50 protein-coding genes (1 of these 50 running past the window's edge) are annotated in these 56,885 nt (G+C 73.0%); 33 read left to right on the top strand and 17 right to left on the bottom strand.

Annotated features, from left to right (window positions below; translation table 11 throughout):
- The 4 genes from alr to ACFY0O_RS10980 form a co-directional block, all read left to right on the top strand.
- Positions 1-162, top strand: the final stretch of a protein-coding gene (alr, locus tag ACFY0O_RS10995; RefSeq protein ID WP_358893632.1) for an alanine racemase. Its footprint begins 975 nt before the window's first position; only the last 162 of its 1,137 coding nucleotides appear in the window; the start codon falls outside the window, past its left edge; the stop codon is at positions 160-162.
- 91 nt (positions 163-253) lie between these two features.
- Entirely contained in the window at positions 254-1,384 is a 1,131-nt protein-coding gene (locus ACFY0O_RS10990) for an alpha/beta fold hydrolase (protein ID WP_388945628.1), read from the top strand.
- Positions 1,341-1,901, top strand: a complete 561-nt coding sequence (tsaE, locus tag ACFY0O_RS10985; protein WP_388945460.1) for a tRNA (adenosine(37)-N6)-threonylcarbamoyltransferase complex ATPase subunit type 1 TsaE — start codon at positions 1,341-1,343, stop codon at positions 1,899-1,901. The genes ACFY0O_RS10990 and tsaE overlap by 44 nt, the downstream gene beginning before the upstream one ends.
- A gap of 117 nt (positions 1,902-2,018) precedes the next feature.
- Complete coding sequence (locus ACFY0O_RS10980; protein ID WP_388945458.1) at positions 2,019-2,198, top strand: hypothetical protein; 180 nt, start codon at positions 2,019-2,021, stop codon at positions 2,196-2,198.
- A 69-nt stretch (positions 2,199-2,267) separates the two neighbouring features.
- Here the strand turns inward: ACFY0O_RS10980 and ACFY0O_RS10975 are convergent, their stop codons facing one another.
- The gene (locus ACFY0O_RS10975) at positions 2,268-2,825 is read right to left on the bottom strand and encodes a hypothetical protein (RefSeq protein ID WP_358893629.1); all 558 of its coding nucleotides are present in this window, start codon (positions 2,823-2,825) and stop codon (positions 2,268-2,270) included.
- A gap of 171 nt (positions 2,826-2,996) precedes the next feature.
- Between ACFY0O_RS10975 and tsaB the strand changes: the two genes are divergently transcribed.
- Genes tsaB through ACFY0O_RS10950 form a run of 5 tightly spaced genes read left to right on the top strand, consistent with a single transcriptional unit; the run spans position 2,997 to position 6,385 of the window.
- Positions 2,997-3,674 (top strand): tRNA (adenosine(37)-N6)-threonylcarbamoyltransferase complex dimerization subunit type 1 TsaB, encoded by a 678-nt coding sequence (tsaB, locus tag ACFY0O_RS10970; protein WP_388945455.1) that lies wholly within the window; start codon positions 2,997-2,999, stop codon positions 3,672-3,674.
- 26 nt (positions 3,675-3,700) lie between these two features.
- Positions 3,701-4,237: a ribosomal protein S18-alanine N-acetyltransferase gene (rimI, locus tag ACFY0O_RS10965; protein WP_388945625.1), complete on the top strand. Its 537-nt coding sequence runs from the start codon at positions 3,701-3,703 to the stop codon at positions 4,235-4,237.
- Positions 4,230-5,348, top strand: coding sequence for a tRNA (adenosine(37)-N6)-threonylcarbamoyltransferase complex transferase subunit TsaD (gene tsaD / locus ACFY0O_RS10960; protein ID WP_388945452.1), 1,119 nt, complete (start codon positions 4,230-4,232; stop codon positions 5,346-5,348). The genes rimI and tsaD overlap by 8 nt, the downstream gene beginning before the upstream one ends.
- 17 nt (positions 5,349-5,365) lie before the next feature.
- Positions 5,366-5,635: a hypothetical protein gene (locus ACFY0O_RS10955; RefSeq protein WP_388945624.1), complete on the top strand. Its 270-nt coding sequence runs from the start codon at positions 5,366-5,368 to the stop codon at positions 5,633-5,635.
- A 57-nt stretch (positions 5,636-5,692) separates the two neighbouring features.
- Positions 5,693-6,385, top strand: coding sequence for a hypothetical protein (locus ACFY0O_RS10950; protein WP_388945450.1), 693 nt, complete (start codon positions 5,693-5,695; stop codon positions 6,383-6,385).
- A 74-nt stretch (positions 6,386-6,459) separates the two neighbouring features.
- Here ACFY0O_RS10950 and ACFY0O_RS10945 read toward each other — a convergent pair whose 3' ends face one another.
- Positions 6,460-7,632: a methyltransferase domain-containing protein gene (locus ACFY0O_RS10945; RefSeq protein WP_388945447.1), complete on the bottom strand. Its 1,173-nt coding sequence runs from the start codon at positions 7,630-7,632 to the stop codon at positions 6,460-6,462.
- Positions 7,633-7,721: 89 nt separating this feature from the next.
- On the opposite strand from ACFY0O_RS10945, the gene ACFY0O_RS10940 reads away from it, so the two are divergent.
- Positions 7,722-8,672, top strand: a complete 951-nt coding sequence (locus tag ACFY0O_RS10940) for a polysaccharide deacetylase family protein (protein WP_388945445.1) — start codon at positions 7,722-7,724, stop codon at positions 8,670-8,672.
- Positions 8,669-9,556, top strand: a complete 888-nt coding sequence (locus ACFY0O_RS10935) for a polysaccharide deacetylase family protein (RefSeq protein WP_388945442.1) — start codon at positions 8,669-8,671, stop codon at positions 9,554-9,556. Before ACFY0O_RS10940 ends, ACFY0O_RS10935 begins: the two co-directional genes overlap by 4 nt.
- A 40-nt stretch (positions 9,557-9,596) precedes the next feature.
- Here the strand turns inward: ACFY0O_RS10935 and ACFY0O_RS10930 are convergent, their stop codons facing one another.
- The 4 genes from ACFY0O_RS10930 to ACFY0O_RS10915 form a co-directional block, all read right to left on the bottom strand.
- Positions 9,597-10,334: a VOC family protein gene (locus ACFY0O_RS10930; protein WP_388945440.1), complete on the bottom strand. Its 738-nt coding sequence runs from the start codon at positions 10,332-10,334 to the stop codon at positions 9,597-9,599.
- 501 nt (positions 10,335-10,835) lie between these two features.
- On the bottom strand, positions 10,836-12,236 hold the full coding sequence (locus ACFY0O_RS10925) for an FtsW/RodA/SpoVE family cell cycle protein (RefSeq protein WP_388945437.1): 1,401 nt from the start codon (positions 12,234-12,236) through the stop codon (positions 10,836-10,838).
- A 290-nt stretch (positions 12,237-12,526) separates the two neighbouring features.
- Entirely contained in the window at positions 12,527-13,900 is a 1,374-nt protein-coding gene (locus ACFY0O_RS10920; RefSeq protein ID WP_388945434.1) for an ATP-binding protein, read from the bottom strand.
- 12 nt (positions 13,901-13,912) lie between these two features.
- Entirely contained in the window at positions 13,913-14,599 is a 687-nt protein-coding gene (locus tag ACFY0O_RS10915) for a response regulator transcription factor (protein ID WP_388945431.1), read from the bottom strand.
- Positions 14,600-14,897: 298 nt separating this feature from the next.
- Between ACFY0O_RS10915 and groES the strand changes: the two genes are divergently transcribed.
- Together groES and groL are read left to right on the top strand one after the other, a co-directional pair.
- A complete protein-coding gene (groES, locus tag ACFY0O_RS10910; protein ID WP_030230757.1) occupies positions 14,898-15,206 on the top strand; it encodes a co-chaperone GroES in 309 nt (102 codons plus the stop codon).
- Positions 15,207-15,317: 111 nt separating this feature from the next.
- Positions 15,318-16,946 (top strand): chaperonin GroEL, encoded by a 1,629-nt coding sequence (groL, locus tag ACFY0O_RS10905; protein WP_358893479.1) that lies wholly within the window; start codon positions 15,318-15,320, stop codon positions 16,944-16,946.
- Between the two features lie 93 nt (positions 16,947-17,039).
- On the opposite strand, the gene ACFY0O_RS10900 is transcribed toward groL, so the two are convergent.
- Together ACFY0O_RS10900 and ACFY0O_RS10895 are read right to left on the bottom strand one after the other, a co-directional pair.
- Positions 17,040-17,738, bottom strand: a complete 699-nt coding sequence (locus ACFY0O_RS10900; RefSeq protein WP_388945426.1) for an ester cyclase — start codon at positions 17,736-17,738, stop codon at positions 17,040-17,042.
- Positions 17,739-17,816: 78 nt separating this feature from the next.
- Positions 17,817-18,590, bottom strand: coding sequence for an SDR family NAD(P)-dependent oxidoreductase (locus tag ACFY0O_RS10895; protein ID WP_388945423.1), 774 nt, complete (start codon positions 18,588-18,590; stop codon positions 17,817-17,819).
- Between the two features lie 108 nt (positions 18,591-18,698).
- Between ACFY0O_RS10895 and ACFY0O_RS10890 the strand changes: the two genes are divergently transcribed.
- Entirely contained in the window at positions 18,699-19,595 is an 897-nt protein-coding gene (locus ACFY0O_RS10890) for a LysR family transcriptional regulator (protein ID WP_358893482.1), read from the top strand.
- A gap of 3 nt (positions 19,596-19,598) precedes the next feature.
- Here ACFY0O_RS10890 and ACFY0O_RS10885 read toward each other — a convergent pair whose 3' ends face one another.
- Entirely contained in the window at positions 19,599-19,925 is a 327-nt protein-coding gene (locus tag ACFY0O_RS10885) for a WhiB family transcriptional regulator (RefSeq protein WP_045949016.1), read from the bottom strand.
- A gap of 379 nt (positions 19,926-20,304) precedes the next feature.
- Between ACFY0O_RS10885 and ACFY0O_RS10880 the strand changes: the two genes are divergently transcribed.
- The 4 genes from ACFY0O_RS10880 to ACFY0O_RS10865 all read left to right on the top strand — a co-directional run bounded on the left by ACFY0O_RS10880 (position 20,305) and on the right by ACFY0O_RS10865 (position 24,811).
- Positions 20,305-20,916: a response regulator transcription factor gene (locus ACFY0O_RS10880; protein WP_003948568.1), complete on the top strand. Its 612-nt coding sequence runs from the start codon at positions 20,305-20,307 to the stop codon at positions 20,914-20,916.
- Between the two features lie 342 nt (positions 20,917-21,258).
- Positions 21,259-21,888, top strand: a complete 630-nt coding sequence (locus ACFY0O_RS10875; protein WP_344163610.1) for a sigma-70 family RNA polymerase sigma factor — start codon at positions 21,259-21,261, stop codon at positions 21,886-21,888.
- 132 nt (positions 21,889-22,020) lie between these two features.
- Complete coding sequence (gene guaB, locus ACFY0O_RS10870; RefSeq protein ID WP_388945419.1) at positions 22,021-23,529, top strand: IMP dehydrogenase; 1,509 nt, start codon at positions 22,021-22,023, stop codon at positions 23,527-23,529.
- 157 nt (positions 23,530-23,686) lie between these two features.
- Positions 23,687-24,811 carry a GuaB3 family IMP dehydrogenase-related protein gene (locus tag ACFY0O_RS10865; RefSeq protein ID WP_358893485.1) on the top strand — a complete coding sequence of 375 codons (1,125 nt, stop codon included), beginning with the start codon at positions 23,687-23,689 and terminating at the stop codon, positions 24,809-24,811.
- A 76-nt stretch (positions 24,812-24,887) separates the two neighbouring features.
- Here ACFY0O_RS10865 and ACFY0O_RS10860 read toward each other — a convergent pair whose 3' ends face one another.
- Entirely contained in the window at positions 24,888-25,361 is a 474-nt protein-coding gene (locus ACFY0O_RS10860) for a hypothetical protein (protein ID WP_388945416.1), read from the bottom strand.
- Between the two features lie 159 nt (positions 25,362-25,520).
- Entirely contained in the window at positions 25,521-26,750 is a 1,230-nt protein-coding gene (locus tag ACFY0O_RS10855; protein ID WP_388945414.1) for a nucleotide sugar dehydrogenase, read from the bottom strand.
- Positions 26,751-27,003: 253 nt separating this feature from the next.
- Here ACFY0O_RS10855 and ACFY0O_RS10850 point away from each other — a divergent pair, with 253 nt between their 5' ends.
- From ACFY0O_RS10850 to ACFY0O_RS10820, 7 genes are all read left to right on the top strand, one after another.
- Positions 27,004-28,710 (top strand): glycerol-3-phosphate dehydrogenase/oxidase, encoded by a 1,707-nt coding sequence (locus tag ACFY0O_RS10850; RefSeq protein WP_388945411.1) that lies wholly within the window; start codon positions 27,004-27,006, stop codon positions 28,708-28,710.
- Positions 28,711-28,860: 150 nt separating this feature from the next.
- On the top strand, positions 28,861-31,386 hold the full coding sequence (locus tag ACFY0O_RS10845) for a protein kinase (protein WP_388945409.1): 2,526 nt from the start codon (positions 28,861-28,863) through the stop codon (positions 31,384-31,386).
- Between the two features lie 91 nt (positions 31,387-31,477).
- Positions 31,478-33,955 carry a protein kinase gene (locus ACFY0O_RS10840; protein WP_388945406.1) on the top strand — a complete coding sequence of 826 codons (2,478 nt, stop codon included), beginning with the start codon at positions 31,478-31,480 and terminating at the stop codon, positions 33,953-33,955.
- Between the two features lie 114 nt (positions 33,956-34,069).
- Positions 34,070-35,689 (top strand): serine/threonine-protein kinase, encoded by a 1,620-nt coding sequence (locus tag ACFY0O_RS10835; protein WP_388945403.1) that lies wholly within the window; start codon positions 34,070-34,072, stop codon positions 35,687-35,689.
- Between the two features lie 92 nt (positions 35,690-35,781).
- The gene (locus ACFY0O_RS10830; protein WP_388945402.1) at positions 35,782-37,413 is read left to right on the top strand and encodes a succinic semialdehyde dehydrogenase; all 1,632 of its coding nucleotides are present in this window, start codon (positions 35,782-35,784) and stop codon (positions 37,411-37,413) included.
- 31 nt (positions 37,414-37,444) lie between these two features.
- On the top strand, positions 37,445-39,244 hold the full coding sequence (locus ACFY0O_RS10825) for a GMC oxidoreductase (protein WP_388945399.1): 1,800 nt from the start codon (positions 37,445-37,447) through the stop codon (positions 39,242-39,244).
- 180 nt (positions 39,245-39,424) lie between these two features.
- Positions 39,425-41,080, top strand: coding sequence for an LPXTG cell wall anchor domain-containing protein (locus ACFY0O_RS10820; protein ID WP_388945396.1), 1,656 nt, complete (start codon positions 39,425-39,427; stop codon positions 41,078-41,080).
- Positions 41,081-41,320: 240 nt separating this feature from the next.
- Here ACFY0O_RS10820 and ACFY0O_RS10815 read toward each other — a convergent pair whose 3' ends face one another.
- Positions 41,321-41,593 carry a chorismate mutase gene (locus ACFY0O_RS10815; protein WP_358893495.1) on the bottom strand — a complete coding sequence of 91 codons (273 nt, stop codon included), beginning with the start codon at positions 41,591-41,593 and terminating at the stop codon, positions 41,321-41,323.
- A 330-nt stretch (positions 41,594-41,923) separates the two neighbouring features.
- Between ACFY0O_RS10815 and guaA the strand changes: the two genes are divergently transcribed.
- The 4 genes from guaA (at position 41,924) to ACFY0O_RS10795 (ending at position 46,326) form a co-directional block, all read left to right on the top strand.
- Positions 41,924-43,516 carry a glutamine-hydrolyzing GMP synthase gene (gene guaA, locus ACFY0O_RS10810; RefSeq protein ID WP_388945392.1) on the top strand — a complete coding sequence of 531 codons (1,593 nt, stop codon included), beginning with the start codon at positions 41,924-41,926 and terminating at the stop codon, positions 43,514-43,516.
- A 91-nt stretch (positions 43,517-43,607) separates the two neighbouring features.
- The gene (locus ACFY0O_RS10805; RefSeq protein ID WP_388945389.1) at positions 43,608-44,441 is read left to right on the top strand and encodes a class II aldolase/adducin family protein; all 834 of its coding nucleotides are present in this window, start codon (positions 43,608-43,610) and stop codon (positions 44,439-44,441) included.
- A 117-nt stretch (positions 44,442-44,558) separates the two neighbouring features.
- Positions 44,559-45,800: a hypothetical protein gene (locus ACFY0O_RS10800; RefSeq protein ID WP_388945621.1), complete on the top strand. Its 1,242-nt coding sequence runs from the start codon at positions 44,559-44,561 to the stop codon at positions 45,798-45,800.
- Positions 45,801-45,819: 19 nt separating this feature from the next.
- Entirely contained in the window at positions 45,820-46,326 is a 507-nt protein-coding gene (locus tag ACFY0O_RS10795) for a DoxX family protein (protein ID WP_388945386.1), read from the top strand.
- Here the strand turns inward: ACFY0O_RS10795 and ACFY0O_RS10790 are convergent.
- Both ACFY0O_RS10790 and ACFY0O_RS10785 read right to left on the bottom strand, forming a co-directional pair.
- Positions 46,272-46,496 carry a hypothetical protein gene (locus ACFY0O_RS10790; protein WP_388945383.1) on the bottom strand — a complete coding sequence of 75 codons (225 nt, stop codon included), beginning with the start codon at positions 46,494-46,496 and terminating at the stop codon, positions 46,272-46,274. The two genes, ACFY0O_RS10795 and ACFY0O_RS10790, sit on opposite strands and share 55 nt — an antisense overlap.
- On the bottom strand, positions 46,483-47,811 hold the full coding sequence (locus tag ACFY0O_RS10785) for a PspC domain-containing protein (protein ID WP_388945380.1): 1,329 nt from the start codon (positions 47,809-47,811) through the stop codon (positions 46,483-46,485). The genes ACFY0O_RS10790 and ACFY0O_RS10785 overlap by 14 nt, the downstream gene beginning before the upstream one ends.
- 131 nt (positions 47,812-47,942) lie before the next feature.
- Between ACFY0O_RS10785 and ACFY0O_RS10780 the strand changes: the two genes are divergently transcribed.
- From ACFY0O_RS10780 to ACFY0O_RS10770, 3 genes are all read left to right on the top strand, one after another.
- The gene (locus ACFY0O_RS10780; protein WP_388945377.1) at positions 47,943-49,238 is read left to right on the top strand and encodes a PspC domain-containing protein; all 1,296 of its coding nucleotides are present in this window, start codon (positions 47,943-47,945) and stop codon (positions 49,236-49,238) included.
- Positions 49,239-49,252: 14 nt separating this feature from the next.
- Entirely contained in the window at positions 49,253-49,945 is a 693-nt protein-coding gene (locus ACFY0O_RS10775; protein ID WP_358893613.1) for a response regulator transcription factor, read from the top strand.
- A gap of 121 nt (positions 49,946-50,066) precedes the next feature.
- Positions 50,067-51,179, top strand: coding sequence for an alpha/beta hydrolase (locus ACFY0O_RS10770; RefSeq protein WP_388945376.1), 1,113 nt, complete (start codon positions 50,067-50,069; stop codon positions 51,177-51,179).
- Between the two features lie 13 nt (positions 51,180-51,192).
- Here the strand turns inward: ACFY0O_RS10770 and ACFY0O_RS10765 are convergent, their stop codons facing one another.
- The gene (locus ACFY0O_RS10765) at positions 51,193-52,260 is read right to left on the bottom strand and encodes an NlpC/P60 family protein (RefSeq protein ID WP_388945373.1); all 1,068 of its coding nucleotides are present in this window, start codon (positions 52,258-52,260) and stop codon (positions 51,193-51,195) included.
- 134 nt (positions 52,261-52,394) lie between these two features.
- Complete coding sequence (locus ACFY0O_RS10760; protein WP_388945372.1) at positions 52,395-52,751, bottom strand: hypothetical protein; 357 nt, start codon at positions 52,749-52,751, stop codon at positions 52,395-52,397.
- Between the two features lie 95 nt (positions 52,752-52,846).
- Here ACFY0O_RS10760 and pcrA point away from each other — a divergent pair, with 95 nt between their 5' ends.
- On the top strand, positions 52,847-55,336 hold the full coding sequence (gene pcrA, locus ACFY0O_RS10755) for a DNA helicase PcrA (RefSeq protein WP_388945369.1): 2,490 nt from the start codon (positions 52,847-52,849) through the stop codon (positions 55,334-55,336).
- A gap of 13 nt (positions 55,337-55,349) precedes the next feature.
- On the opposite strand, the gene ACFY0O_RS10750 is transcribed toward pcrA, so the two are convergent.
- Positions 55,350-56,789, bottom strand: coding sequence for a M23 family metallopeptidase (locus ACFY0O_RS10750; protein ID WP_388945366.1), 1,440 nt, complete (start codon positions 56,787-56,789; stop codon positions 55,350-55,352).
- Between the last annotated feature and the right edge of the window lie 96 nt (positions 56,790-56,885).

The following is a 56,885-nucleotide window of genomic DNA, read 5'->3' as shown; positions in this document are numbered from 1 at the left end:
GGCGAGGACCTCGCCGAGGCGGGTGACGAGGTCGTCATCCTCGGCGACGCGGAGCGCGGCGAGCCGACCGCCGAGGACTGGGCTCAAGCGGCGCATACGATCGCGTATGAGATCGTCACCCGTATCGGAGGTCGGGTGCCCCGGGTCTACCTCGGCGGCTGAGGCTGAGTGAGGACGGCGACGTCGTGAGCGGGAACGGGTCGTGAGCGAGAACTGGCGCAAGGCCGGCTGGGCCGGCGCCGCCATCGGTGTGATGGCGGCGGGCGCCGCGGCCGGTGTCGCCGTCGAACGGATCACCGTGGGCCGGGGCATCCGCCGCAAGGCCCGCCTCGCGCTGGACGCCGCCGGGGACTACGGCTCCCTGCGCGGCACCGAGGGCACCTGCCGCGCCGAGGACGGCACCGAGCTCTACTACGAGGTCGACGAGGTGGAGGCGGCGCCCACCGGTTCCGGCAGGCGCAGGCCGCGCCGCAAGGCCGCGGCCCCGGCCACCGTGGTGTTCTGCCACGGCTACTGCCTCAGCCAGGACTCCTGGCACTTCCAGCGCGCCGCCCTGCGCGGGACCGTCCGAGCCGTCTACTGGGACCAGCGCAGCCACGGCCGCAGCGCCCGCGGCCTGGCCCAGGCCGACGGCGAGCCCGTCACCATCGACCAGCTCGGCCGCGACCTCAAGGCCGTCATCGACGCCGCCGCGCCCGACGGCCCGCTCGTCCTCGTCGGCCACTCCATGGGCGGCATGACCGTCATGGCCCTCGCCGAGCAGTTCCCGGAGCTGGTGCGCGAGCGCGTGCTCGGCGCGGCCCTGGTCGGCACCTCCAGCGGACGGCTCGACGAGGTCACGTACGGGCTGCCGGCCCTCGGCCAGGGCGCGGTGCGCCGCCTGCTGCCGGGGGTGCTCAAGGCCCTCGGCTCCCAGGTGGAGCTCGTGGAGAAGGGCCGCCGGGCCACCGCCGACCTCTTCGCCGGGATGATCAAGCTCTACTCGTTCGGCTCCCGCGACGTCGACCCGGCCGTCGCGCGCTTCGCCGAGCGGCTGATCGAGGCCACCCCGATCGACGTGGTGGCCGAGTTCTACCCGGCCTTCCAGATCCACGACAAGAGCACCGCCCTCCAGCGGTTCGCCGACGTTCCGGTCACCGTCGTCGCCGGGGACCGGGACATGATCATCCCGCCCGGGCACAGCGTGGCGATCAAGGAGGAGCTGCCGGCCGCCGAACTGGTGGTCCTGGAGGAGACCGGCCACCTGATGATGCTGGAGCGCCCCGAGATCGTGACGGGGCTGCTCACCGGCCTGCTGGAGCGCGCCGGAGCCGTCCCCGCAGCGACTAACGTTGGGGCGCATGGAAGACGTACAGCGGGAAGCGCCGCGCAGCCCGGCCGCTGAGGCCCTGGCCGAGGCCGCCGCCGAAACCCTGATCACCGTCGACTCGCCCGCCTCCATGCAGGAGCTGGGCCGCAGGATCGCCGCCCTGCTGCGCCCCGGCGACCTGGTCCTGCTGACCGGTGAGCTCGGCGCGGGCAAGACCACCCTGACCCGGGGGCTGGGGGAGGGGCTGGGCGTGCGCGGGGCCGTGACCTCGCCGACCTTCGTGATCGCCCGGGTGCACCCGTCCCTGGGCGACGGGCCGCCGCTGGTGCACGTGGACGCGTACCGGCTGGGCGGCGGGCTGGACGAGATGGAGGACCTGGACCTCGACGTCTCGCTGCCCGAGTCCGTGGTCGTCGTGGAGTGGGGCGACGGCAAGGTGGAGGAGCTGTCCGACGACCGGCTGCACGTGGTGATCGGGCGGGCGGTCGGCCACGAGGAGGTCCTGGACGACGTGCGCGAGGTGGCGCTGCGCGGCGTCGGCGCGCGCTGGGCCGAGGCCGGTTCGGAGCTGGCGCGGCTCTCCCGGGCGTAGCCGTACCGACAACTCGTCGGGAAAACGTTGCGCTGCCGCGGGCTCGCGTGATGACATGGTACCGAGCGCTGGTTAGGTCTACCTAAGTGCGGCGTCCCGGGGTCTCAGGAGGCAGCCATGTCGGCAGCAGGAGCAGAGCGAGCGCCCGTCGTGTCCATGCGGGCCCTGCTCGCGGCGGGCATGGCCGCCACCGCCGTGTCCACACCGCCCGCCCGCTCCGAACCGGACCCCAGGGACCCCTCCGAGGGCGCGGCGGACACGGAACAGGCCGCCTCCGCGGAACCGGAAGCGGCCTGAGAAGCTTGCGATCACCCGTACGCGGGACCCGCGTGCGGGTGAAAAATGTGCCCGGAACGCCACTCGGGCCTACTGGACGACGACGACCTTCGAGTTGTACAGCGCGAAGGCCCACATGGCGTCCCCGTCCGCACGCGACATCCGGATGCCGCCCGTCTTCTTCCCGGCGTCCGGCTGCGGCAGCGCGCCGTCCACCCGGGCGCTGAAGCCGATCCCGATGCCCTCGGCGCTGCTCGCGAACCGCACCACGTGCTCGATCGGCACCCCGTCCGAGCCGGTGACGGTGCCCGCCCGGGAGTTGACGAGGTAGCTGCCGGGCGCCGGGTGCACCGTGCTCGGCACCACCGTGAAGCTCTTCGGCTCCTTGCCGTCCTCCGTGACCAGCCACACCCGCTTCTGCGACACCGAGTACACCACCCGCTGCCCGGTGCCCGAATCGGCCGGCAGCGTCGCCGGCTTCGGCGCGCCCTGCGCCGGAGCCTGGTTCTGCGGGGCCGCCGGAGCCTGCGCGGCGGGCTTCGCGGGGTGCGCGGGAGCGGTCGCGTGGGCCTGGTAGCCGAGGAAGCCGATCGCCGCGATCGCCACGGCGGTGAGCCCGGCCACGATTCCCGAGCTGCTGCTTGCCACCTTGCTCCTACCTCTCCGCGCCCGCGCGTACTGGTGCGTGCCCTGTCGCCGCGCCGCCGCCGCACCGTAGCCGCTGCGCCGCCGCGTCGTACTCCCGGTCGAAAGGTAGCAGCCGGGCCCCGCCGCGACCGGCCGCAAGGCCCGGCCGCCCGGGAGTCGTAGGCTGTTCGCGTGCTCTTGCTCGCCGTAGATACCGCCACGCCCGCCGTCACCGTCGCCCTGCACGACGGGGAGTCCGTCCTGGCCTCGTCCCACCAGGTCGACGCCCGCCGCCACGGGGAGCTCCTGCTGCCCTCCGTGGACCGGGTCCTCGCCGAGGCCGGGGTGAAGCTCGAAGCCCTCACCGGCATCGTCGTCGGCGTCGGCCCCGGCCCCTACACCGGTCTGCGCGTCGGCCTCGTCACCGCCTCCACCTTCGCCTCCGTCCTCGGCATCCCCGTGCACGGCCTGTGCACCCTCGACGGGCTCGCCTACGCCGCGGGCGCCGCCGGGATCGAGGGCCCCTTCACCGTCGCCACCGACGCGCGGCGCAAGGAGGTCTACTGGGCGCGCTACGAGGACCCCCGAACCCGGGTCGGCGAGCCCGCCGTGGACCGCCCGGCCGACATCGCCGAGCAGGTCGCCGGCCTCCCCGCGGTCGGCCAGGGCGCCCGGCTCTACCCCGAGGTCTTCACCGACCCGCGCGACCCCGAGCACCAGTCGGCCGCGGCCCTCGCCGCCCTGGCCGCCGAACGCCTCGCGGCCGGCACCCCGTTCGAGAACGCCGACGGCGTCCCGCCGGCCCCGCTCTACCTGCGCCGCCCCGACGCCCAGGTGCCGAAGAACTACAAGGTGGTCACCCCGCAGTGACGGCCCCGAGCGCAGTGCTCCGCGAGATGCGCTGGTGGGACATCGCACCGGTGCTGGAACTGGAGCACGAACTCTTCCCCGAGGACGCCTGGTCCGCCGGGATGTTCTGGTCCGAGCTCGCCCACGCCCGCGGCCCGCGCGCCAGCCGCCGCTACGTCGTCGCGGAGGACCCGGAGAGCGGCCGCCTGGTCGGGTACGCGGGGCTCGCGGCCTCCGGCGACCTGGGCGACGTACAGACCATCGCGGCGGCCAAGGACCAGTGGGGCACCGGACTCGGCGCCCGGCTGCTCACCGAGCTGCTGCGCGCCGCGACCGCCTTCGAGTGCGCGGAGGTGCTGCTGGAGGTACGGGTCGACAACACCCGCGCCCAGCGGCTCTACGAGCGCTTCGGCTTCGAGCCGATCGGCTTCCGGCGCGGCTACTACCAGCCGGGCAACGTCGACGCGCTGGTGATGCGCCTGACCGACCCGGCCCGCACGCCGGCTCCGACAGCCCCGGCCGACCCGGCCGATCCCACCCCCGAGACCCCCGAACACCCTGAGAGCAGTGAGACCCATGGCTGACGAACCGCTCGTCCTCGGCATCGAGACCTCCTGCGACGAGACCGGCGTCGGCATCGTCCGCGGCACCACCCTGCTGGCCGACGCGGTCGCCTCCAGCGTCGACGAGCACGCCCGCTTCGGCGGCGTCGTGCCCGAGGTCGCCTCCCGGGCCCACCTCGAAGCGATGGTCCCGACCATCGAGCGCGCCCTGAAGGAAGCCGGCGTCACCGCCCGCGACCTCGACGGCATCGCCGTCACCGCCGGCCCCGGCCTCGCGGGCGCCCTGCTGGTCGGCGTCTCGGCGGCGAAGGCCTACGCGTACGCGCTCGGCAAGCCGCTGTACGGGGTCAACCACCTCGCCTCCCACATCTGCGTCGACCAGCTGGAACACGGCCCGCTGCCCGAGCCGACCATGGCCCTGCTGGTCTCCGGCGGCCACTCCTCGCTGCTGCTCGCCCCGGACATCACCAGCGACGTGCGCCCGCTCGGCGCGACCATCGACGACGCGGCCGGCGAGGCCTTCGACAAGATCGCCCGCGTGCTCCAGCTGGGCTTCCCCGGCGGGCCGGTCATCGACCGGCTGGCCAAGGAGGGCGACCCCACGGCCATCCACTTCCCGCGCGGGCTGACCGGGTCGCGCGACCCGGCGTACGACTTCTCCTTCTCCGGCCTCAAGACGGCGGTGGCCCGCTGGATCGAGGCGAAGCGGAAGGCGGGCGAGGAGGTGCCGGTGCGCGACGTGGCGGCCTCGTTCCAGGAGGCCGTGGTGGACGTCCTGACGCGCAAGGCGATCCGCGCGTGCAAGGACGAGGGCGTGGACCACCTGATGATCGGCGGCGGCGTGGCGGCCAACTCCCGGCTGCGCTCGCTGGCGCAGGAGCGGTGCGACGACGCGGGGATCATCCTGCGCGTACCGCGGCCCAAGCTGTGCACCGACAACGGCGCGATGGTCGCGGCCCTGGGCGCGGAGATGGTCAAGCGGAACCGTCCCGCCTCGGACTGGGACCTGTCGGCGGACTCCTCCCTCCCGGTGACGGACCCGCACGTCCCGGGCACGTCGCACGACCACTCCCACGGCGGCCACTCCCACGACCACGTGCACGAGCTCAGCAAGGACAACCTCTACTCGTGAACACCGTCGTCGCGCTGATGTGGGAGGCCCGGGCCGTCGAGGGCCGGGGCAACGAGCTGCTGGAGTGGGCCCGTGCCCAGGTCCTGGCCCGGGAGCCGCTCCGCCGCGAGGTGCTGCGCGCCTCGCAGGACCGGGTGCTCGTGATCGCCTGGTGGGAGGCGCCCGAGGGCCGTGCGGCGGCGGAGCTCCCGGAGCTTCCGGAGCCCGCGGCGGACCTGATCACCCGGCCCGTGCACCGCTGGCGGTTCGAATCCGTCGAGGTCACGCAGGTCGCGCCGGGCGGCTGAGCGCGGGTCGAGGAGCGCTGCGGTGAAGCTCCACGGGCCGCCGCTAGGGTCATGCGCATGTCTAGCCGCCGTGACCTGCCGCCCCCGCCGCCGCCCGCGCACCTGCGCGAGTGGCTGGACGAGCGCGTCGTACGGGCCGACCGCGCGCGCTTCCTCGCGGACCTGAGCCGCCGCAGCCTGGGCCTGGGGCGGCTGGCGCTGCTGTGGGTGCTGGCGGCGGTCTTCGCGGTGGGCTGGACCTTCGTGAGCATGGCCGTGATGACCTTCGAGTCCGGCGCGGGGCCGGAGCGCCTCTTCGGGGCGGTCTTCGCCGTGATGGGGCTCGCGGTGCTGGTCCCGGCCGGCTGGTGCTTCGTGCGGGGCGCCCGCCAGGAGCGCCGGGTGCACCAGCTGCTGTGCGCCTGGGCCGTCGCGGACCGCGGTCCCGGGGCGGACGCGGGGCTGCGCGCGCCGGTCCGGAGCGCGGTGTGGCTGCTGGCCTCGCTGGCCCTGGGCGCCCTCGGCCTCTGGACGGCCGTCGCGGCCGCCTCGGGCGCGCGTCCGGGAACGGACACGGTCGGGGAGGTCGCGTACTTCATGGGCCTCGGCCTGATCCTGTGGGTCACCGCCCTCCTGGGCCTGGCCAAGGCCGCCACCCACTACAGCTGGTCCCTCCGAGCCCGCCCGACCCCCCACCCGAAGCGCGGCCGGACGGGCGCCCCCGCGGCGGTCCACTCCCGCCCGGCGAACTCCAGCCTCGCCGGCGTTTGAGGCGCTGGGGGTACCTCCAGCGGTAGCTGGGGGAGGCCCGGGGCGGAGCCCCGGAAGCCGCCCGGCCGGGGCCACTACGCCGCGGGGCCCCCGATGAGCATCGCCGGCGCGCCCGCGACCCTGGTGAGGAACACCGTCGCGGAGTTCGGCCCCGACGGCTTCACCTTCCTGCGGAGCTCCTCCGGCTCGATCGCCGACCCCCGCTTCTTCACCGTCAGCACCCCCACCTCCCGCTCCCGCAGCAGCGCCTTCAGCTTCTTCAGCCCGAACGGCAGCACGTCCGTGATCTCGTAGGCCGTCGCGTACGGCGTGGCCCGCAGCTCGTCGGCCGTGATGTACGCGATCGTCGGGTCGATCAGCCGCCCGTCCAGCGCCTGCGCCACCTCCGCGACCAGGTGCGCCCGGATCACCGCCCCGTCCGGCTCGTACAGCCAGCGCCCCACCGGCCCCGCCTCGGGATCCGGCAGCGGATCGGCCGTGCGCAGTCCGACCGGCCCCGGCAGCAGGGTGGCCCGTACCGTGCCGGGGGCGGTGCCGAACCACAGCACGGCCTCCTTGACGTCCCCGTGGTCCGAGATCCACTCCGCCTCGGCCTCCGCCGGCACCGCCTCGTGCGGGATGCCGGGCGCGATCTTGATCGCCGCGTACTTCGCCGCCCGCGCCGCCTCCACGGCCCACGACAGCGGCGGTGAGTAGGACTCGGGGTCGAAGATCCGCCCGCGCCCGCCGCGCCGCGCCGGGTCGATGAAGACGGCCTCGTACGAGGAGACGTCGACCGTCGTCACGTCCGCCTCCCGGACCTCGATCAGGTCCGCCAGCCCCAGCGCCTCCGCGTTGGCCCGTGCGACCGCCACCGTCAGCGGGTCGAGGTCCACCGCCAGCACCCGGATCCCGCGCCGCGCCAGCGCCAGCGCGTCCCCGCCGATCCCGCAGCACAGGTCCGCGACGCTCCGTACGCCCAGCTCGGCGAGGCGCCCGGCCCGGTACGAGGCCACCGACGCGCGGGTGGCCATCTCCCCGCCGCCGGGGGTGAAGAACATCCGGAACGCGTCCTCGGCCCCGAACTTCGCCACCGCCCGCTGCCTCAGCCGGGCCTGCCCCAGCGCGGCCGACACCAGTCCGGCGGGGTGCTCGCGGCGCAGCCGGGTGGCCACGGCCAGCTCCTGGGCCGGGTCGTAGTCGCGGAGCGAGTCGAGGAGGGCGCGTCCCTCGGGGGTGAGGAGCGCGGCGAAGTCTTCGGGAGTCACGGCTCCATTGTCGGCCAGTCGGTGGAAGGGGGGACCTCGGCCGTGGTGTCGACCGGGGAGCCGCGCCGCGCGGTGCAAGGATCCGCGCTATGCAGCTTGTACGACAAAAGGGAAATCCCTCGCAGTTTGGTCACCGGTCCGCGGCACGCCCGCGCGCCCGGTACGGGGTGGCCGCGGCAGCGCTGCTGGTCGCCGCCCTGGGTACGGGGTGCGGCGCCGCCGACCCGGGGACGCCCGTCAAGGGCAAGCCGGGCCACGCCGCCGACGCCGGCTCGGGCGCGGCCGGCGCCCTCGCCAACTCCGCCGAGCAGCAGAAGGCCGCCCAGCAGGCACGCGTCGCCATGGCGAAGAAGTGGGGCCTGGCCAAGACCCCGCTCGCGGCCCCGCCCGGGCCCAAGACGAAGCCCGAGATCACCGCGCGGGAGGGCTTCGAGGTCGAGGGCCAGGACGAGCTGCCCCCGGTCTTCACCACCGTCCCGACCGAGGACAAGGTCGTCTTCCTGACCGTCGACGACGGGGCCGAGAAGGACCCCGAGTTCATCCGGATGATGCAGGAGCTGAAGATCCCGTACACGGCGTTCCTCAGCGACTACCTCGTGCGGGACAACTACGGGTACTTCAAGCAGATGCAGGACGCGGGCGTCACCCTGGACAACCACACCCTCAACCACCGTTACCTGCCCGGCCTCAACTACGAGCAGCAGCGCGAGGAGATCTGCGGGCAGCAGGACACCATCCAGAAGCAGTTCGGCAAGCGGCCCCAGCTGTTCCGCCCGCCCTACGGGAACTACAACCAGGACACGCTGCGCGCGGCGAAGTCCTGTGGCATCAAGGCGGTCCCCCTGTGGAACGCGGAGGCCTTCCCGAACCGGATGGACTACCGTGAATGGGACAGGGACCTGCACCCCGGCGACATCATCCTCACGCACTTCCGGGGTCGCGAGGACTGGAAGGGCACCATGCCTGACATGATCCGTCATGTCATGAAGACCGTCACGGACAAGGGGTACGCCGTGGCCCGCCTGGAGGACTACCTGTGAAGTACGCGCGCCGGCTGGTAGCCGGGACGCTGACGGCCGGCGCGCTCGCGCTGTCCCTGTCGGGATGCGGGAACAGCGTGGATCCCATCGAGAGACTGGGCCGCAAGGCCGGGCAGTCGGGGAGCCCGTCGGCGTCCCCGTCCGCCCGGCCCTCCGCGGCCCCCTCCGCCCAGGCGGGCACCCCGGGGGACGAGGCGTACCGCAAGTGGGGGCTGACCGCCCCGCTGCAGTACGCCCCGAAGCCCGCGCAGAAGCCCCAACTCCCCAAGCCGGGGGGCCCGGGCAAGCCGGTGGTGGTGGACCGAATACCCGTCGCGCCGAACGACAAGGTCGTCTTCCTGACCTTCGACGACGGCGCGGAGAAGGACCCCGAGTTCCTGAAGATGGCGGCCGACCTGAAGCTGCCGATCAGCATGTTCCTCACGGACAACGTGGCGTCGTCGGACTACGGCTACTTCGAGAAGCTCCGCGACAACGGCTCGAACAGCACGGTGAACAACCACACGCTGACGCACCCCAACATGCGCACGCTGGCGTTCGCGGCGCAGAAGAAGGAGATATGCGGTCAGCAGGAGCGCCTGGAGAAGCGCTTCGGCAAGCGGCCCGTCCTGTTCCGCCCGCCCTTCGGCAACTACAACGACGACACCCTGAAGGCCGCCTCGGAGTGCGGCATCAACACGGTCGTGCTGTGGCGGGCGTCGATGCAGATAAACGACTTCCAGTACGCCGAGGGTTCGGCCTTCAAACCCGGCGACATCGTCCTGGCCCACTTCCGAGGCCCGTCGGAACTCAAGGGCGCGACGGAAATCCACATGGTGACGAAGATGCTCCAGCACATACAGGAACAGGGCTACAAGATCGCCCGGCTGGAGGACTACCTGTAGGGGGGCGGGGTCGGGGGAGGGCGGGGTTCCGGCGGGGCGGTCAGCGAGGGCTGAGGAGGCAGAACTCGTTGCCTTCCGGGTCCGCCAGGATGGTCCAGGAGATGGCGGACTGGTCGATACCGGGGTCGGTGGCTCCCAGGGCGCGCAGCCGGGCCGCCTCCGCTGCCGGGTCGTCACCGGAGTAGGGGGCGACGTCGAGGTGGACGCGGTTCCACACCGTCTTGGTGTCCGGGGTGCGGATGAACTCCAGGTAGGGACCGACGCCTTGGGCGGACCGCAGGGTCGCCTGGTCGTCGGTGACCTGGTGCAGCTTCCAGTCCATCGCCTCGCCCCAGAACCGGGCCATCTCGCGCGGGTCGGTGCAGTCGACCACCACTGCGGCGATCGGCCCGGTGTCGCGGTAGATCTCGCGGGGCTCCAGGACGCAGAACTCGTTGCCCTCCGGATCGGCCATGACCGTCCAGGGGACATCGCCCTGGCCCACGTCGGCGAGGGTGGCACCGAGGTCCTTCAGGCGGCCGACCAACTCCGCCTGATGGGCGGCCGAAGTGGTGGCCAGATCAAGGTGCACCCGGTTCTTGACCGTCTTGGGCTCCGGCCGCGCGATGATGTCGATGCACACGGCCACGGGGTCGGGGTAGGCGAACCCCACCGGTTCGAGGTTGGTCACGCCGGGCCCCTCGCTCTCGACCCCCCACCCGAGCACCTCAGCCCAGAACCGCCCCAGCGCGGTGTCGTCCTGGGCCTTCATGTTGATCTGCACAAGTCGCGTTGCCATGCGGCAGATCCTACGAGCCGTTTCCGACGCGAGCCGAGAGATATTCCGCGAGCCCGGATGCCGCTCTGTTCGTCATTCGGTGCAGGTATCAGCCCAAGGCGGGCGGCAGACGCCGAAATCTGGGCAGCGCGTAGCGATCTGTCGCGCCTGGCGGCCCCGGATGACCATTCCGTCGGCCTTTGGTGCAGGGATCAGCCCCAGACGGCCGCCGGACGCCGAGAAAAGAGGAGGGCGTAGCGATTGGTCGCGCCCCCCGGCCCCGGATGACGAATCCGTCGTCCTTCGGCGACAGCAGCGAGCCCAGACGGGCGGCGGACGCTGAGATGACAGGAGCGCGTAGCGATCTGTCGCGGAGGGCGGCTCCGGAGGACATCGCTGAGTCCGCCGCATGTCCATTTCCGGACCGTCCCGCCCCGGAAGGACAGTGGGACTGATGGGAAAGCCCCAACCCCTCCCTGAGACCGCCCCGCCGGAACCCCGCCCTCCCCAGCCCCCACCCCCTCAGACCGTCGCCGCCACCGTCGGGGTGATGGTCGTTTCCGCCGGGCCCCGGGCGTCCGCCTCCCTCTGGCGTTCCGCGCTGTCGCTGATGCGCAGCAGGAGGGCGATCATGATCCAGTTGGCCAGCAGGGACGAGCCGCCCTTCGCCAGGAAGGGCAGGGCCTTGCCGGTCAGGGGGATCAGACCCGTGACGCCGCCCGCGACCACGAAGACCTGGAGCGCCAGCGCCGACGCGAGGCCGATCGCCAGCAGCTTGCCGAACGGGTCGCGCGCGGCCAGCGCCATCCGCAGGCCCCGCTGCACCAGGAGGGCGTACAGCAGCAGGACGGCCATGACCCCCGCCAGGCCGAGCTCCTCGCCCACCGTCGTCAGGATGAAGTCGCTGCGCCCCGCGAACTTGATCAGCTCGGGGTGGCCCATCCCCAGGCCGGTGCCCGAGACCCCGCCCGTGCCGAAGCTGAACAGGGCCTGCGCCGACTGGTCGGAGGTGACGCCGGGGGGCCGGTTCTCCCAGTAGTAGGAGAGCGGGTTGAGCCACGCCGCCACGCGCGCCTTGACGTGCGGCTCGGTCGAGCCGACGACGAAGGCGCCGCCCGCCGCCAGGACCAGGCCGCACGCGATCCAACTGGTGCGCTCGGTGGCGACGTACAGCATCACCACGAAGACGCCGAAGAAGATCAGCGACGTGCCCAGGTCGCGCTCGAAGACCAGCACCAGCAGCGAGATGATCCACACCGTGATGATCGGCCCGAGCTGCCGCATCGGCGGCAGCCGCATGCCCAGGAACTTCCGGCCCGTCAGGGCCAGCGAGTCGCGGTGGATGACCAGGTACCCCGCGAAGAAGATCGCGATCATGATCTTGACGAACTCACCCGGCTGGAGCGAGAACCCGAACAGGATGATCCACCGCTTCGCGCCGTACGTGTCCGCGCCGAAGAACGCCGGCGCGATCAGCAGCACCAGCGCGACGGCCATCGTGATGTAGATGAACCGCTGGAGCAGCCGGTGGTCCCGCAGCAGCGCCACCACCAGCAGGCAGGCGGCGACGCCGACCACCGTCCACATCAGCTGGCCGGGCGCGTTCGCGTCCGAGCCGTAGCGCTCGATGTACCCCTGGTCGAGCCGGTGGATCAGGACCAGCCCCAGCCCGGTCAGCAGCATGGCGAGCGGGAAGATCAGCGGGTCCGCGTACGCCGCGAACCGGCGGATGCCCAGGTGTCCCACCAGCGAGAGCAGCGACATGCTGATCACGAAGCTGGCCAGGTGCTGCGGCAGCTCGCCGTTCATGGCCAGGCCCGCGCTCACGTGCCCGAAGACGGCGATGGCGACGACGAACACCAGCAGGAGTGCTTCGGTCCGGCGGCGGGCGCCCGCCACCGTCAGGGGCCTCAGTCCACGCACGGGACGCCGCCACCGTCGATGCTGTCCGGCTCCGGCCGTGACGGCTCCTGCCGTGACGGCGGCGGAGGGGCAGACGGGGATGAGGGGAGGGCGGAAGGAGACGCGGCGCCCGGTGCACTCGGGGTCGCAGCGGCGGTCCGGGGACCGATCTGCTCGGCAATGAGGCGCTTTATCTTCATATCATCTACGACGTTGATGTCCTCCCCATGGTTCCTTGCGAAGCCCTCGACGGGGAGTGTCGAAAATTGCACTCCGCCGAATTCAGCTTCTGCGCCTGAGGGCCCGGCGGCTCAGCGCCTGCCCGACGGGATCCGCAGTTCCAGCAGCGCGCCCCCGCCCGGCGCGGCCAGGGCGCGGACGTCGCCCCCGTGGGCCCGGGCGATCTCGCGGGCGATCGCCAGGCCCAGGCCGGTGCCGCCGCTGGCCCGGCCCCGGTCCGCGTCGAGGCGTACGAAGCGCTCGAAGACTCGGGCCCGGTCCGCCTCCGGGATCCCCGGACCGTCGTCGGCCACCTCCAGCACCGCCCACCCGTCCCGCGCGGCGGCCCGCACCAGGACCCGGCCCCGCGCGTACCTCAGGGCGTTGTCCACCAGGTTGCCCAGGGCCCGCTCCAGCCGCGCCGCGTCCCCGTACGCCGGGACCGGTGCCGGGGCCTCCACCCGCAGCGGCACCCGGGGCGCGGGCCGGCGCGCCGCGTCCTCCGCCGCGAGCAGGGCCAGGTCCACCGGCTCGGGGCGCGGCGCGGGCCCCCCGTCGAGGCGGGCCAGGAGCAGCAGGTCGGCGGCGATCCGCTGGAGCCGTCCGGTGTCGGCCAGCGCGGCCTCCACCGAGGCCCGGTCGGGCCGCTCCATGGCCAGGGCCACCTCCAGCCGGGAGCGGACGGCGGCCAGCGGGTTGCGCAGCTCGTGCGAGGCGTCGGCGGTGAACTGCCGCTGCCGGGCGTCGGAGCGCTCCAGCCGGTCGAGGGTGTCGTTGACGGTCCGCGCCAGCTGGGCGATCTCGTCGGCGCCGCCGGGGTCGGGGACGCGGCGGTCGAGCTCGCTCGCGGTGACCGCGGCCAGCCCGGAGCGGATGGCGGTGACGGGGCGCAGCGCGTGCCCGGTGGCCCACCAGGCCACGGCCGCCGCGAAGGCGATCATCGGTGGCGCCCCGGCGAGCAGGGCGACGGCGACGGCGCGGGTGGCGGCGTCCACGTCCCCGAGCACGGTCATGGCGTACACGGTGCGCGGGGCGGCCGGGTCGTGCGCCCCGGGCGGGCCGGGGGCGTCGACGGCGACGACCACGCGCCGCTGGCCGCCGGGGTGCGCGGGGGCCAGCACGGCGGACCGGGAGTCCTGGCCGGGGCCGGGGCGCAGTCCGTCGAGGCGGGGGATGTCGCGGGGATCCCCGCCGGCGGCGGTGCTCGCGACGGTGCGGCCCTGGGCGTCGCGTACGAGGACCAGGTCGACCCCGCCCTCCGGCGCGGGCAGCCGGCCGCCGGGCGGGAGGGTGCGGGTGTCGGCCTGCGCGGCGACCTTGCGGGCGGCGAGCTCGGTGCGGCCGGTGGTGTCGTCGAGGAGGTTGCCGCGCATGAGGGTGTAGAGCCAGAGCCCGCCGGCGGCTAGCACGGCGGCCATGGCGAGCGCGGCGGCGAGTGCGGTCCGGGCGCGCAGGCTGCTGACCAATGCGGGCCTCCCTCAGCCGCCGTCGGGGGCCAGGCGGTAGCCGGTGCCGTGGACGGTGCGGATGGAGCGGCGGCCGAAGGGGGCGTCGATCTTCTTGCGCAGGGAGGAGACGTAGACCTCGACGATGTTGGGGTCGATGCCGTGCGGGGAGTCCCAGACCTCGTCGAGGATGTCCTGCTTGGCGACGGCCCGGCCGGGGCGTTCCATCAGGCAGGCGAGCACGCCGAGCTCGCGGGCGGTGAGTTCGATGTCGCGCGTGCCGCGGCGGCAGCGGCGGTCGTGCGGGTCGAGGACCAGGTCACCGGCGCGGAGCACGGCGGGCGCCGGGCCGGGGCCGGCGGCGCGGCGGGCGAGGGCGCGCAGGCGGGCGCCGAGGACGACGAAGGAGAACGGCTTGGTGAGGTAGTCGTCGGCCCCGGCGTCGAGCCCCTCGGCCTCGTCGTACTCGCCGTCCTTGGCGGTGAGGATCAGGACGGGGGTGGGGTCGTCGTGGGCGCGCATCCGGGCGCAGATCTCGGCGCCGCCGGGGCCGGGGAGCATGAGGTCCAGCAGCACGACGTCGTAGGGGCCGCCGGTGAGGGCCAGCTCCAGCCCGCGGTGCCCGTCGTGGGCGACCTCGACGCGGTGGCCTTCGGCGGACAGGCCCTGCCGGAGGGACTCGGCCAGGTTCTCTTCGTCTTCGACGACCAGGATGCGCACGCGCCAAGCCTCACATACCGGGCGCCGTCCCCCCGCGGGGCTGGATGTGGCGGGGCCGGGTGCGGCAGGGCCGGTTTGGGCCAAACGGGGCCACCCGCGGCCGGAATACGCGGATCCAGCAGAGCGTGTTGGCACTCCGCTTGACCGAGTGCTAATCGCCGGAATAGTGTCACACCTGGCACTCGCCACCGGTGAGTGCCAACACAGCGACAGGCAGGTCCGGCACCCGCGACGACGGATCGACCTGGTCGCCACCTCAGACAGTTAACCCCGGATCTCCGAAGGGGGAGGTCGGATCGTGACGACCGCCAGCTCCAAGGTTGCCATCAAGCCGCTTGAGGACCGCATCGTGGTCCAGCCGCTCGACGCCGAGCAGACCACGGCCTCCGGCCTGGTCATCCCGGACACCGCGAAGGAGAAGCCCCAGGAGGGCGTCGTCCTCGCGGTCGGCCCGGGCCGCTTCGAGGACGGCCAGCGTCTCCCGCTGGACGTCTCCGTCGGCGACATCGTGCTGTACAGCAAGTACGGCGGCACCGAAGTGAAGTACAGCGGCGAGGAGTACCTCGTCCTCTCGGCCCGCGACGTGCTCGCGATCGTCGAGAAGTAATCACTTCTCACGCATTGCTTTGAACTGCGCCCCTGGTCACCCCGCTGATTGCCGGGCGGCGAGGGGCGCGGTTCGTTAAACCCGAGTTTTCGAGAGGGCTGAACCGCTCCCATGGCGAAGATCCTGAAGTTCGACGAGGACGCCCGTCGCGCCCTCGAGCGCGGCGTCAACAAGCTTGCCGACACGGTGAAGGTGACGATCGGCCCCAAGGGCCGCAACGTCGTCATCGACAAGAAGTTCGGCGCCCCCACCATCACCAACGACGGTGTCACCATCGCCCGCGAGGTCGAGCTGGACGACCCGTACGAGAACCTCGGCGCGCAGCTGGTGAAGGAGGTGGCGACCAAGACCAACGACATCGCGGGTGACGGCACCACCACCGCGACCGTGCTCGCCCAGGCGCTCGTCCGCGAGGGTCTGCGCAACGTCGCCGCCGGCGCTTCCCCGGCCGCCCTGAAGAAGGGCATCGACGCCGCGGTCAAGGCCGTGTCCGAGGAGCTCCTCGCGACCGCCCGCCCGATCGAGGACAAGTCCGACATCGCCGCCGTGGCCGCGCTCTCCGCGCAGGACTCGCAGGTCGGCGAGCTCATCGCCGAGGCGATGGACAAGGTCGGCAAGGACGGTGTCATCACCGTCGAGGAGTCCAACGCCTTCGGCCTGGAGCTGGAGTTCACCGAGGGCATGGCCTTCGACAAGGGCTACCTCTCCCCGTACATGGTCACCGACCAGGAGCGTATGGAGGCCGTCCTCGACGACCCGTACATCCTGATCAACCAGGGCAAGATCTCCTCCATCCAGGACCTCCTGCCGCTGCTGGAGAAGGTCATCCAGGCGGGTGGCTCCAAGCCGCTGCTGATCATCGCCGAGGACGTCGAGGGCGAGGCGCTCTCCACCCTCGTCGTCAACAAGATCCGCGGCACCTTCAACGCGGTCGCCGTCAAGGCCCCGGGCTTCGGCGACCGTCGCAAGGCGATGCTCCAGGACATGGCCACCCTCACCGGTGCCACCGTCATCGCCGAGGAGGTCGGCCTCAAGCTCGACCAGGCCGGTCTGGACGTCCTCGGTTCCGCGCGCCGCGTGACCATCTCCAAGGACGACACGACCATCGTCGACGGTGGCGGCAACGCCGCTGACGTCGCGGGCCGCGTCAACCAGATCAAGGCCGAGATCGAGTCCACGGACTCCGACTGGGACCGCGAGAAGCTGCAGGAGCGCCTGGCGAAGCTCGCCGGCGGCGTCTGCGTCATCAAGGTCGGCGCCGCCACCGAGGTGGAGCTCAAGGAGAAGAAGCACCGTCTCGAGGACGCCATCTCCGCGACCCGCGCCGCGGTCGAGGAGGGCATCGTCTCCGGCGGTGGCTCCGCGCTCGTCCACGCCGTCAAGGTCCTCGAGGGCAACCTCGGCCTGACCGGTGACGAGGGCACGGGTGTGGCGGTCGTCCGCCGCGCCGCCGTCGAGCCGCTGCGCTGGATCGCCGAGAACGCCGGCCTCGAGGGCTACGTCATCACCTCGAAGGTGGCGGAGCTGGAGAAGGGCAACGGCTTCAACGCCGCCACCGGCGAGTACGGCGACCTGGTCAAGGCCGGCGTCATCGACCCGGTCAAGGTCACCCGCTCCGCGCTGGAGAACGCCGCTTCCATCGCCTCCCTGCTGCTCACGACCGAGACCCTGGTCGTCGAGAAGCCGGCCGAGGAAGAGGCCGACGCCGGTCACGGCCACGGTCACGGCCACAGCCACTGAGGTCAGCGCCCCTGGGCGCGAGCTGAACGAGAAGGCCCTGGTCACCGCTGCGACGCGGTGGTGACCAGGGCCTCTTGTGTGTCCGCCGGCCCGCTACTCGGGCATCATGCCCATCTGCCGCATCAGGCTCGGGGCGTCGTAGTACCACCAGCCCTCGGCGATCCGGCCGTCGGCGATCCGGAAGGTCGTACATCCCGACATCGTGACTTCCTTGCCGGTCGGGGCGACCCCCATGAACGTTCCCTTCTGGTTGCCCTTCCAGTTCCAGAGGGTCGTGACGCAGTCGCCTTCGGCGATCTGCCGGGTCTGGTCGAAGGAGAAGTCGAACGCTTCCCTCCACGTGCTGATGGTCTGCCGCATGCCGTCGCGGCCGTCGCTCTGGCCCTCGCTCTCCATGATGTCGTGGTCCTTGTAGTCCGCCGCCAGGCACTCGTCCAGGACGGCGAAGTCGCCCTTGAGGATGCACTCCTCGAACATCCGGTTCACGACGAGCTTGTTGAGGTACTCGTCGCGCACCACGTCGAGGTTCATGAACTTCGGCATTCCCTCGCAGAGCGCGACCATCTCCTGGAACATCCGGTCGGTCTCGGGGAGGTGAGAGTTCCTCATGGCCTCCTCGTACGAGGGGAATTCGACGAGGTCCACGTAGTGGGTCTGGGAGTCGCGGTCCCGGCCGATCATGGTGTGGGTGACCGTGCGCTTCCCGCTGGTCTGTTCCGCGTAGCGGTCGATGAGGGCGTTCATCTCGTCGAACCGCCTGGTCTCGTAATCGATTACCTGTACGAACGTCATCGCGTCGCCTCCCGGGGTGGATGGGACACGTCCAGTTTAGGGAGATTTCACCCGTTTGCGGGGGCCTGTGCGGGGGATCTACTGCGGCCCGTACTTGCGCCCCGTCCGGGAGGACACCCCGCCCAGCAGTCCGCGCGGGGTCAGCTTCACCACGCCCATCAGCGCCTTGTACCGCGGGTCGGGGATCGAGACCGTCTTCCCGCGCGCCAGGTCGGCCAGCGCGGCGGCCACCAGCTTGTCGGCGTCGAGCCACATCCAGCCCGGGATGTTGTCGGTGCCCATGCCGGCCCGCTGGTGGAACTCGGTCCGCACGAAGCCCGGGCACAGCGCCATCATCCGCACCCCCGACCCCGCCAGGTCGCGGGCCGCGCCCTGGGTGAACTGCACGACCCAGGCCTTGCTCGCCCCGTAGGTGCCGCGCGGGACGAAGGCGGCCACCGAGGCCACGTTGACGACCCCGCCGCGGCCGCGCGAGCGCATCGACTCCGTCGCCGCCGAGGTCAGCCGCAGCACCGCCTCGATGTGCACCTTCAGCATGGCCAGCTCGTCGGCCATGGAGACCTCCAGGTAGCGGCCCTTGTTGCCGAAGCCGGCGTTGTTGACCAGCAGGTCCACCGGGTGCGTCCGGTCCCGGAGCCGGGTCTCGACCGCCGCGATGCCCTCCTCCGTGGCCAGGTCGGCGGACAGCACCTCGGCCTCGATGCCGTGCCGGTCGTGCAGCTCGGTGGCCTGCTCGGCCAGCCGCTTCGTGTCCCGGGCCACCAGTACGAGGTTGTGGCCCTGGGCGGCGAGCCGCCGGGCGAAGGCGGCGCCGATGCCCGCCGTGGATCCAGTGATCAACGCAGTCGTCATGTGCGCAAAATAGCCGCCCGGGCCGCGCGCCCCCACCCCCGTGGGGCCTTTCCCAAAGGTTCGGCCGAAGATTGCGGCCGGAGCAAAAGGCGGGCTTATGCTCGAAGGGTGATTGAGGCACGCCACCTGCGGATCCTGCGCGCTGTCGCCGGGACCGGTTCCTTCTCCGCCGCCGCCCGCGAACTGGGCTGCACCCAGCCCGCCGTCTCCCAGCAGATGAAGGCCCTGGAACAGTCGGCCGGCACCCCGCTGCTGGTCCGTACGGGCCGCGAGATGCGGCTGACCCAGGCGGGGGAGGCCCTCGTGCGGCACGCCGCCGGGATCCTGGCCGGGCTGACCGCCGCCGAGGAGGAGGTCGCGGCCATCGCCGGGCTGCGCGCCGGGCGGGTCCGACTGGTCTCCTTCCCCAGCGGCAGCTCCACGCTGGTGCCGACCGCGCTCGCGGCGATGCGCGCCGAGCACCCGGGCACCCGGATCTCCCTGGTGGAGGCGGAGCCGCCGCGTTCGGTGGAGATGCTGCGCGAGGGGGACTGCGACCTGGCGCTGGCCTTCCGCTACGGCGGGGCCGCGGCCGTGGCCGAGTGGGAGGACCTCGTGGTCACCCCGCTGCTGACCGACCGGCTCGTCGGGCTGGTGCCCGAGGGGCACCGGCTGGCCGGGGCCGGCCGGGTGGGCATGGCCGAGCTGGCGGACGAGCCCTGGATCGCGGGCTGCCCGCGCTGCCGACGCCATCTGGTGGAGGTGTGCGAGGGCGCGGGCTTCACCCCGCGCATCGACTTCGCCACCGACGACTACCCGGCCGTGGTCGGGCTGGTCGGCGCGGGGCTGGGCGTGGCGGTGCTGCCGGAGCTGGCGGTGGAGTCGGTGCGGGCCAAGGGCGTGAGCGCCCTGGTGGTGGAGCCGGCGGTGGAGCGGGAGGTCGTGGCGCTGACGCTGCCCGACCTGGCCCGTGTGCCGGCGGTGGCGGCGACCCTGGGGGAGCTGGTGCGGGCCGCCGCCCGCTGACGGTCAGTGCGGGGTGATCGGGCCGATCGTGCTGGACGCGGGGATCAGGCGGTGCCGCGCGCGGCCCATCAGTTCCTCGCGTTCGTCCTCGGTGAGGCCGCCCCACACCCCGTAGGGCTCGCGGACGGCGAGTGCGTGCGCGGCGCATTCCGAGCGCACCGGGCAGCGCATGCAGACCTCTTTAGCCGAGGCCTCGCGCGCACTCCTGGCCGCGCCCCGCTCGCCCTCCGGGTGGAAGAAGAGGGAGCTGTCGACCCCTCGGCAGGCCGCGAGCAGCTGCCAGTCCCAGAGGTCGGCGTTCGGTCCGGGGAGGCGGGAGAAATCTGCCATGGGTAGTCCTCTTGGTGCCGGTACTGAGGCGGATACGGTCCATGTCTCCACACCTACTGTCGTAGTAGATGTAAATATGACTCATTGGGAATCTAGCCTCAGACACATGCCAAACGGAAGGAAAGCCGCCAAATAGGGCATAGCTCCAGATGGAGGACGCGCCGAGGGCGCCTCCAGCACCGTGATCGCTTCCTCACGTAGAGTGCCGAAGGTGTTCGTCCGACCCGTAACTCTTTCGAGTGACCGTCGTTGAGAGAGCGAGTGCGGTTGAAACGAGAAGTTCCCGGACAGGTGTCCGAGGGCATCGACCGCACAGGTGACGATACGTACCAGCCTGGAGGCTCAAGGTGACGCGCATCAGCAGCTGCGGAGGGCGGTCATGACTTCCGTCCTCGTCTGCGACGACTCCCCGCTTGCCCGAGAGGCGCTCCGTCGCGCGGTTGCCACCGTGCCCGGCGTCGAGCGTGTGACGACGGCCGCCAACGGTGAGGAAGTCCTCCGCCGCTGGGGTGCCGACCGTTCCGACCTGATCCTGATGGACGTGCGGATGCCCGGCCTCGGAGGTGTCGAGACCGTCCGCCGGCTCCTGTCCGCCGACCCGGGCGCCCGCATCATCATGCTGACGGTCGCCGAGGACCTGGACGGCGTGGCCCTCGCGGTCGCCGCCGGCGCCCGCGGTTACCTGCACAAGGACGCCTCGCGCGCCGAACTGCGGGCCACGGTCACCCAGGCGCTCGCCGACCCGACCTGGCGGCTGGCCCCGCGCCGGCTGCGCTCGGCGGAGATGGGCGCCGCGCCCACTCTCACCGCGCGCGAGATCCAGGTCCTGGAGGGCATGAGCCACGGCCGGTCCAACGCGGAGATCGGGCGCGAGCTCTTCCTCTCCGAGGACACGGTCAAGACGCACGCCCGCAGGCTCTTCAAGAAGCTCGGCGCCTCGGACCGGGCGCACGCCGTGGCGCTCGGCTTCCGCTGGGGTCTCGTCCGCTGACCGCGGGAGCGGTGTCCGGCTGACCGGAGCGGTCCCGTCCGCCGACGGCGGGCGGGGCGGCAGGCCCTCCGGGGGAGACGGGGCAGGAAAGTCCCGTCCCGACCGGTGTCCCGCCGGGGATTGACGGGGCACAATCCAGGGGACGTGTCGCTTCGGGCGCGATGCCGCATCCTTGATGGTGTGCCGCATTCTTGGAGAGGTCGAGTCCTCGGGGACGACGATTCGGGCCGAGCGGAGGGGAGGGCGCAGAAGATGGGTTCCGGCGCACCCGCTCATAACGCTTCGATGCACAACACGGACCGCGATGCCACGAACGCCACGGCGCCAAGGCACCATGGATCGATGCGCGACGACGAGGCCCTGGGGTCATCCCCGGCCACAGGCCCCACCGGCGCCGCCAAAGGCGGCAACGCCGGGGCCGTCAGCGCGCTCGTACGCCGCGCGGTCGACGGCGACGAACAGGCCACGCACGACCTGCTGGCCTTCGTGCACCCCCTCGCCATCCGCTACTGCCGCACCCGGCTGTCGCGGCTCCCGGGTGACGCCCGCCACTTCGTCGAGGACCTGGCGCAGGAGGTGTGCGTCGCCGTCCTGATGGCGCTGCCCCGCTACCGGGACACCGGGCGGCCCTTCGAGGCGTTCGTCTTCGCCATCGCCGCGCACAAGGTCGCCGACCTCCAGCGGGCCGCCATGCGGCACCCGGGCAGCACCGCCGTCCCGTCCGACGAGATGCCGGAGCGGCCCGACGACTCGCTCGGGCCGGAGGAGCGGGCGCTGCTCAGCAGTGACGCCGCCTGGGCCAAGAAGCTGCTGGCCAACCTGCCGGAGAACCAGCGCGAGCTGCTCGTGCTGCGCGTGGCCGTCGGGTTGACCGCCGAGGAGACCGGCCAGATGCTCGGGATGTCCCCGGGCGCGGTGCGGGTGGCGCAGCACCGGGCGCTGAGTCGGCTGCGCGCGCTCGCGGAGCAGTGAGACGGGCGTTTTCTCGGGATTTCCGTCGTAGGAAGCTACGAAACTCCTGGTTGACCTTGGTCGTGGAATGAGACGCCTCGGGATCCCGTTAGCATGGACATCCGCGCTGAGCAAGACCATTGGGAAGGTGTCATGACCGACAGCGGTTCGACTGGAGTGCCCGACAAATTCGCCGCGCTCGGACTGACCTACGACGACGTGCTGCTGCTGCCGGGCGCGTCGGACATGGCTCCGGACGAGATCGACACTTCCTCCCTCATCTCGCGCAACGTCCGCGTGAACGTTCCGCTGCTGTCCGCGGCCATGGACAAGGTCACCGAGGCCCGCATGGCCATCGCCATGGCCCGCCAGGGCGGCGTCGGCGTCCTGCACCGCAACCTCTCCATCGCCGACCAGGCCAACCAGGTCGACCTGGTCAAGCGCTCCGAGTCCGGCATGGTCACGGACCCGATCACGGTCCACCCGGACGCGACGCTGCGCGAGGCCGACGAGCTGTGCGCGAAGTTCCGCATCTCCGGCGTCCCGGTCACCGACCCGGCCGGCAAGCTGCTCGGCATCGTCACCAACCGCGACATGGCCTTCGAGTCGGACCGCAGCCGCCAGGTGCGCGAGGTCATGACCCCGATGCCGCTGGTCACGGGCAAGGTCGGCATCTCCGGCGTGGACGCCATGGAGCTGCTGCGCCGCCACAAGATCGAGAAGCTTCCGCTGGTCGACGAGGCGGGCGTCCTCAAGGGCCTCATCACGGTCAAGGACTTCGTCAAGGCCGAGAAGTACCCGAACGCCGCCAAGGACAAGGACGGCCGCCTGCTGGTCGGCGCCGCCGTCGGCGTCGCCGGCGACGCGTACGAGCGCGCCCAGGCCCTGATCGAGGCGGGCGCCGACTTCATCGTCGTCGACACCGCCCACGGCCACTCCCGCCTGGTCGGCGACATGGTCGCCAAGATCAAGTCGAACTCCGGCGTCGACGTCATCGGCGGCAACGTCGCCACCCGCGACGGCGCCCAGGCGCTGATCGACGCCGGCTGCGACGGCATCAAGGTCGGCGTCGGTCCCGGCTCCATCTGCACCACCCGCGTCGTCGCCGGCATCGGCGTCCCGCAGGTCACCGCGATCTACGAGGCCTCGCTGGCCGCCAAGGCCGCGGGCGTCCCGGTCATCGGCGACGGCGGCCTCCAGTACTCCGGCGACATCGCCAAGGCCCTGGTCGCGGGCGCCGACACGGTGATGCTGGGCTCGCTGCTCGCGGGCTGCGAGGAGTCCCCGGGCGAGCTGCTGTTCATCAACGGCAAGCAGTTCAAGTCCTACCGCGGCATGGGCTCGCTCGGCGCGATGCAGTCCCGCGGAGACCAGCGCTCCTTCTCCAAGGACCGCTACTTCCAGGAGGGCGTCGGCGGCGACGACAAGCTGATCCCCGAGGGCATCGAGGGCCAGGTCCCCTACCGCGGCCCGCTCTCCGCGGTGGTCCACCAGCTGGTCGGCGGCCTGCGCCAGTCGATGTTCTACGTCGGCGGCCGCACGGTCCCGGAGCTCCAGGACCGCGGCCGGTTCGTCCGGATCACCTCGGCGGGCCTCAAGGAGAGCCACCCGCACGACATCCAGATGACGGTCGAGGCACCGAACTACAGCCGCAAGGGCTGAACACGACGACCGCCCGGAGGGGCGGGCCCACCCGGGCCCGCCCCTCCGGCGCGTCCGCGCACGGCCCGTGCGTGCGTCCGTACAGCGGTCACCGGAACGCGGGTCCCCGGGGTTCGGGGATACTGGACGGGCAGACCCAGAGGAAAGGCCACCACACGTGACTGAGATCGAGATCGGGCGCGGCAAGCGCGGCCGCCGGGCGTACGCCTTTGACGACATCGCCATCGTCCCCAGCCGGCGTACGCGGGACCCGAAGGAGGTCTCGATCGCCTGGCAGATCGACGCGTACCGCTTCGAGCTCCCCTTCCTGGCCGCCCCCATGGACTCCGTGGTCTCCCCGCAGACCGCCATCCGCATCGGCGAGCTCGGCGGCCTCGGCGTGCTGAACCTCGAGGGCCTGTGGACCCGCTACGAGGACCCGCAGCCGCTGCTCGACGAGATCGCGGAGCTGGACGAGGAGGCCGCCACCCGCCGCCTCCAGGAGATCTACGCCGCCCCGATCCAGGCGGACCTGATCCGGCAGCGCATCAAGGAGGTCCGCGACTCCGGTGTCGTCACCGCCGCCGCGCTCTCCCCGCAGCGCACCGCCGAGTTCTCCAAGGCCGTCGTGGACGCGGGCGTGGACATCTTCGTGATCCGCGGCACCACCGTCTCGGCCGAGCACGTCTCGGGCGCCGCGGAGCCGCTGAACCTCAAGCAGTTCATCTACGAGCTCGACGTCCCGGTCATCGTCGGCGGCTGCGCCACCTACACGGCGGCCCTGCACCTGATGCGCACGGGCGCGGCGGGCGTCCTCGTGGGCTTCGGCGGCGGCGCCGCGCACACCACGCGCAACGTGCTGGGCATCCAGGTCCCGATGGCCACGGCCGTCGCGGACGTGGCCGCGGCGCGCCGCGACTACATGGACGAGTCCGGCGGCCGCTACGTGCACGTCATCGCCGACGGCGGCGTGGGCTGGTCCGGCGACCTGCCCAAGGCCATCGCCTGCGGCGCGGACGCCGTGATGATGGGCTCCCCGCTGGCCCGCGCCACCGACGCGCCCGGCAAGGGCCACCACTGGGGCATGGAGGCCGTCCACGAGGACGTGCCGCGCGGCAAGAAGGTCAACCTCGGCACGGTCGGCACGACCGAGGAGATCCTCACCGGCCCGTCGCACACCCCGGACGGCTCGATGAACCTCTTCGGCGCCCTGCGCCGCTCGATGGCCACGACCGGCTACAGCGAGCTCAAGGAGTTCCAGCGGGTCGAGGTCACGGTCGCGGACTCCCAGCACCGCCGCTGACCCGTCTGTCCGTACGTACGCCGGAGGGCCGGCACCCCGCAGCGGGGTGCCGGCCCTCCGGCGTGTGCGCGCGGGGTCAGTCGTTGGCCTTCTTGGCCGCCCCGACGGCGACGAGCACGCTGATGCCGATGAAGACGAAGGACATGAAGTCCAGACTCTCCTTGACGATGTCGTTCACGCCGCTGATGCCGATGGCGTCGATCACGTCGGTCAGGCCGGTCTTGTTGATCTTCGCCAGGGCGAGCGCGAAGCAGAACATCTTTCCGAGGTAGATGCTGCCGAGCGACACCAGCCCCGCGATCGCGGGCATGGCCGGGCTCCGGCCGCCGATCTTCCCGGCGGCGAAGCCGACGAGGAGGCCGATGCCGATCGCGCCGAAGGAGCGCTCCCGGTCCAGGGCGTACATGATGCCGCCGTACGCCGCCGCGGCGACCAGCCCCGCGACGACCGCCGCGACGGCACCCAGGGCGACGTTGCCCTTGCGCGCCGGCGCCGGGGCGGGGGCCGGGGTGTACGACGTGGGCGCGGGCGGCTGGAAGTTCTGGCTCATGCGGGAAATCCCCCCCAGGGATTCGGGCGCACGTGTGTCCTGGGGACATAAGTGCGGGATAAGTGACGCCGCAGGCTAGCAGGGGAGTGCGACATTCCCGGAGGGGATTTCGTTCGACTGATCGAACCGGAACCAGGCCGTGACCTGCGGTGGGGTCCCTCAGAGGCGGTGGGCCGCGCCGACGGGGCTGGCGCCGCGGGTGTCGAGGAGCAGCTGGGCCTTCACCGCCAGGCCCTGCAGGTCGTACGTGCGGTGGTGCTGGAGCAGGATCGTCAGGTCGGCGTTGGCGGCGGCCTCGTACAGGGAGTCGGCGCGCGGGACGGGCTGGTCGCGGACCCGCCAGCCCCCGATGTACGGGTCGTGGTAGCTGATCAGGGCGCCCAGGTCGAGGAGGCGGCTGGCGATCTCGCCGGCGGGTGAGCCCTCCTGGTCGGCGAGGTCGGGCTTGTAGGTGACGCCCAGCAGGAGGACGCGGGCGCCGCGGGCGGATTTTCCGTGCTCGTTCAGCAGGGTGGCGCAGCGCTGGATGACGTATTGCGGCATCCGGCCGTTGATCTCCTGCGCGAGGCCGACCATGCGCAGGGGGTGGCCGGGGGTGCGGGTGGTGTGGGGGAGGTAGTTCGGGTCGAGGGGGACGCTGTGGCCGCCGACCCCGGGGCCGGGGCGGAAGGCCTGGAACCCGTACGGCTTGGTCTCGGCGCACCGGACGACGTCCCACAGGTCGACGCCGAGGTCGTGGCAGAGGACCGCCATCTCGTTCATGAGGGCGATGTTCACGTGCCGGTAGTTGGTCTCCAGCAGCTGCACGGTCTCGGCTTCGCGCAGGCCGCGGGCCCGGACGACCTTCTCGGTGAGGCGGGCGTAGAAGGCGTGCGCGGACTCGGTGCAGGCGGGGGTGAGGCCGCCGATGACCTTGGGGGTGTTGGCGATGGTGTGGGTGCGGTTGCCGGGGTCGAGGCGGCTGGGGGAGTAGGCCAGGTGGAAGTCGCGTCCGGCGCGCAGGCCGGAGCCCTCTTCGAGGATGGGCCGCAGGTAGTCCTCGGTGACCCCGGGGTGGGCGGCGGACTCCAGGATCACGGTGGTGTGCGGGCGCAGCCGGGCGGCGAGGGTGCGGCCGGCCGCGCCGACGGCGCCGAGGTCGAGCGCGCGGTCCGCGCCGAGCTGGGTGGGGGCGCAGATGACGGCCGTGCGGACGCGGCCGAGTTCGGCGGGGTTGGTGGTGACGCGGAAGCCGGCCGCCGACATCCGGCGGATCTCGGCGGCGGTGAGGGAGCTGTCCGTGGCGGGGCCGCTGTCGTAGCCGACGGTCTCGATTCCGGCGGCGACGGCCGCCTGGGCGAGGGGGAGGCCGAGGTGGCCGAGTCCGATGACGGCGAGATCTGCGGGCATGGGGGGCCGTCCCTTCCCTTCCCTGGCATGCATGAGGGGGCGGTGCGCGCAAGTCCTGTGGACGAATGGAGCTGGCGCAATGTCAGACTAGGCGTATATATGACAGATATGTCGCATTCTGGAGGCGTGGTCATCCCTGTGTTGTCCACAGCCGGTGGCTGATGTCGGTGCGGCCGGTCAGAATCGGAAAACGGGGAATGTGAGCGGGATCACCCGCAACGAGCGGGTTCGCCCGCACCAACGGGAGGCAGCCGTGAGGACAGCGACACTGGGGCCCGCGCAGCGCGCGGAGGCCCTCGCCGGGATGGCCGAGCGGGAACTGGACGTGCTGGTCGTCGGCGCGGGCGTGGTCGGCGCGGGCACCGCGCTCGACGCGGTGACCAGAGGCCTGTCGACCGGGCTGGTCGAGGCGCGCGACTGGGCGTCGGGGACGTCGAGCCGGTCCAGCAAGCTCATCCACGGCGGTCTGCGCTATCTGGAGATGCTCGACTTCGCCCTCGTCCGCGAGGCGCTCAAGGAGCGCGGGCTGCTGCTGGAGCGGCTCGCCCCGCACCTGGTGAAGCCGGTGCCGTTCCTGTACCCGCTCCAGCACAAGGTGTGGGAGCGGTTCTACGCGGGCTCGGGCGTCGCCCTGTACGACGCGATGTCGGTCTCCAGCGGGCACGGCCGCGGTCTGCCCACGCACCGGCACCTGTCGCGCAAGCGGGCGCTGCGGATCGCACCGGCACTGCGCAAGGACGCCCTGGTGGGGGCCCTGCAGTACTACGACGCCCAGATGGACGACGCCCGCTACGTGACCACGCTGGTGCGGACGGCCGCCGCGTACGGGGCGCACTGCGCCAACGGGGCGAGGGTCGTCGGCTTCCTGCGCGAGGGCGAACGGGTGGTCGGGGCCCGGGTGCGGGACGTGGAGGGCGGCGGGGAGTACGAGATCCGCGCCAAGCAGGTGGTGAACGCGACCGGGGTGTGGACGGACGACACCCAGGCGCTGATCGGGGAGCGCGGACAGTTCCACGTCCGGGCGTCCAAGGGCATCCACCTCGTCGTCCCCAAGGACCGGATCCACTCGAACACCGGGCTGATCCTGCGGACCGAGAAGTCGGTGCTGTTCGTGATCCCCTGGGGCCGGCACTGGATCGTGGGCACCACGGACACGGACTGGGACCTGGACAAGGCGCATCCGGCGGCGTCGAGCGCCGACATCGACTACCTGCTGGAGCACGTGAACTCGGTGCTGGCGGTGCCGCTGACCCGGGACGACGTGCAGGGCGTCTACGCCGGCCTGCGGCCGCTGCTGGCGGGGGAGTCCGACGCGACGAGCAAGCTCTCGCGCGAGCACACCGTGGCCCATCCGGTGCCGGGGCTGGTGGTGGTGGCCGGCGGCAAGTACACGACCTACCGGGTCATGGCCAAGGACGCCGTGGACGAGGCGGTGCACGGGCTGGACCAGCGGGTCGCCCAGTGCGTCACGGAGGACGTGCCGCTGGTGGGCGCCGAGGGGTACCGCGCCCTGTGGAACGGCCGGGCCCGCATCGCCGCGCGGACCGGCCTGCACGCGGTGCGGGTGGAGCACCTGCTGAACCGGTACGGGTCGCTGACGGAGGAACTGCTCGAACTGATCGCGGCCGACCCGGCGCTGGGGGAGCCGGTGACCGGGGCGGAGGACTACCTCCGGGCGGAGATCGTCTACGCCGCTTCGCACGAGGGCGCCCGGCATCTGGACGACGTGCTGACCCGGCGGACCCGGATCTCCATCGAGACCTTCGACCGGGGGACCCGGTCGGCGCGCGAATGCGCGGAACTGGTGGCTCCGGTGCTGGGCTGGGACAAGCGGCAGATCGAGAACGAAGTGGAGCACTACGAGAAGAGGGTCCAGGCGGAGCGTGAATCGCAGCGTCAGCCGGACGACCAGACGGCCGACGCGGCCCGGCTGGGGGCGCCCGACATCGTGCCGCTGTAGCTCCGCGATCCGGACGGGGGAACCGCTGGACCCGGGGCTCCCGTCCGATGCGGAGTGAGCAACAATGAGGTTTCTGCCGGGGTGGGTTACCTTGCCCCCGGTGGCTGCCGGGGGCAGCCGGGGCAGGCTGCACGATCGCAGAGGGGACGCATGTCGAAGCCGGAGCACACTGAGTCGCCTGCCGAGGCGCCTGGGGCGAAGCGTGAGGGTGACGGTGCCTCCGGGGGCGGTGGTGCGGTGAAGTCGGCCGCCCAGTCCGGATCTGACGCCGCGCAGGGCGGCGCCGACCGGGCGGAGTCCGGCGGTTCCGCGGCGGAGCCCGCCGCCGCGTCCGTGCCCCGGCCGAGGTCCGAGAAGGGCCGGGCCGAGGAGACCGAGGCCCCGGAGACCGCTGCGGAGAAGGCTTCTGACACCCCGGCGGACGACCCGAAGCCGGCTTCAGGGACCGCACCCGAGAAGACGAAGCCGGCCGCGGCCCCGGTCGACGAAGAGCCCGACCGCGCCGGGACCCGTTCCGGCGCCGCGGCCTCCGGGGAGCGGGACTCGAAGTCCGCCCGCGCGGAGCGGAACCCGGCCGCGAAGGCGGCCCCGGAGCCCGAGGACGCCGCGCCCGCTGGGGCGAAGGCGGCGCCCGGGGGTGCGAAGTCCGGCGCGGCCGCGAAGGCGGCCGCGGCGGCGGAAGCGGTGCCCGGGGGTGCGAAGCCCGGGGTGGGTGTGAAGGGGGTCCCGGCGGCTGAGGGGGCCGGGTCCGGCGGTGACGGGCCGCAGGACGCCGACGAAGCGGGCGCGGAGCGCAAGGGCCGGCTGCTCGCGCGGCGGTACCGGCTCGGGGCCGTGCTCGGCAAGGGCGGCATGGGAACCGTGTGGCGGGCCGAGGACGAGGTGCTCGGCCGGACCGTCGCCGTCAAGGAACTCCGCTTCGGCGGCGGCGTGGACGAGGACGAGAAGCGCCGCCTCATCACCCGTACCCTCCGCGAGGCCAAGGCCATCGCCCGCATCCGCAACGAGGGCGCCGTCACCGTCTACGACGTCGTCGACGAGGACGCCCGCCCCTGGATCGTCATGGAGCTCATCGAGGGGGCCTCCCTCGCCGAGTTCGTCCGGGAGAACGGCCCGCTGTCCCCGCGCCGCGCCGCCGAGGTCGGCCTCGCCGTGCTCGACGTGCTGCGCGCCGCGCACCGGCAGGGGATCCTGCACCGCGACGTGAAGCCGTCCAACGTGCTCATCGCCGCCAGCGGCCGCGTCGTCCTCACCGACTTCGGCATCGCCCAGGTCGAGGGCGACCCCTCCATCACCTCCACCGGCATGCTCGTCGGCGCCCCCTCCTACATCTCCCCCGAGCGCGCCCGCGGTTACAAGCCCGGCCCGCCCGCCGACATGTGGTCCCTCGGCGGACTGCTGTACGCCGCCGTCGAGGGCGTGCCCCCGTACGACAAGGGCTCCGCGCTGGCGACCCTCACCGCGGTGATGACCGAGGCGGTGGACCCGCCCAAGAACGCCGGTCCGGCCCTGACCGAGGTCATCTACGGCCTGCTGGTCAAGGACCCGGCGATGCGGCTCGACGAGGACCGCGCCCGGGCGATGCTCACCGCCGTGATCAACGCGCCCGAGCCGGCCCCGGCCCCGGAGCCCGTCCCGGTGGAGGAGACCCGCCCGATCTCCTTCACCAAGGCCGACGTCGAGGCCGAGAAGGCCGCCGAGAAGGCGGCGAAGAAGGAGCGGGAGCGGCGCGAGCGCGAGCAGCGCGACCGTGCCCGCGCCGCGTTGAAGGCCACCCGCAAGGCCGCCGCCGCCCAGGCCGCGGCCGCCTCCGCCGCGGAGGCGCCGAAGCGTCCCTCGACGGTGGCCCCGGCCTCCCTCACCGACGTGATGCCGCGCCGCACCATCGCCCTCGCGATAGCCGGCGTGCTCGTGGTCCTGGCGGTCATCGGCTCGCTCATCGCCTACGCGGTCAGCGGCCAGGACGACAAGGGCGGCCGCAAGGACGAGGGGCAGGGCGCCCCCGCCCCCGCCGCCTCCGCCGACCGGTCCCCGGGCAACTCCCCGGCCGCGTCCCAGGCTTCCTCGTCGAGCCCGACCCCGGCGCAGAGCCAGGGCGGCAGCCCGGGCCCGGCCGCGTCCGGGGCGAGCCCGGGCACCGACCCCGCCCAGAGCCAGGGGCAGGGCGGCAGCCAGGGCCAGGGCGCCAGCCCGGGCGGCCCCGGCGGCGGCGCCGGTCTGCCCGCCGGGTTCACCACGGTGACCGACCCGCGCTTCCGGTTCGCCATGGCGATGCCCGAGGGCTTCCACCAGACCGGCACGGCCGGCAAGGACTCGGGCGCGATATACAGCCGCTCCGGCGGCTTCCCCCGTATCCAGGTCGACCACACCGACAGCCCGGGCAGCGACGCCCGCGCCGCCTGGGCCGAGATGGCCCCGGGGACGGCGGCCGGCAGCCGGAACTACCGGCAGATCCGTCTCGAAGCCGTCCAGTACCGCAACTACCCGACCGTCGCGGACCTGGAGTTCGAGCGCGACGACCAGGGCATGAGGACCCGCGTGCTCGACCGCGGCTTCCGGGCGGACGCCAAGAACGGCTACGCCATCATGATCAGCTGCCCGGCCGACCAGTGGGACGGCCCCGAGTGCACGCAGATCCGCAACGCCGCCTTCGACACCTTCCAGCAGTTGGGCTGACGGCCCTCGCAAGCCCGGGACGCGGGCGGCCCGGGCCACGTATCGTGTCAGCGGGGGCCAAGGGGAACCCGCCGCACTCGGGGGAGGCGAAGTGGAGGACTACGCCGGCCGGATCCTGGCCGACCGCTACCGCCTGCCGTTGCCGCCGTCCGACGAGTACGAGCTGCTGGAGACCCGCGCGTTCGACACGCGCAGCGGGCAGGAAGTCCTCGTCCGGCACGTGCCGTTGCCGGAGGTCGTGGACGCCGAACTGCTCGACGGCACCCGCGCGACGCCCTCCGCGGCCGGGGAACTGCCCGCCGTGCGGCGGGCGATAGCCGCGGCCCAGGCGGCCGCCTCCGTACCGGACCATCCCCGGCTCGACCAGGTCTTCGACGTGTTCGCCGAGGACGGCTCGCTGTGGATAGTGAGCGAACTCGTCCCCGCCAGGCCGCTGGCCGCGCTCATCGCCGACGAGCCGCTGAACCCGTACCGGGCGGCGGAGGTGGCCTCCGACGTGCTGACCGCGCTGCGCGTGCTGCACGCGCACGGCTGGACGCACCGCAACATCACCGTCCGGACCGTGCTGATATGCGAGGACGGCCGCGTCGTCCTCACCGGGCTCGCCGCCGGAGCCGCCGAGGACGCCCTGTGCGGCTACGACCCGGTGCCGGCGGCGGAGCCCGGGGACGAGGGCGCGGACGACCCCGGCGCACCCTGGGAGCCGCCGCCCCGGCAGCCGGTGTACGCCCCGCTGGTGGCGCCCGGGTACGACACGGGGCCGCGCTACAGCGACCACATCCTCCCGGACCCCGAGCCGAACCCCCCGGCGCCCCCGGCGCCCCCGGCGCCGCCCGTGCCCCCCGCCCGGCCCGCCGGGAGCCGTGACGACGCCGTGGCCGCGGCCCGCGCCGGGACGGTCGCCGCCTACCGGGCCGGCTCCCGCGCGGCGGCCGAGAAGGTGGCGCAGGAGCGCGGGGTACGGGGCCCGGTGGTCGTCCCGCAGCTGCCGCCGACCGGGGCCAACCTCCCGCAGGAGTACGCGTACCCGTACGGCGGCCCCGACACCGCCCCCACCCCCTGGCACGGAGCCGCCCCCCGCCGCCCGGCGGACCCCGACCCACAGCCGGCGCCCCGGCAGGACGACGCCCCCCAGGACCCCGGCCAGGACCCCGGGCCGCAGGGGCCCGAGGCGCCCGACGCCGCCCCGCCCCGCCCGGCCCTCCCGGCGGCGCTCGCGCTCCCGCAGGGCTACCGCCAGGCCGACCCCCCGGCGCCCGCCGCCCGCCCGGGTCAGGGCCGCCCGCGGCCCCCCGGCGGGGCCCGGGAGGCGACCCCGGTCGAGACCACCGCCGCCCTGCCCGTCGTCCCGGCGAGCCGGGCCCCCGAAGCCCGCACGCCCCGCAGCGGGCTCGATGCCGAGCGGGCCCGGCAGACGCGGATGGCCGTCGTCGGGGCCGTCACCGAGCGCTGGGCCCCCGAGCAGGCCGGCCCCGTCCACGGCGGCCCCTGGCAGCTGGCCGCCCCCGTCGGCCCCGCCACCGACCTCTGGGCCCTCGGCGCCCTGCTGTACCGGGCCGTACAGGGACACGCCCCGTACCCGGAGGAGAGCGTCGCGGAGCTCGTGGACATGGTCTGCGCCGAGCCCCCCGCCTTCGCCGAGGAGTGCGGCCCGCTGCGCCCCGTCGTGGAGTCCCTGCTGCGCCAGGACCCCACCGAGCGCCCCGACTTCGAGGAGCTGCGCGGCTGGCTGCGCTCGCTGGTGCGCTCCGCCCCCGAGCCCGACGGGGACTTCGTGTTCCCGCTGCCCGAGCCCGACCCCGCCCGCCTGCCCGAGGTCCGCCGCCGGGGTGACCTGCACGGCCGCCACCGCAACCCCGACGCCCCGCGCAAGCCGCGCTCCCTGGGCCGGACCCTGCTGATCGGGGTCCTGGCGCTGCTCGTGGGCGGGGTGGCGTACGCGGTGCTGTTCCTGCCGGGCTCGGGCGGCGGGGACGCGGGCCGGGCCCAGCAGCCCACGGCCGTCCAGAGCCCGGCGCCCTCCTCCCCGGCGCCGTCCACCCCCCGGCAAGCCCCGCGGCAGTCGCCGTCCCCGGCCGCCCCCTCCTCCGGCGGACAGCCGCCCGCCCCGCAGGCCCCCGACGGCTACACCCTCCAGCAGGACCCGGCGCACTTCACGGTCGCCGTCCCCGACGGCTGGGAGCGCCAGTCCATCAACGAGGCCGGCCAGGTGCGCTACACCCAGGGCCAGTTCACCCTCATCGTGGTCCCCGGCCGGGACCGGGTCGAGGGCGGCTCCCCCGACCCGATGGGCTATCAGAAGGACAAGGAGGCGGAGCTGGCCCCGTACCGCAACTCCACCTGGGCCTCGGGCGGGGACGTGAAGTCCACCAAGGTGGGCCAGCAGCTGCGCGTGACGGGCCGCTACACCTGGATCGACGCGGCGGGCCGCTCCCTGTTCGCCCGCAACTTCGTCGTCGCGCTCGGCGGGAGCTACCACGTGGTCATGGTCACGGGTCCGGAGGACAACCAGGACAAGGTCACGGACGTCTTCGACAAGGCCACGGCCAGTTACCAGGCCGGAGGCTGACGGCCGATCAGTACGGCGATTGCGTCACAGTGCTGTCTTTCGGGCCCTGCCCGGTTCCGGCACCGCCCGCAGGCTCCGTAATCTGGCCCGGAGTGCACAGAGCGGCGGGAATTCGTGGAACAGCAGACAGGCGCGGGCGCGGTGCTCGCGGGCCGGTACCGGCTCGTGGAGCCCATCGGCAGCGGGGGCATGGGCAAGGTGTGGCGCGCCCATGACCAGCTGCTGCACAGGACGGTCGCGGTCAAGGAGCTGACGGCGGCTCTGTACGTGGCCCAGGCCGACCGGGAGGTGCTGTACGCCCGGACGCAGAAGGAGGCCCGGGCGGCGGCGCGGATCCAGCATCCCGCGGTGGTCACGGTGCACGACGTCCTGGAGCACGACGACCGGCCGTGGATCGTCATGGAGTACATCGACGGCCCCTCCCTCGCGGAGGCCGCGAAGGCGGCCGGGCGGATCGAGCCGCGCGAGGCGGCGCGGATCGGCCTGCACGTCCTGGGCGCGCTGCGCGCGGCGCACGCGGTCGGCGTGATGCACCGGGACGTGAAGCCGGGCAACGTGCTGCTGGCCAAGGACGGCCGGGTGCTGCTCACGGACTTCGGGATCGCGGCGATCGAGGGGGACTCCTCCATCACCCGGACGGGTGAACTGGTCGGTTCCATCGACTACCTGGCCCCGGAGCGGGTCACCGGCGGCGCGCCCGACCCGTCCTCGGACCTGTGGTCCCTGGGCGCGACCCTGTACACGGCCGTCGAGGCCCGCTCGCCCTTCCGCCGGACCTCGCCGATCTCCAGCCTCCAGGCCGTGGTCAACGACGAGCCGCCGGTCCCGCGCCAGTCCGGCGCCCTCGGCCCGGTCATCACCGCGCTGCTGCGCAAGGACCCGGCCGAGCGCCCCTCGGCGGGCGAGGTCGAGCGGATGCTGATCGAGGCCATGGAGGGCCGGGAGCCCAAGGCGGCGCACGCGTACGTGCCCACCCAGGTGGTGCGCGCCGAGGAGCGGGCCCCCGTCCAGGAGGCCGTCCCCCCGGCGCCGGAGCCGCAGCCGCAGCCCGGCCCCGTGCCGACCGCCGCCCTGCCCGAGCGGCCCGCGGCACCCGCCGGGCCCAGGCCGGGCCGGCTGCGGCGGATCGCGGTGGTGGCCCTGGTGGCGGCGCTTGTCGGCGGCGGCACGGTGTTCGGGGTGCTGAAGTTCACCGGCGGCGACGGGGACGACGCCAAGGGCGGCGGATCAGACACGAGTGCCATCGGCGGGCAGGCCGGGGAGAAGGCCGCCGCCCCGCCGGCGGGCTGGACCAAGGTCACGGACCCGGGCGGCTTCACGCTGTTCGTCCCGGAGGGCTGGACCCGCCAGGTGGACGGCGACCAGATCGACTACACCGGGGACAACGGCAAGCACTACATCCGGATCGCCGCCGACCCCACCCCGGACTACCCGAACCCGTACACGCACCTGCTCGACCTGGAGAAGCAGGTGGCCAAGCGGACGGACTACAAGCGGCAGAAGCTCAACCCGAACACCTTCCGGGGCACCACCGAAGCCGTGCTGTGGGACTTCTCGTGGACCGAGAAGGGGGTGCACGCCGGACCGCGCCGGGCCATCGAGCAGATGTACGTCGACCGGAACGGCACCGAGTACGCCGTCTACATGACGGGCCCCGCCGAGGACTGGGGGACGACCCGCCAGCGGTTCGACACCGTCCTCAGCGGCTGGGAGCCGGCGCCGAAGAAGGGCTGACCGGTCACCGCGCCAGCGATTACTGGCAGACTTGGCAAAATCCGGTTACCCACGGGTACCCAAAGCCCCCCGGGCGGCATACGCTCACCGCCATGACGGACTCGAAGGCTGCTGCCGCCCCCCTCCGCTCCGCACCCCGGCCCACCAACCCGGTCGCCCCGGCCCCGGCGGGCGCCCGCACCGCCGCCGACGTGGTGACCCCCGCCCTGGTCACCCGGCTCACCCGCGGGGTCACCGGCTCCGGCAGCACCGCCAACCACACCCCCTTCACCGGGGCCAAACTGGCGGACCTCCCCGAGGCCACCCCCGAGGACGTCGCCGAGGCCTTCACCAAGGCCCGTGCCGCCCAGCCGGCCTGGGCCGCCACCCCTGTACGGCAGCGCGCCGCCGTCCTGCTCCGCTTCCACGACCTGGTCCTCGCCCGCCAGTCCGAGGTCCTCGACCTCATCCAGCTGGAGACCGGCAAGGCCCGCCTGCACGCCCACGAAGAGGTCCAGGCGGTCGCCGTCGCCGCCCGCCACTACGGCCGCAAGGCCCCCGCGTACCTGCGCCCCAAGGGCCACACCGGCGCCATGCCCACCCTCACCAAGGTCACCGAGCTGCGCCAGCCGCGCGGGGTCGTCGGGCAGATCGCCCCCTGGAACTACCCCCTCGAACTCTCCGTCGGCGACGCCCTGCCCGCCTTCGTCTCGGGCAACGCCGTCGTCATGAAGCCCGACACCGAGACCGCCCTGACCGCCCTGTGGGCCCGCGACCTGCTGATCGAGGCCGGGCTGCCCGCCGAGGTCTTCCAGGTCGTCCTCGGCGAGGGCCCCGTCGTGGGCCCCGAGGTGGTCCGCCACGCCGACTACGTCTCCTTCACCGGCTCCACCCGCACCGGCCGCGAGGTCGCCCAGGGCGCCGCCGCCCGCCTCGTCGGCGTCTCCCTCGAACTCGGCGGCAAGAACCCCATGCTCGTCCTGCACGACGCCGACGTGGAGAAGGCCGCCGCCGGAGCCGTCCGCGCCTGCTTCTCCTCCGCCGGACAGCTGTGCATCTCCATCGAGCGGCTCTACGTCCACGCCTCCATAGCCGACGCCTTCCTGGAGCGCTTCGCCGCCCGCACCAAGGCCATGCGGCTCGGCAACTCCCTCGCCTACGGTGCCGACATGGGCTCCCTCGTCGGCGAACGGCAGCTGGAGAACGTACGGCGGCACGTGGACGAGGCCGTCGCCAAGGGCGCCACCCTCGTCGCCGGCGGCGTGGCCCGCCCCGACATCGGCCCCCTCTTCTACGAGCCCACCATCCTCGACGGGGTCGAGGCCCCCATGGCCGTCTGCGCCGAGGAGACCTTCGGCCCGGTCGTCTCCGTCTACCGGTTCACCGACGAGGACGAGGCCATCGCCCAGGCCAACGCCACCGCCTACGGCCTCAACTCCAGCGTCTGGACCAAGGACGCCCGCCGCGGCCACGCCGTCGCCGCCCGGCTGCGCACCGGCACCGTCAACATCAACGACGGCTACGCCCCCGCCTACGGCAGCGCCCAGGCCCCCATGGGCGGCATGAAGGACTCCGGACTCGGCCGCCGGCACGGCTCCGAGGGCATCCTCAAGTACACCGAGGCCCAGACCGTGGCCCACCAGCGGCTGCTGCCGATGGCCCCCTCGCTCGGCATGGACGACGCCAGGTACGCCGAGTTCATGACCCGCAGCCTCAAGGTCCTCAAGGCCCTCCGCTTCCGCTAAGGCACGACCGACCGCCGGGAGGCACCGCGCAGTGTCGTACGACCACACACACGACTACGACTACGACGTCATCGTCATCGGATCGGGCTTCGGAGGGTCGGTATCGGCGCTGCGGCTCACCGAGAAGGGCTACCGGGTCGGCGTCCTGGAGGCAGGACGCCGCTTCACCCGCGAGAGCCTGCCGCGCAACAGCTGGGACCTGCGCAACTACCTGTGGGCCCCCGCCCTCGGGCTGTACGGGATCCAGCGCATCCACCTGCTCGGCAACGTGATGGTGCTGGCGGGCGCCGGGGTGGGCGGCGGCTCCCTCAACTACGCCAACACCCTCTACGTGCCGCCCGCCGCCTTCTTCGAGGACCGCCAGTGGGCCTCCATCACCGACTGGCAGGCGGAACTCGCCCCGTACTACGAGCAGGCCCAGCGGATGCTCGGCGTCCGGCTCAACCCGACGATGACCCCCTCCGACGTCCACCTCAAGGCGGCCGCCGAGAAGATGGGCGTCGGCGACACCTTCCACATGGCGCCGGTCGGCGTCTTCTTCGGCGACGGCGAGGACGCCGAGGGGCAGCGGAGGGTCCGCCCCGGCCAGGAGGTCCCCGACCCCTACTTCGGCGGCGCCGGGCCCGCCCGCACGGCGTGCACCGAATGCGGCGAGTGCATGACCGGCTGCCGGCACGGCGCGAAGAACACCCTGAACGAGAACTACCTGCACCTGGCCGAACGGGCCGGCGCCGTCATCCACCCCATGACGACCGTCACCGCGCTCGCCGAACACCCGGACGGCGGCTACCGCGTCCGCACCGTCCCCACCGACCGCCGCCGCTCGGGCCGCGCCAAGGTGCTGCGCGCCCGCTACGTGGTCGTCGCCGCGGGCACGTACGGCACCCAGACCCTGCTGCACACCATGAGGGACCGCGGCGAACTCCCCCGCGTCTCCGACCGGCTCGGCGACCTCACCCGCACCAACTCCGAGGGCCTGGTCGGCGCCCAGACCGACGACCGCCGCTACCGCAGGCGCCACCCCGCCGCACCCCGGGCCGACTTCACCCGGGGCGTGGCCATCACCTCGTCCGTGCACCCCAACGCCGACACCCACATCGAGCCCGTCCGCTACGGCAAGGGCTCCAACGCCATGGGGTTCCTGACCGTCCTCCAGGTGCCGCACAGCACGCACCGGGTCCGCGCCTGGTTCGCCCGCACCGCCCGCCACCCCGTCCAGCTGGCGCGCTCCCTGTCCAACCGGCGCTGGTCGGAGCGGACCATCATCGGCCTGGTCATGCAGTCCCTGGACAACTCCCTGACGACCTACCGCAAGCCGCGCGGCATCGGAAAGGGCCTGCTGACGGCCCGCCAGGGCCACGGCGCCCCCAACCCGGTGCAGATCGCCGAGGCCACCGAGGCCGCCACCCTGCTGGCCGAGGAGATCAACGGCTTCCCCGGCAGCAACGTCGGCGAGCTGATGGGCACCCCGCTCACCGCGCACTTCCTCGGCGGCTGCCCGATCGGCGCCACCCCGGAAGAGGGCGTGGTGGACCCCTACCACCGGCTGTACGGGCACCCCGGCATCTCGGTGGTCGACGGGTCGGCGGTCTCCGCCAACCTCGGGGTCAACCCGTCGCTGACCATCACGGCCCAGGCCGAGCGGGCGATGTCGTACTGGCCGAACAACGGGGAGGCGGACCCGCGGCCCGCGCAGGGGGAGGCGTACGTACGTCTCGCGGCGGTGGAACCATTCCGTCCGGTCGTCCCCAAGGAGGCTTTCGGCGCACTGCGGCTGCCCTTCCTGGCCGTCCCGGAAATCCCCCCGAGACAACCGGAAGCAAAGGGCTGAGCTCCGCGAACGACCGCGGCGGGCACCGCGCTCCCCCTCCGAGCGCGGTACCCGCCGCAGTACAGGAGTGGACCGGCGGCCGCCGGAAAAGGTTGTACCGGAATGCTTTGGGTGAAGCTGTGGTGTCGGTCACACGACCCCCGGTGCAACCGACGGGTACGTCCGGGGGTCACACGGGGCATGAGACAGCGCATCTCCCTGCTGGCCGCGTGCGGCCTGGCGACCGTGGGGCTCGCCGCCCTCCCGGCCACCGCCGCGAACGCCGCGGAACCCGTCTTCCGCCTGACCGGGCCACCCGGCCTCGTCCTCCCGCCCGCCCCCGCGACGGGCTCCCCGACGCCGGCGGCGCTGAACTACCGGCTGGAGGCCCCGGCCGGGGCCGCCGCCTTCGACGGGGACATCACCCTGACCGTCGACCTCGCCAAGCTGAACGGCGTGGCGACCGTCCAGGAGAGCCCGGGCGCGGCGGCCAAGAAGTGCGCGCCCGTCGGCAGCACCCTCGTCTGCACCCAGCACGGCCTGCGCCCCGGCGTCCCGGCCGGCGTGGACCTGGAGGTCGTCCCCGGCAAGAAGACCGGCGTCGGCGTGGTCGTCGTGACCGGCACGGCCGCCGGCGCCACCATCACCCCCGCCAACCCCACCGGCATCAAGATCGGCGCGCCGGACCTGGTCATGGGGCAGCTGGACCTCAAGAAGGACCTGAAGCCCGGCGAGAGCCAGCCCCTGCCGCTGACCTTCAGCAACACCGGCAACGAGCCGGCCAGGGGCGTCGTCCTGGAGCTGGAGGCCAGCCACGGCCTGGAGCTCCCGGAGCGGTACGACAACTGCACCTACCGCACCACCCGCACCGCCACCGACGTCGTCTGCACCATCGAGGGCGACTTCGACGCCAAGGCCTCCTACGAACTGGCCGGCGACAGCCCGCTGCACCTCAAGGCCGGCCCGAACGCCCTCAACGAACGCCTCGGCTACGGCATCTACCCGGCGCCCGTCCCGCAGAAGCCCCAGGCCGAAGCCGGAACGACGGGCACGCAGCAGAACGGCACCGGCAAGCCGGCGGCCGGCGACGCGGCGGGCAAGGCCTCGCGCAAGCTGGTCGCCCGCAAGGCGCCCCAGGCCGCGCTCGCCGAGCACGGCCCGGACCTCAACCCGGCCGACAACAAGCGCGAGGCCGCCCTCACCGTCCAGAACACCGCGGACTTCGAGGCCGAGCCCCTGGTCGTCAAGGGCGCCGCCGGCACCACCGCCAAGGCCGTCGTGGCCATCCGCAACAACGGCCCGGCCTGGATCGCCGACCAGGGCGGCGCCCCGGCGGCCGTCGTCGACGTCGAGCTCCCCAAGGGCCTGAAGGCCGTCACGGTGCCCACCGCCTGCCGCCCGGTGAGCGAGTCCCTCTACCGGTGCGCCACCGCGCCCTCCGTGCTGGAGCGCGAGAACGTCGAGTTCCCGTTCGAGTTCAAGATCGAGAAGGCGGTCAAGGACGCCAAGGGCGCCGTCCGCGTCGGCGCGCCCGGCCCGAAGGGCGAGCCGCAGCGGCACTCCTTCGACCCGGTCCTGGCCAACAACCTCGCCGCCCTCACGGCGAACCCGACGTCCACGGGTGCCACCCCGAGCCCGTCCGGCAGCCCCTCGCCCAGCACCTCCGCGAGCTCCTCCGCCTCCCCGAGCCCCTCGGCGAGCGGCGGCACCACCGCGAACGGCGGCACCAGCGGCAGCGGCCCGCTGGCCTCCACCGGCAGCCAGGCCGGCCTCCTCGGCCTCGGCGCGGCCGGCCTGCTGGCCGTCGGCGGCGCGCTGTTCCTCTCGGCCCGCCGCCGCAAGGCCGGGCACGCCTGACGGCGCGACCGCCGCAGACCGGCGGACGAACGAACGGCCGGCCCGGGGCGTCCCCCGGACCGGCCGTTCTTCTTGCGGTGACCGGGCTGCTGTCCCCTGCCGTCCGGTCACGCGGGGGAGAGGGGTCCCACGACGCGCGCCATCAGGCGCCACGTCTCACCGCTCCCGCGGACATCCCCTCAACGAAGCCGCCCGGGGCCGGACACGGTCCGGACGGGTGACGAACACCCGGCCGCGCGGTCAGACGCGGCCGCGGCACAGCTCCAGCAGGGTCATCGCGAGCGCCGTCCCGGGCTTGCCGAGGGCGTCGCTGAAGTGCGACAGCACCTCCATCTCCCGCGAGAGGTGCACCCGGCGCCCGCCCGCGCCGATCCGGGCCTCCTGGATGACGGCCGAGACGGCCATCCGCTCCTGGATCAGCCCGATGATCCGGTCGTCGAGGGCGTCGATGCGCTCGCGGCAGTCGGCGATCAGCTGCTCGGGGGTGGCGGCGGTGGTGGTGAGGGTGCTCATGGGTTTCTCCTGGGGTCGTGGCCGGCAGGAGCGGGAAACGCGGAGCGCCCCGGTCCTGTCGGACCGGGGCGCTCTGGGAAGTCAGTGGCTCAAGCGAGCATCACGAGGACCCATGGCGACCGGACCGGCCGGTGCCATAGGTAAAGAGGAAGCTCAGCTGCTTGCGCATGGGGTGGATTATTGCCACACCCGCGCCCCGACGCCAAGCGGGCCCGGATGGTGAGACGCCCCGAGGGCGTGACGTGGGCCTCGGATGGTGCGACAAAACGGCGGCCGGCGCCACCGGTAGAATCGACAAAACAGCCCCCTCTTCCGCCGGAAGGCCGTCCCGTGCCAGAAGCACCCTCCGCCGCCCACGACAGCGCCCCGGACACGGTCCTCGTCGTCGACTTCGGCGCGCAGTACGCCCAGCTCATCGCCCGCCGCGTCCGCGAGGCCCGCGTCTACAGCGAGATCGTGCCCAGCACGATGCCCGTGGCCGAGATGCTCGCCAAGGACCCGAAGGCGATCATCCTCTCCGGCGGTCCGTCCTCCGTCTACGAGGAGGGCGCCCCGCGCCTGGACGACTCCCTCGCCCTGTTCGAGTCCGGCGTGCCCGTCTTCGGCATGTGCTACGGCTTCCAGCTGATGGCGACCACCCTCGGCGGCACCGTCGACAACACCGGCGCCCGCGAGTACGGCCGCACCCCGCTGGCGGTCTCCAAGACCGGCTCGACCCTGTTCGAGGGCACCCCCGAGCACCAGTCGGTGTGGATGTCCCACGGCGACGCCTGCTCCGCCGCCCCCGAGGGCTTCACCGTCACCGCCTCGACGAACGTCGTCCCGGTCGCGGCCTTCGAGAACGACGAGAAGAAGCTGTACGGCGTGCAGTACCACCCCGAGGTGATGCACTCCACGCACGGCCAGCAGGTCCTGGAGCACTTCCTCTACCGGGGTGCGGGCCTCAAGCCCACCTGGACCACCGGCAACATCGTCGAGGAGCAGATCGCCGCGATCAAGGCGCAGGTCGGCGACAAGCGCGCCATCTGCGGCCTGTCCGGCGGCGTGGACTCCGCGGTCGCCGCGGCCCTCGTCCAGAAGGCCATCGGCTCCCAGCTGACCTGCGTCTACGTCGACCACGGCCTGATGCGCAAGGGCGAGACCGAGCAGGTCGAGAAGGACTTCGTCGCGGCCACCGGCGTCCAGCTGAAGGTCGTCGACGCCCAGGAGCGCTTCCTGAACGCGCTGGCCGGCGTCTCCGACCCGGAGACCAAGCGCAAGATCATCGGCCGCGAATTCATCCGCGTCTTCGAGCAGGCCCAGCTGGAGATTCTCCAGGAGGACGGCCCGGCGGTGGCCTTCCTGGTCCAGGGCACCCTGTACCCGGACGTCGTCGAGTCCGGCGGCGGCACCGGCACGGCCAACATCAAGTCCCACCACAACGTGGGCGGCCTCCCCGACGACATCGAGTTCGAGCTCGTCGAGCCGCTGCGCCAGCTGTTCAAGGACGAGGTCCGGATGGTCGGCCAGGAGCTCGGCCTGCCCGAGGAGATCGTCCAGCGCCAGCCCTTCCCCGGCCCCGGCCTCGGCATCCGCATCGTCGGCGAGGTCACCAAGGAGCGCCTGGACCTGCTGCGCGAGGCCGACGCCATCGCCCGCCACGAGCTGACCGCCGCCGGCCTGGACCGGGAGATCTGGCAGTGCCCGGTCGTCCTGCTCGCCGACGTCCGCAGCGTGGGCGTCCAGGGTGACGGCCGCACCTACGGCCACCCGATCGTGCTGCGCCCGGTCTCGTCCGAGGACGCGATGACGGCCGACTGGACCCGCATGCCGTACGAGGTGCTGGCCCGGATCTCGACCCGCATCACCAACGAGGTCAAGGACGTCAACCGCGTGGTCCTGGACTGCACGAGCAAGCCCCCGGGCACCATCGAGTGGGAGTAGTCCCCCGCGAGCGCCGCGCCTGACGCGGGGCGTGCCCGAGTGAAGCCGCCGTTCCCCCGGGGACGGCGGCTTCGCCGTTTCCTCTGGCCAGTTGCGGGCCCGGCGGGTACCTTGCCGCCGCGACCAGGAGGAGGGGACAGCCATGCCGGAGCAGCCCGTGCCCGTGCCGGTGGAGCGGCTGGCGTTCGAGATGCCGCCGGTGCACGACGACCCCGCCGAGGAGCGCGCGCACCGCAAGGAGCGGCTCGCGGGGGCGCTGCGGCTGCTGGGGCGGCTGGGGTACGAGGACGGGGTCGCGGGGCACGTCAGCGCCCGGGACCCGGAGTTCGGGGACTGCTACTGGGTCAACCCGTTCGGCCGGGCCTTCGCCGGGCTCGGCCCCGAGGACCTGCTGCTGGTCGACGGGGACGGGCGGGTGGTGCGGGGCGGGCGGCGGGTGAACCAGCTGGCCTTCGCCGTGCACGCGGCCGTGCACCGGGCGCGGCCGGAGGCGGTCGCCGTGGTCCGCACCCAGGGCCCGTACGGCAGGGCGCTGGCCTGCCTGGGTGAACTGCTGGCCCCCGTCAGCCAGGAGGCCTGCGCCTTCTACGAGGACCACGCGCTCCTCGACGAGTACCTGGGCGCCGAGGATCCGGCGCGGGTCGCGCGGGCGCTGGGCCCGTACAAGGCGCTGATCCTGCGCAACCGGGGGCTGCTGACGGTCGGCGGGTCGGTGGACGCCGCCGTGTGGTGGTTCGTCGCGGCGGAGCGGGCGGCGCAGGTGCAGCTGATCGCGCGGGCCGCGGGCAAGCCCGTGCTCATAGACCACCACGGCGCGGTCGCCACGCGGGAGCGGTTCGGCGGCGACCTGGCCGCCTGGGCGAGCTACCAGCCGCTGTGGCAGACGGTCGCGGACGGCGCCGGACCGGTGGCGTCAACATCATGAACGGTTAATCACCTGCTCTGACATCGTGCGCAATCCGGAGCACTGCCCCAGTGGTGCACAATTCGCTGGCATTGCACCGTAGTTCAGAGAGGCGGCACGCACGTGGCTGTCCAAGAGATGTCCCGGGGTACCCATACCGCCGTCTGCGCCTGCGACGACTGCGCGCGGGAGGGGCACCGGCGCGCGGTCGCGGCGTTCCTGGAGAAGCGCGACGAGTTCGCCGCCGGGCAGGGGGTGCCCCCCGCCGTGGCCCACTCCCTCGGCGCCTCCCGCCAGTGGGTCTCCGACGAGCTGGCCCTGTCCGCCCGCACGGTCGCCGAACGGGGGAGGGAGGCCGGGAACTCCTGGCTGTACCTGTTCTCCCGGCGGGCCGTCCTCGCCCTGTGGATCGCCGCCGGGGTGCTGCTGCTGGTCCAGGTCGGCACCGCGCTCGGCACCGGCTGGTCCACCGCCCGGACGGCCGGGCTGCTGGCCGCGCTGGTGCTGGCCGGGCTGCTGACCGTCGCCGCCCGCGCGCAGTCGCTGCGGGGCGGGCTGCTGGCCCCGTTGGTCGGCGAGGACAACCGGCTGTCCACCTCGAAGGCGGTGCCGGGCGCCTGGGTGGTGCTGACCGCGTTCGCGGCGCTGCTGCCCGCGCTGCGGCTGGCCGCCTCCTCGCCCGGGCCGGAGCGCGACGCCCTGTACCAGGGGTTCGCGCTGGGGCGGGCGCTGCCGCTGCTGGCGGTGGTCGCGCTGACGTCGGGGGTGGCGGTGCTGGTGCGCCGGGTGGTCTCCGTACGGATCGTGGGGCAGCGGCTGCAGAAGCTGCCGGCGGACCGGCCGCGCGGAGCGGACCTGCTGACGGACGACGACGGCCGCGGCAGCCTCCCCGACGCGCAGTACGTCCTCGTCTCCACGGTGGTGCTGGCCTACGCGGCCGTGTCGCTGGCCCGCTTCCCCGAGCGGCTGCCGCAGCTGCCGTGGGCGCTGGCCCTGCTGGTGGCGCTGTCGGCGGCGGTGTACCTGGCGGCGAAGTACGCCGAGGGGAGCCGTCCGCTGGTGCTGTCGGTGGTCCGCAGGCGCGAGCCGGGGGACATCGACGCGGCGGTGCGGCCCGGCGACGACATCGAGATCCGGGGCGTCGGATTCGTGCCGCCGGGGGCGCACACGCCGGAGATGCTGGCCCGGCTGGTGGTGCGGGTCGGCGCGGTCCACGTGCACGTTCCGCTGGTGCCGGTGGCGGGCGGGTTCGTGAACCCCTCGGACACGGTGCTCACGGTGCCGGTGCCCGCGGAGGTAGAGCCGGGCCGGGTCGACGTGCAGGTGGTGACCGCCGCAGGGGTGGAATCCAACCGCTGCGTCATCGACGTGGCCGAATGAAGCGGGTAGACATGGCTGCGTGAACCGAACTGACGTCCCTTCCGGTGTGCGGTCCACACCGTGGGGAGAACGCGCCTCCCGATACTCCCTCCTCCCGCTGCGGATCTTCCTCGGCGTGACCTTCGTCTACGCGGGCCTCGACAAGCTGACCACCGCGGGCTTCTTCGCCGCCTCCGGCTCCGGCTCGATCGGCGAGCAGATGCACGGCGTGCGCGACACCGCCGCGATCCCGGCGCTGGTGGACCTCACGCTGAAGGCCCCCGCCGCCTTCGGCTACGCCATCGCCGTCGGGGAGCTCCTCGTCGGCCTGGGCGTGCTCGCCGGGCTGCTGACCCGGATCGCGGCCGCGGGCGGTGCGCTGATCTCGCTGAGCCTGTGGCTGACGGTGTCCTGGGCCGTGACCCCGTACTACTACGGCAACGACCTGGTGTACCTGATGGCCTGGCTCCCGCTGGTGCTGGCCGGGGCGCCCTACTGGTCCCTGGGCTCCCTGATCCGGTCGCGCCGGTCCCGCCGCACCGCGTAGGTCACCAGCCCCACCAGGGCGGCCAGGGCCAGTCCGCCGAAGGCCATCGGCACGACCAGGAACCACGGCAGGTCGGTCTCGCCGGCCGCGTCGAGCAGGTACAGCACGCCCGCCGCGGTCAGCACCAGGCCGGCCAGCAGCCTTCCGGGCTGGAACTCATGACGCCGCACGGGCCACCTCCACCTGTCCCACACCCGCGTCCAGGTGCAGCTCGATCGTCCCGCCGGCCTCGGTGCCCGCGGCCGGGGGCAGGGTCGCCCGCCGGTTCTCGCCGCCGTCCTTGATCCGCACGGAGCGGTCCCCGGGCAGCTGGATGTCGCCCAGGTCGATGGAGATGTCGGCCTGCGCGGTGACCTCCCGGGGGACGATCACCTTCAGCCGGCCCGCCTCGATGGAGGCGCGGACCGACACGGTCGTGCCCTTCGGCACGTCCAGGCGGCTCAGGTCGAGCGTGGCCAGCCCGGTCCCGGAGGAGTACAGGGGCCGGACGTCGGCCACCGCCGCCGGGCGCCAGTCGACGTTGTGCCAGTCGGTGCCCACCTCGCGCGGCAGGGCGGTGGCCGCCGCGAGCAGCACGGCCGTGACCAGGCCCAGCAGGATCGTGCCGAAGCCGGTGCGGCCCTTGAGGGAGCTGAGGGCCAGGCCCAGCCCGAACACGGCCAGCGCGCAGGCCAGGCCGACCTGAAGGGCGTGCCCCAGCGGGCTGCCGTGCCAGACGGAGGCCGTGCCGACACCGCCGGCCAGCAGGGCCAGCACGAAGATCCGGCCGCCGATCCCGCCGCGCCCCTGCCCGTGGGCGGGCGCGGGCCGCGGCTTCGCCGGGGCCGCACCGGGCGGCGTGCCCGTGCGGTCGTCGGCGCCGTCGTCGGGGCCCCACAGGTAGCCGGAGGAGCCGACCGGGCCCGTGGTGCCGTCCTTGACCAGCGGCTCGCGCCACCACGACGGGGTGCTCGGCGCGGGTGGCGCCTGGGTCTCCGGCGGCGCCGGCCGGTGCGTCCCGGGGGCCTCCGCCTCGGGGGCGGCGGCCGCGCGGCGGTGGCGCCGGGACCAGTACGCGGCCCCGCCGAGCGCCAGGATGACCAGGACGGAGAAGGCGCCCATCACCCCGTTGTCGAGCATCGACAGGAACAGGGAGCAGCCCACCAGGGCGCTGAACACCGCGGCCAGGGTGGTCCCTTCGACGCGGCCGGTCAGCAGCTTGCGGCCCTCGCTGTCCTCCTCGCCCTCCAGGGGCAGCAGCAGCCAGGCGAAGCCGTAGAAGACCAGGCCGACGCCGCCCGTGACGGCGAGCACGCCGAGCACGATCCGGAACACCACCGGGTCCAGGTCGAAATACCGGCCCAGGCCGCCGCAGACGCCTGCGAGGACCTTGTCGCGCTTGCTGCGGCGCAGTGGCGGCCGTTCGGCGGGGGCCGGTGTCCCGGGATCGTCCCCCGGGCTCCGTCCGGAGGCACCCCCGGGCGGGGCGTCGTGTACGTCGGTCATGGCTCCATGGTGACCGACCGTCCGGCCGCCCGGCACCGGGCCCTACCCTGGCGCAACCCTGATATCCCCCCGACGGAACTGGGGGGATGCCCTGATGCCGCCGCCCGCCCGCGCATGTGACCCTTGGTGACATGCCCTCAGCAGCCGCCGCCCGTGCCCCGCACGCCCCCGACCCCGACGACCTCCCGCAGCGCAGGCTCTACCGCAGCGCCGACGGTCGGATGCTCGGCGGAGTCGCGCGCGGCCTCGCCGGGCACCTCGGGCTGCCCGTGCTGTGGATCCGGCTCGCCTTCCTCGCCATGTTCATGTGGGGGGACGGGCTGGGGGTGCTGCTGTACGCCGCTTTCTGGGTCTTCGTCCCGCTCGGCGTCGGCGGCAGCACCGGGCACCACTCCTTCTTCGAGACCCTCGCCGACGGCAGCCGGCGCCTGCGCAAGCCCGACAAGGGGGCGGTGTCCGGGCTGATCGCCCTGGCCGTCGGCGCGGGCATCTTCATCTCCCAGCTCCGCGTCGGCGGCGCCAACGGCCGCTACGTCTGGCCCACCCTGCTCGTCGGGGCCGGCGTCGTCCTCGTGTGGCGGCAGGCCGACAACGCCCGCCGCGCCCACTGGAACCCCGCCGGCGCCCGCAGCACGCGGATGCTCCCGCTCGCCCGGGCGCTCGCCGGGGTGGTGCTCGTCGGCGTCGGCCTGACCGTCTTCATCGTCGTACGGGGCTCCGCCGCCCAGCTCGGCAACCTCCTGACCGCCGTCCTCGCCGTCCTCGTCGGCATCGCCCTGCTCGCCGGACCCTGGCTGATCCGGATGACCCAGGACCTCTCCGAGGAGCGGCTGATGCGCATCCGCGCCCAGGAGCGCGCCGAGGTCGCCGCCCACGTCCACGACTCCGTGCTGCACACCCTCACCCTGATCCAGCGCAACGCCGAGGACGTCGGCGAGGTCCGCCGCCTCGCCCGCGCCCAGGAGCGGGAGCTGCGCAACTGGCTGTACAAGCCCGAGGGCACCGGCAAGGACGAGGCCGAGGAGCCGGCCACCCTCGCCGAGGCCGTGAAGAAGGCCGCCGCCGAGGTCGAGGACCACCACGGCGTCCCGATCGAGGTGGTCGTCGTCGGCGACTGCCCGCTGGACGAGAAGCTGGCCGCGCAGATGCAGGCCGCGCGCGAGGCGATGGTCAACGCCGCCAAGTACGGTGGCGAGGGCGGCCCCGTCCAGGTGTACGCGGAGGTCGACGGGCGCACGGTGTTCGTGTCCGTACGGGACCGGGGACCGGGCTTCGACATCGACGCGGTACCCGGCGACCGCATGGGCGTACGAGAATCGATCATCGGCCGGATGCAGCGCAACGGCGGGACCGCACGACTGCGGTCCGCGCCCGACGGCGGCACGGAAGTCGAACTGGAGATGGAGAGGGTGGCGAACGCGGCATGACGGGCGTGACGGGCATGACCGAGGGCGGCGCGGTGGACGACGGGGCCAGGAGGGTCCGGGTGGTGCTCGTCGACGACCACCGCATGTTCCGCACCGGCGTACAGGCCGAGATCGGGGAGACGGCCCGCACCGGCGTCGAGGTGGTCGGTGAGGCCGCCGACGTGGACCAGGCCGTCACCGTCATCACCGCCACCCGCCCCGAGGTGGTCCTCCTCGACGTGCACCTGCCCGGCGGCGGCGGCGTCGAGGTGCTGCGCCGCTGCGCCCCGCTGATGGCGGCCGCCGAGAACCCGGTGCGGTTCCTGGCCCTGTCGGTGTCGGACGCCGCCGAGGACGTCATCGGGGTCATCCGGGGCGGCGCCCGCGGCTACGTCACCAAGACCATCACCGGCACCGACCTGGTGGACTCCGTCTTCCGGGTCCAGGACGGGGACGCGGTGTTCTCGCCGCGGCTGGCCGGCTTCGTCCTCGACGCCTTCGCCTCCACGGACGCGCCGCCGGTCGACGAGGACCTGGACCGGCTCACCCAGCGCGAGCGCGAGGTGCTGCGGCTGATCGCGCGCGGGTACGCGTACAAGGAGATCGCCAAGCAGCTGTTCATCTCGGTGAAGACCGTCGAGTCGCACGTCTCGGCGGTGCTGAGGAAGCTCCAGCTCTCCAACCGGCACGAGCTGACCCGCTGGGCCACCGCGCGCCGCCTCGTCTGACCTGCGCGTGAACCGGGGGTGACGCCCCGGGGCCGGGCCCCGGGGCGCGGTCCGGATGTGATCCACGACGCAGCCGGGGAGGGCAACCGGACGGCGTCACGGCGGCCTCTTGGGTGGCGTGATGAGCCTGACGGGGACCCCTCTCTTCGCGGCGGTGATCGGCCTGACGCTGATCGCCGTCGCCCTGCCGCTGACCGTGTGGAGCAAGGTCCGCGGCCCCGCCGCCGCGCGCCTGGCGGTCCGCGGGCTGATGGTGGTGTTCGCACAGGTGACCGCCGTCGCCCTGGTGTTCGTCGCGGTCAACCGGGACATGAACTTCTACGCCTCCTGGGGCGACCTGATGGGCACCGGCAGCTACGTCCAGTCCGCCCCCGACCTCGGCGCCGACGGCATGGGCGGCAAGAAGGCCGAGCAGGTCAGGCAGGAGCCCAAGGTCCGCCAGGACTTCCAGCCCGTCGACGGGCTCGGCGGCCGCGTGAAGAAGACCGAGCTCGACGGGAAGATCTCCGGGGTCAAGGGCGACGTCATGGTGTGGCTGCCGCCGCAGTACGACGACCCGGCCTACAAGGACAGGAAGTTCCCGGTCGTCGAGCTGATCCCCGGCATACCCGGCACCGGCAAGTCCTGGTTCCAGGGGCTCAAGGCGCACGAGGTGCTGGAGCCGCTGATGAAGGAGGGCAAGGTCCAGCCCTTCGTCCTGGTCTCCCCGCGCGCCATGCTGCTGGGCAACGCCGACACCGGCTGCGCCAACCTCCCCGGCAAGGTCAACGCCGACAGCTGGTTCAGCGTCGACGTCCGCAAGATGGTCACCGACAACTTCCGCGTCTCCGACGAGCCCCGCACCTGGGGCGTGGCCGGATACTCCGCGGGCGCCTACTGCGCGGCCAAGCTGGCCATCCTGCACCCCGACCGCTACGGCGCCGCCGTCTCGCTGTCCGGGTACAACGACCCCGGCCAGGAGCCCACCTCGCTGGTCGCCAAGGACCCCGAGCTGCGCCGCACCCACAACCTCAAGGAGCTGCTGAGGTCGCAGCCCGCGCCGCCGGCGGTGGCGCTGTGGATGTCGGGGGCCGAGCAGGACGGCTACCTGTCGGGCATGGACCTCAAGGGGCTCGCCCAGAACCCGACCACCGTGCACGCGGAGAAGGTGACCGGCGGCCACAACCTGGAGTCCTGGTCCAAGCAGCTGCCGCAGACCTTCGGCTGGCTGAGCCAGACCGTCAAGGCCCCCTGACGGGCCGGGGCGGCTACGCCGGGCGGGAGGCGCCGGCCCAGGGCATCGAGTCGACCGGTGCCAGCCGGACCGTGGAGCCGGGGCGCGGGGCGTGGATGATCTGCCCGCCGCCCACGTACAGGCCGACGTGCGTGACCCCGGAGTAGTAGAAGACCAGGTCGCCGGGGGCCAGCTGGTCGCGGGAGACCCGCCGGCCGGCGTTGATCTGGGTGTAGGTGGTGCGGGGCAGCGAGACCCCGGCCGCGCGCCAGGCCGCCTGGGTCAGGCCCGAGCAGTCGAAGGAGCCCGGGCCGGTCGCGCCCCAGATGTACGGCTTGCCGATCGCCCCGTACGCGAACGCCACCGCGCGGGCGGCGCGCGAACCGTCGGCGGGGGCCGGGGCGCCGGTCCGCCCGGCGGGCGCCGTCCCCGCGGGCCGGGCGGCGGGGCGGTCCGGGCCGCCGCCGTGCTGCGCCTCGTACGCGGCCCGCTCCTCGGCGCCGAGCCGGGCCAGCAGCCGCTGGGCCGTGGCCAGCCGGTCCTCGACGACGGACTTCTGCCGGGCGAGCTCGTCCCGCCGGGCGCGGACCTCCTTCAGGCTGCCGTCGGCCCGCGCGCGCAGCCGGGCGACCTCGTCGAGCCCGCGGCGTACGGAGGCCACCTCGGCGGCGGTCCGGTCGCCGGCCCGGGTGAGCAGGGAGGACCGCTCCAGGTAGTCCTGGGGGTCGGTGGCGAGCGCCAGCTGGAGGGCGGGGCCCAGGCCGCCGCTGCGGTACTGGCCGGCCGCGACGGTGGCGAGGGCGCTGCGGGCGGCGCCGAGCCGTTCCTCCCTGCGGGCGGCCTCGTCCTGCAGGCCGGTCAGCGCCCGCTCGGCCTCGTCGGCCCTGGCCTTCGCCCCGTTGTAGTTCTCCGTCGCCGCCTCGGCCTCCTCGTAGAGCCGGTCGACCTCCGCCTTGACCTGGGCGGGGGTCTGCTGGGGCTCGGCGTGCGAGGTGCCTTCGAAGGCGGTGGCGGTGGCAGCGCCCGCGAGGGCGAGGGTGGCGGCCGTCCGGACGGTGCCGCCGGAGAACGGGCGCTGCCTGGGCTTTCGATGACTGGCCACGGGGGCCTCACGTCCTTCCGTCGGTCCCGCAGGTCTCAGGTCTCGGGGGAGGACGCTAAACCTGGAGGTCACGGCCGGATGACGAGTTGATCAGTACTGGCTGCGGCTGATCGCCGATGGCCGGACGGGACCGCTCAGTGCCAGAGGACGGCGATAAAGATATTGGCGACGGTCAGTCCGCCGACCGCGCCGAAGAGGCCCTTCTCGACGTGCTCCTCGTCGCGCTTGACGTAGACGAGCGCCAGGATCACGAAGAGGACCGCCAGCTTCACGCCGATCTTGATGTTGTTCAGCGGTGCCCCGTCGCCCATCTCGTGGAAGCCGACGAGCAGCACGCCGGTGACGAGCATGGTCAGCGCGCCGTGCAGCATCGCGGGCACGAAGCGGGCGGTGCCGGCGCCCATCGCCTTCATCTGGGTGAGGAAGCCGCCCAGCAGGGAGGCTATGCCGATGATGTGCAGGCCGACGAAGACGTTGGTGAGGACAGTCATGGCGACGAGACTACGGGGTGTCCCTTCCCGTCCCGACGGCGGATTTCCCCGGGGCGGGACCGCCTGTCGGTCCCGGCCTCTAGACTCGGATGGCGATGAGCAGCCTCTTTGACGACAGCTTCCTGGCCGACCTCACCCCCTCCGACGAGGTCCCCCCGCCGCCCGAGGAGCACCACGCCCCCGAGGAGGGCGCGGACGACCTGTTCGGCGGCCGCTTCGACCTGCCCGCGGACCGGGACGCGTACTACCGCGACGGCGCCCCCCGGCCGGTCATCGACCCCGCGACCCTCCTGGACGGGCTGAACGAGCAGCAGGCCGCCGCCGTGGTGCACGCGGGCTCCCCGCTGCTCATCGTGGCCGGCGCCGGCTCCGGCAAGACCCGCGTGCTGACGCACCGCATCGGGCACCTGCTGTCCGCGCGCCACGTCCACCCGGGCCAGATCCTCGCGATCACCTTCACCAACAAGGCCGCGGCCGAGATGAAGGAGCGCGTCGAGAACCTGGTCGGCCCGCGCGCCAACGCCATGTGGGTCTCCACCTTCCACAGCGCCTGCGTGCGCATCCTGCGCCGCGAGTCCAAGCGCCTCGGCTTCACCTCCTCGTTCTCGATCTACGACGCCGCCGACTCCAAGCGCCTGATGGCGTTGGTCTGCCGCGACCTGGACCTGGACCCGAAGAAGTTCCCGCCCAAGTCCTTCAACGCCAAGATCTCGAACCTCAAGAACGAGCTCATCGACGAGGACGCCTTCGCCGCGCAGGCGGCCGACGGCTTCGAGAAGACCCTCGCCCAGGCCTACGCGATGTACCAGGGCCGGCTGCGCGAGGCCAACGCCCTCGACTTCGACGACATCATCATGACCACGGTCCACCTCCTCCAGGCCTTCCCGGACGTGGCCGAGCACTACCGGCGCCGCTTCCGGCACGTCCTGGTCGACGAGTACCAGGACACCAACCACGCCCAGTACACCCTCGTGCGCGAGCTGGTCGGCCCCGGCTACCCGGACCTGCCGCCCGCCGAACTGTGCGTGGTGGGCGACGCCGACCAGTCGATCTACGCCTTCCGCGGCGCCACCATCCGCAACATCCTCCAGTTCGAGGAGGACTACAAGGACGCGACGACGATCCTGCTGGAGCAGAACTACCGCTCCACGCAGACGATCCTCTCCGCCGCCAACGCCGTCATCGAGCGCAACGAGAACCGCCGCGCCAAGAACCTGTGGACCCAGGCCGGCAGCGGCGCCGTCATCACCGGCTACGTCGCCGACACCGAGCACGACGAGGCCCAGTTCGTCGCCGACGAGATCGACCGGCTGACGGACGCGGGCGACGCCAAGGCCGGCGACGTCGCGATCTTCTACCGGACCAACGCCCAGTCCCGCGTGTTCGAAGAGATCTTCATCCGCGTCGGACTGCCCTACAAGGTCGTCGGCGGCGTGCGCTTCTACGAGCGCAAGGAGGTCCGGGACGTCCTGGCCTACCTGCGCGTCCTGGCCAACCCCGAGGACAACGTCCCGCTCCGCCGCATCCTCAACGTGCCCAAGCGCGGCATCGGCGAGCGCGCCGAGGCGATGATCGACGCCCTCGCCCACCGCGAGAAGATCACCTTCCCGCAGGCCCTGCGCCGGGTGGACGAGGCCTTCGGCATGGCCGCCCGCTCCACCAACGCCGTCAAGCGGTTCAACACGCTGATGGAGGAGCTGCGCACCGTCGTCGACTCCGGCGCCGGCCCGGCCGTGGTGCTGGAGGCGGTCCTGGAGCGCACGGGCTACCTCGCCGAGCTCCAGGCCTCGACCGACCCGCAGGACGAGACCCGGATCGAGAACCTCCAGGAGCTCGCCGCCGTCGCCCTCGAGTTCGAGCAGGCGCGGGACGAGGAGAGCCCCGGCACCCTGGCCGAGTTCCTGGAGCAGGTCGCGCTCGTCGCCGACTCCGACCAGATCCCGGACGAGGACCCGGACGGCTCGGGTGTCATCACGCTGATGACCCTGCACACCGCCAAGGGCCTGGAGTTCCCGGTGGTCTTCCTGACCGGCATGGAGGACGGGGTCTTCCCGCACATGCGGGCGCTCGGCCAGACCAAGGAGCTGGAGGAGGAGCGCCGCCTCGCCTACGTCGGCATCACGCGCGCCCGCGAGCGGCTGTACCTGACCCGCTCCGGCATGCGCAGCGCCTGGGGCACCCCCTCGTACAACCCGCCCTCGCGGTTCCTGGAGGAGATCCCGGCCGAGTACCTCCAGTGGAAGCGCACGGGCGCCGCGCAGAAGCCGGCCGGGCCGATGCGCGGCTCCGGCTACGGCTCCTCGTCGTCCGGCGCGGGGAAGGCCTCGTTCGGGACCTCGCCCGAGGCCTTCCTGTCCTCCTCGCGCTCCCGGTCGTCCGGCCCCTCCGGGTTCGCGACGCGCCGCGCCACCGACAAGCCGGCCATCGCGCTGGCCGTCGGGGACCGCGTCACGCACGACCAGTTCGGGCTGGGCACGGTCATGGAGGTCCGGGGTGCCGGCGCGGACGCGCAGGCCACCATCGACTTCGGGGACGACAAGCCCAAGCGCCTGCTGCTGCGCTACGCGCCGGTGCAGAAGCTCTAGCGGGGTCCGGCTGCTACGTCGGGTCCAGGCCGTGGCTGCGCAGCCACGCCAGGGGGTCGACGGCGGAGCCGCCACCGGGCCGTACCTCGAAGTGGAGGTGCGGGCCGGTGGAGTTGCCGGAGTTGCCCGAGTAGGCGATGACGTCGCCGGCCTTGACCTGCCCGGACCGGATCTTGGTGCTGCTGAGGTGGCAGTACCAGGTCTCGGTGCCGTCGGGGGAAGTCAGGATGGCCATGTTCCCGTAGGCGCTGTTCCACTGGGTGCGCATGGTGCCGTCGGTGGCGGCCATGACCGGGGTGCCGTAGGAGACCGGGAAGTCGATGCCGGTGTGCACGGACATCCACATGCCGCCGGCCTGGCCGAACATGGCGCTCAGGCCGTGCTGGGTGACGGGGATGGCGAACTTGGGGCGGGCCGCCTCCTTGGCCGCCGCCTCCTCGGCCCGCTTCTTCTTCTCTTCTTCCTGACGCTGCTTGAGGTCGATCCGCTCCTGGGTGCGGCTCGCGCGGTCGGCGAAGTCGCCGGCGTCGGCGCTCAGAGCGGTCAGCTGGGTGTCGAGCTTGTTGTTCGCCGCGACCGGCTTCACCGAGGACGGGTCGGGGGCGGCCATCGTCGTGGTGTCCTCGGACGGCTTGTCACCGCCGGTGAGACCGCTGACGGAGGCGGCGGCGACTCCCGCGACGCCCATCACGCACATGGAGGGCACGGCCACGGTCAGCAGGGCGGAACGCTTGGCCGGCGTGCGGCGCCGGGCGCTGCCCGCCTTCTCCTTGCCACCACGGCCGGCGGCCCGGCGCGCCGAACGCGGCTCGGCGGCCGGGGCATCGGAGGCGGAGGCGGAGGCGGAGGCAAGGGGCGCCATCTGCGTCGCGTCGTCGAACTGCGGCTCGTCGTCCCCGGCGGGGAAGGCGGGGCCGAGCGGCTCGAATACGGAGGTCTCGTCTTCGGCTTCCGCGTGGACATCGGCGACCGGCTCGCCGCCGCCGCCGTTCCACGCGGTGGCGTCATAGGCGCCGGTGTCCTGCCCGTTCCCGCTCCCGTTCCCGTAGCCGGAGAAGTCCCACTGCCCGGTCTGCTCGGAGCCGGGGTCGGCGTATCCGAACGAGGCCGACGGGTACGCGGTGGTATCGGAGTTCGCGGAGTTCCAGGCGCTCGCGTCCCAGGAGCCGGTCGCGTCCTCGGGGACGGTCTGGGCGGGGACGCTGGAGAGGTAGTCCTGCTGCGCGGTCCACGTGGTGGTGTCGTAGGCACCGGTGTCGGCGGACGACGAGGTGTACGCGCCGTAGGCGTCGTAGCCCGCATAACTGCCCGACGCGGCGTAGTCCGTGACGTACTGATAGCCCTGACCCTGCGTTTCATAGGAAACGTATGCCTGGTCACCAGCGAAAGTGGTGGTGGAAAGGCCGTCGTACCCGGTTTCGGGGTACTGGCCCGACGTCGGGCGGTCGTTCACCAACTTCTCTTTCGCCTCGGCAGTGGGGGCCTGGGTGGCCGGGGAACTCAAGGTTCACCGGAGGAGAGCAGTGGCGTGACTGTACCCGGCGGTTAC

The organism is Streptomyces sp. NPDC001594 (genome assembly GCF_042893675.1).
Taxonomy (GTDB): domain Bacteria; phylum Actinomycetota; class Actinomycetes; order Streptomycetales; family Streptomycetaceae; genus Streptomyces.
This window is presented reverse-complemented; position numbering and strand designations above follow the sequence as displayed.

What these genes read in the sequence shown, in the direction of transcription:
- ACFY0O_RS10940 (WP_388945445.1), top strand. Translation starts at nt 7,722, where the DNA reads ATGCAGCTTGTACGACAAAAGGGAAATCCCTCGCAGTTTGGTCACCGG.
- groL (WP_358893479.1), top strand. Translation starts at nt 15,318, where the DNA reads ATGGCGAAGATCCTGAAGTTCGACGAGGACGCCCGTCGCGCCCTCGAG.
- ACFY0O_RS10770 (WP_388945376.1), top strand. Translation starts at nt 50,067, where the DNA reads ATGAGCCTGACGGGGACCCCTCTCTTCGCGGCGGTGATCGGCCTGACG.
- ACFY0O_RS10820 (WP_388945396.1), top strand. Translation starts at nt 39,425, where the DNA reads ATGAGACAGCGCATCTCCCTGCTGGCCGCGTGCGGCCTGGCGACCGTG.
- ACFY0O_RS10955 (WP_388945624.1), top strand. Translation starts at nt 5,366, where the DNA reads ATGTGGGAGGCCCGGGCCGTCGAGGGCCGGGGCAACGAGCTGCTGGAG.
- ACFY0O_RS10875 (WP_344163610.1), top strand. Translation starts at nt 21,259, where the DNA reads ATGCGCGACGACGAGGCCCTGGGGTCATCCCCGGCCACAGGCCCCACC.
- rimI (WP_388945625.1), top strand. Translation starts at nt 3,701, where the DNA reads ATGCGCTGGTGGGACATCGCACCGGTGCTGGAACTGGAGCACGAACTC.
- ACFY0O_RS10950 (WP_388945450.1), top strand. Translation starts at nt 5,693, where the DNA reads ATGTCTAGCCGCCGTGACCTGCCGCCCCCGCCGCCGCCCGCGCACCTG.
- ACFY0O_RS10895 (WP_388945423.1), bottom strand. Translation starts at nt 18,590, where the DNA reads ATGACGACTGCGTTGATCACTGGATCCACGGCGGGCATCGGCGCCGCC.
- ACFY0O_RS10780 (WP_388945377.1), top strand. Translation starts at nt 47,943, where the DNA reads ATGCCCTCAGCAGCCGCCGCCCGTGCCCCGCACGCCCCCGACCCCGAC.
- ACFY0O_RS10900 (WP_388945426.1), bottom strand. Translation starts at nt 17,738, where the DNA reads ATGACGTTCGTACAGGTAATCGATTACGAGACCAGGCGGTTCGACGAG.
- ACFY0O_RS10885 (WP_045949016.1), bottom strand. Translation starts at nt 19,925, where the DNA reads ATGGCAGATTTCTCCCGCCTCCCCGGACCGAACGCCGACCTCTGGGAC.
- ACFY0O_RS10860 (WP_388945416.1), bottom strand. Translation starts at nt 25,361, where the DNA reads ATGAGCCAGAACTTCCAGCCGCCCGCGCCCACGTCGTACACCCCGGCC.
- ACFY0O_RS10815 (WP_358893495.1), bottom strand. Translation starts at nt 41,593, where the DNA reads ATGAGCACCCTCACCACCACCGCCGCCACCCCCGAGCAGCTGATCGCC.
- ACFY0O_RS10880 (WP_003948568.1), top strand. Translation starts at nt 20,305, where the DNA reads ATGACTTCCGTCCTCGTCTGCGACGACTCCCCGCTTGCCCGAGAGGCG.
- ACFY0O_RS10830 (WP_388945402.1), top strand. Translation starts at nt 35,782, where the DNA reads ATGACGGACTCGAAGGCTGCTGCCGCCCCCCTCCGCTCCGCACCCCGG.
- ACFY0O_RS10760 (WP_388945372.1), bottom strand. Translation starts at nt 52,751, where the DNA reads ATGACTGTCCTCACCAACGTCTTCGTCGGCCTGCACATCATCGGCATA.
- ACFY0O_RS10930 (WP_388945440.1), bottom strand. Translation starts at nt 10,334, where the DNA reads ATGGCAACGCGACTTGTGCAGATCAACATGAAGGCCCAGGACGACACC.
- guaB (WP_388945419.1), top strand. Translation starts at nt 22,021, where the DNA reads ATGACCGACAGCGGTTCGACTGGAGTGCCCGACAAATTCGCCGCGCTC.
- ACFY0O_RS10990 (WP_388945628.1), top strand. Translation starts at nt 254, where the DNA reads ATGGCGGCGGGCGCCGCGGCCGGTGTCGCCGTCGAACGGATCACCGTG.
- pcrA (WP_388945369.1), top strand. Translation starts at nt 52,847, where the DNA reads ATGAGCAGCCTCTTTGACGACAGCTTCCTGGCCGACCTCACCCCCTCC.
- ACFY0O_RS10800 (WP_388945621.1), top strand. Translation starts at nt 44,559, where the DNA reads ATGTCCCGGGGTACCCATACCGCCGTCTGCGCCTGCGACGACTGCGCG.
- ACFY0O_RS10980 (WP_388945458.1), top strand. Translation starts at nt 2,019, where the DNA reads ATGTCGGCAGCAGGAGCAGAGCGAGCGCCCGTCGTGTCCATGCGGGCC.
- ACFY0O_RS10855 (WP_388945414.1), bottom strand. Translation starts at nt 26,750, where the DNA reads ATGCCCGCAGATCTCGCCGTCATCGGACTCGGCCACCTCGGCCTCCCC.
- tsaE (WP_388945460.1), top strand. Translation starts at nt 1,341, where the DNA reads ATGGAAGACGTACAGCGGGAAGCGCCGCGCAGCCCGGCCGCTGAGGCC.
- ACFY0O_RS10775 (WP_358893613.1), top strand. Translation starts at nt 49,253, where the DNA reads ATGACCGAGGGCGGCGCGGTGGACGACGGGGCCAGGAGGGTCCGGGTG.
- tsaD (WP_388945452.1), top strand. Translation starts at nt 4,230, where the DNA reads ATGGCTGACGAACCGCTCGTCCTCGGCATCGAGACCTCCTGCGACGAG.
- ACFY0O_RS10845 (WP_388945409.1), top strand. Translation starts at nt 28,861, where the DNA reads ATGTCGAAGCCGGAGCACACTGAGTCGCCTGCCGAGGCGCCTGGGGCG.
- ACFY0O_RS10785 (WP_388945380.1), bottom strand. Translation starts at nt 47,811, where the DNA reads ATGACCGACGTACACGACGCCCCGCCCGGGGGTGCCTCCGGACGGAGC.